This is a genomic window from Apibacter sp. HY039 (assembly GCF_004023655.1).
GTDB lineage: Bacteria > Bacteroidota > Bacteroidia > Flavobacteriales > Weeksellaceae > Apibacter > Apibacter raozihei.
In genome coordinates, this window is the sequence record NZ_SAYM01000006.1 from 115,343 (window position 1) to 173,013 (window position 57,671).

The following is a 57,671-nucleotide window of genomic DNA, read 5'->3' on the forward strand; positions in this document are numbered from 1 at the left end:
AAAAACAATTTTAAACATCGCTGCTATCGTTGCTATAGCTACTACTTCTTTCATCGCTTGTGACAAAAAAGCTACAGATGCTGCTCCTGCTGCTGATTCAACTGCTGTTGCTGGTGATTCTGCTGCTGCTCCTGCTGAAGTTGCTCCTGCTGCTGACTCAACTGCTGTTAAAGCTGATTCTGCACACGCTGATGCTGCTAAAGCTGAAGCTGCTCCTGCAAAAGCTGAAGAAACTAAATAATTATTGTTTAAAGTTAAACAAAATTTACTTAAAGGTTACACCTCAGAGTGTAACCTTTAATTCTAACTCACTACTGAACTACCTAATTTAACTCCTTATTTCAAAGTGTAAAATTGTTATAATAAGCACTTCAACGAAACTAACTTTATTGTAAAACTCATCCATAGTCTTATACTATTTTAGACATTCATTATTTTTATATAAAAATGATGATTATTCTAGTACTTATATTGAAATTAATTTAAACAAACATAAAAATATTAATTTAAAAATTTATAATTATGAAAAAAACTATTTTAAACATCGCCGCTATCGCTGTTATCGCTACAACATCTTTCATCGCTTGTGACAAAAAAAATGCTACAGATGCTTCAGCTCAAGCTGATTCTGCTACAACAGCCATCGACTCAACTGCTGGTGCTGCTGATCAAAAAATCGGAACTGCTTCTGATTCAGCTGAATCTAAAATAAAAAGCACTACAAATGAAGCTGTTAGCGATTTAAAAGAAACTGCAGGTGAAGTTAAAGAAACTGCAAAAGAAGCTGCTCATGAAATTAAAGAAGGAAGCAAAGAAGCTGCAACTAATATTAAAGATGCTGCAAAAGGTGCTGCTAATGAAGTAAAAGAAGCTGCAAAAGGAGCTAAAGACGCTTTAAAAAAATAAGTAGGTTACCTAACATTAACTGAATTAAAATAAAAAGAGGAAGTACTTAATACTTCCTCTTTTTATTTTTACTATAATTTATTATTACCAAGACTATTTAGCCTCGTTTGATTGTTCTCCTACATGCTGAGAAGCTGCAAAAGAAGTAATCATATTAGTTAACATATCACTTGCAGCACTCGGATTATTCGGCAATAATATAAGATTTGAACGAGAACTGGCTCCTATAGAATTAAGAGTATCGTAATGTTGTGTAACTACAATAAGAGAAGACGCTTCTTGTGAATTTATATTTACTCCATTTAAAACCTTAACGGATTCTTCCAGTCCTCTGGCAATTTCTCTTCTCTGATCAGCAATACCTTTACCTTGTAACTGTTTACTCTCAGCTTCTGCTCTGGCCTTAGCCACTATTTTTATACGCTCTGCTTCTGCTTCATATTCAGCTGCAATTTTTTCTCTTTCCGCTGAATTAATACGATTCATTGCTTGTTTAACCTGTTCATCAGGATCTATATCTGTCACCAAAGCTTTTATTATGCTGTAGCCGTAACTCTGCATAGCTTCCTGAATCTCACTTTTAACGGCAATTGCTATATCATCTTTTCTTTCAAAAACATCATCTAAACGCAATTTGGGAACTTCAGCACGTACTACATCAAAGACATATGAAGTTATTTGGGCATATGGATTTTGTAGTTTATAAAAAGCATCATAAACCGCCGTTTGCACTACCTGATACTGAACTGAAACTTTAAGCTTAACAAATACATCATCTTTAGTTTTAGTTTCTATCATCACATCCAATTGCTGTATTTTAAGGTTTACCTTTCCAGATATACTATCTATAATCGGTATTTTAAAATTAAAACCTGCCTGCCGAATTGAATGAAATTTACCAAATCGTTCAACGACAGCAGTAGTCTGCTGTTTCACAATAAAAAAAGCTCCTAATATTGTGAATATAAAAATTAAGAAAAATATTACTAGTACAATTGAAACTAATCCCCCAAAGATTTCCATAAGCTATTTATTTATATTAATATATTTTATTCTGTTACTTTTTGCCCCATCAACATTAAATAAGATTTTAAAAATTCATCTATATTACCATTCATTACTGAATCTACATCTGAGGTTTCTGCCCCTGTACGTACATCTTTAACTAAACGGTACGGTTGCATCACATAGTTTCTGATCTGGCTTCCCCACTCAATCTTCATTTTTCCAGCCTCAATCTCATCTCTTTTAGCATTTCTCTTTTCCAACTCTATTTCAAACAAACGAGATTTAAGTAATTGCATGGCCTTTTCTTTATTTTGTAACTGTGATCTACTTTCTGTATTCTCAATTATAATCTCTCTATCCTCTCCTGTTATTTCATCTTTATATTTATATCGTAAACGCACTCCCGTCTCTACTTTATTAACATTTTGACCTCCGGCACCACTAGATCGAAAAGTATCCCAAGATATATCAGATTGGTTAATTTGTATATCAATAGAATCATCTACTAATGGATAAACATAAACTGAGGCAAAAGATGTGTGTCTTTTTGCATTTGAATCAAAAGGTGAAATACGCACCAATCTGTGAACTCCATTTTCACCTTTTAAATATCCGAAAGCATAATCTCCTTCAATTTCCAGAGTCACTGTTTTGATTCCTGCAACATCTCCTTCCTGATAATTGAGCTCCCTTACTTTAAATTTATGTTTTTCTGCCCACATAAAATACATACGCATTAACATACTTGCCCAATCGCAACTCTCAGTTCCTCCGGCGCCCGCAGTTATTTGCAAGACTCCGCTTAAATCATCCCCTTCAGCTGAAAGCATATTTTTAAATTCCACATCTTCTAAAAGCTTACTTACTGCCTGATATTGACTATCAACTTCTTCTTCTTCAACATCACCGGATTTGTAAAAATCAAATAAAACGGTTAAATCTTCATATTTTGTTTTAATATCCTGATATTCTTCCACCCATTTTTTCTTTCCTCTAAGTTGTTTTAAAATAACTTCAGCCTGCTTGGGATCATTCCAAAAAGCAGGGTCGGCAGACTTTTCTTCTTCATTTTGAATTTCAACAAGTTTCTTTTCTATTTCCAGATATTCATATAAATCATTTAGCCTGGATTGAATTTCTTTTAAATTTTCCTGAGTAATCATATAATTGCAAAAATACAATGTAAAATACAAAAAAATACTATACTCGTAACTATCCGGATGCATATTTTTTATACAATAGTATTAAATTCATCTTTATTATAGTCAGAGTATTATATCTTGTTATATTTTAAGTAAAAACTCCGGATATTAATTTAATCATAAATTACTAAATATTTGCCTGTGTAAAATAAATAACCAATTTTGTAACTTTGGATCAAAATATGTTTATTATTACTATATACCATAATCCCAGATGCAGTAAAAGCAGGGAGGCTTTGGATTTTTTAAGAGAAAAGTTTAAAGAGATTCACATAATTAATTATATGCAAACCGGAATAAATGTTGACACATTAAAAGAACTGGTGAATTTACTACAAATTCAACCGATGGCTTTAGTTAGAACAAACGAATCTCTGTGGAATGAACAGTTTAAAGACATGCATTTAGAGGAAATTGAACTTTTGGAAATTTTATCAAAAAACCCACAATTAATTCAACGACCTGTTATTATCAATGGTAATAAAGCTGTCATCGGAAGGCCAAAAGAAAATATAAATCTAATATTATAATTGTATTAAATGGAATTTATTGAAAAATTTTTTCATGATTATCATCTTCAAATCATAAGCACTTTAGCGGCATGTGTCGCTACTCCTTTATTAAAAATCATTATAAGGAAAATTATTTACCGCTATGGGGTTAATTCTCAAATCAACGATTTACGTACAAAGATTGTAATAAAATACGTTAATATTTTAATTAACATATTATTCTCTGTATTTCTTATTACAATATGGGGTGTCACTCCTCAATGGATATTTGCCTCATTCGCTTCTGTATTTGCTATTGTTGGAGTTGCATTTTTTGCTCAATGGTCGTTGTTGAGTAATGTTACAGCTGGGTTAATCATATATTTTACTGTTCCTTTTAGAATTGGTGACACGATAAAAATTCTTGATAAAGATAATCCTATTGAAGCTGTAGTTGAAGATATAAAGGCTTTTTATATAAATCTGAGAACCGTTGAGGGGGAATTTATTACTATACCCAATAGTCTTATATTGCAAAAGGTTATATCTATTGTAAATCGTGTAGATTGAGTTAAAAAAAGCCGGAATTGATTAATTCCGGCTGATATATTTAAAAAAATTGAAATTAAATTTACGATAATGATTCTTTCACAGCATTGGCTGCATCTTCTAGAGTTATTGCAGACAATACTTTCAGCCCACTGTCATCAATCATTTTCTTAGCTATTTCAGCATTGGTTCCTTGTAAACGTACTATGATAGGTACTTTTATAAAATCCCCCATATTTTTATATGCGTCTAAGATTCCCTGAGCTACCCTGTCACATCTAACAATTCCGCCAAAGATATTTACTAGTATAGCTTTTACTGCATCATCTTTTAATATAATTCTGAAAGCTTTTTCTACTCTCTCAGCATCTGCGGTTCCTCCGACATCCAAGAAATTTGCAGGATTTCCTCCAGATAACTTAATGATATCCATTGTAGCCATTGCTAATCCTGCTCCATTTACCATACAACCTACATTCCCATCTAACTTAACAAAGTTAAGACCCGCTTCACCGGCTTCCACTTCAGTAGGATCTTCTTCTCTAACATCTCTCAATGCCAGGTAATCCTGATGACGAAATAATGCATTATTGTCTATGGTTACTTTAGCATCTACTGCTGCAATTTTATTATCAGATGTTTTTAATACGGGATTGATTTCAAACAAAGTAGCATCACTTTCAATATACGCTTTATAAAGAGAAGTAACAAACCGAACCATATCTTTGAATGCATCTCCTGTAACTCCTAAGTTAAATGCTATTTTTCTTGCCTGAAAACTTTGCAGTCCTACTGCAGGATCTATTTCTTCAGTGAAAATTCTTTCCGGAGTTTTTTCTGCCACGGCTTCAATATCCATTCCTCCTTCTGTAGAATAAATAATCATATTTTTACCTTTGGCTCTGTCTAATAAAACAGACATATAAAATTCTTCAACCTCAGTCTCTCCCGGATAATACATATCTTCAGCAATAAAAACCTGATGTACTTTTTTCCCTTCTTTTGATGTTTGGGGAGTTATAAGGTTCATCCCGATAATTTCAGACGATTTTTCTTTAACCTCATCCAGTGTTTTAGCTAGTTTTACTCCACCGCCTTTTCCTCTTCCACCTGCATGTATCTGAGCTTTAACCACCCACCAGTTTGTTCCGGTTTTATCGGTCATTTCTTTTGCTGCATTAACAGCTTCATCGGGTGTAGTTGCTACGATTCCTCTTTGAACTCTTACTCCGAATGATGAAAGTATTTCTTTTCCTTGATATTCATGTAAATTCATGGTATGATATTTTTTTGCGGTTTACACTAATATTATTTTAATAAACGTAAAGTTGACAAATATACTGATTTTTGTCAGATGTATATAAATTTATTGTTCTGCTTACAACCGCTTATTTGATTATTTATCAGCTAATAATCAGGATTGATTTTTACATTTTGTAAAATATAATATCTAAATTAATGATTATTTACCTTAATATACAAATTAACAGGTATTTAATTTAAAAAGTATATAAAAAAACCAATTAATTAATTCTTAATATATAAATATAAAATAAATATTTTACCTTTGAAATAAAAAATTTAATTTAAAATACTAATTTTTATGAAAAAATTTACATTATTTGCCTTTATTTGTATATTATCGACTTTTACTTCTTGTACGGATGATGATATTTACATCCATACATCTCAACAAAATATTAAAAACATAAACAGACTGTCTTATGATGATCTTTCACAAATGGAGCTATTTTTTAAAAGTTCAATCTCAGCTTACAACAGTATTCCGGGGATTAATTTAGATTTCAGCAATTTTAATTTAGCTAAACAAAAAGAAACTTTAACTAATAAGGGACTGCATTTGGATAGTTTATACGTAAGTGTATACAAAATTAATTATAAGGAACAACATCCGGGCCGAAAGGGTACTTTTATAAATAATTCAGGGATTTTACTCCTACCTAGTAAAAGCATTCTTTCCGATGGAAAAAGCTGTAAGCTGGTTATCATTGCTCCGGGAGCATACACAGGTAAGAATGAAGCCGCTTCAGCAATTTATCAGGATAAAGAATTATTAAACAACCAGGTATTTGAAAACAAGCTTACCAACTTTTTTAATAATCTTTTAGCCGTAGAAGGTTTTGCTGTATTAATTCCGGATTACCCAGGGTTTGGAGACTCTTATGGTGAATGCTCTATTCCTATCCTAGAAGCACAGCCTATGGCTAATTCCCTTATTAATTTAACTAAAACAGCTCAAAGAGTAATTTCTAAACTTAATTACAGCCAAAAGAACGGCGTCATTCTTTCCGGATATTCATTAGGAGGGTATACCAGTGGATTAGCCGGCAAAAAAAATGAAACAGATAGAAATGAATTAAACGTTGATTTACTTCTAGTTGGTGGTGCTTTAACTTCATTACCTTATCTTGCTGATGAAGTAAAAAAAGATCATCAAACTATGGAGCATTTAATTTTCCCTTGGGCTGTCATGGCTTATCAACATAATGGATATCCTAATCTAAACCTGGATAATGTAATTCTTAAAGATCAGCAACCAAATATAAACGAATATCTTTTATCCGGTAAATATTCTGCATTGGATATTATTACCAATAATTTATTTCCTGTTAACAGCTCAGATTTTTATACTTCTGAATTCAGATCTTCCGAAAGCAGTAATTCTGATTATGCCTACTTAAAACAGATACTTACTGAAAATAGTTTTAGCCCATGGAAGAATAAAACGAAATTTCAAATGATTCATGCAATAAATGACCATACTGCATACTATGAACCAGCTAAGAGATTCGCAGATGAAACCAATCAAATGGGAGGAAATGTTACTTTTGAAACTACAATAGGTGCACATAGTGAGGGTGCCCTGTTTTTTTATCAGAGACTTTTAGAAAATTCTATAGAATTAAATAAATAAATGCTTCCACATTTTTAAATAAATACAAAGGCATACTCCGATGGAGTATGCCTTTGTATTTATTTTCAGAATTTATATCAGAAATTTTTAAAGAGTTTCTTTTAACCATTTAAAAAACTCTTTTTGCCAGATAATTCCGTTTTGTGGCTGTTGAACCCAATGACTTTCTTCCGGAAAGAATAGCAACCTGCTCTTTATACCTTTTAACTGAGCTACCTGAAAAGCTTCCAAACCCTGAGTATAAGGTACTCTATAATCCCTTCCTCCATGAATCACTAATATTGGAGTATCCCACTTTTCTACTAATTTTATCGGATTAAATTCTTTATAAGCTTTTGGCTGTGGATTATTCCAATAGGAACCTCCGAGATCATAATTCGGGAAGAAAACTTCTTCAGTAGTTCCATACATAGATTCTAAATCAAATACGCCGCAATGAGCAATAAACGTTTTAAATCTTTTGTTATGTATACCCGCCAGATAATACACTGAATATCCTCCATAACTTGCCCCTACTGCTCCTAGCCTGTTTTTATCGACATACGATTCTTTTGAAATTTCGTCTATTGCTGATAGATAATCACGCATAGGCTGACCACCCCAATCTCCTGAGATTTCTTCATTCCATTTTACACCAAAGGAAGGTAAACCTCTACGGTTAGGAGCTACAATTATATAATTATTTGCAGCCATAATCTGAAAATTCCATCGGAAACTATAAAACTGGGAAACTGTACTTTGAGGACCTCCCTGACAATACAATAATGTTGGATATTTCTTGTTTTTGTCGAAATTTGGCGGAAATATTACCCATACCAGCATTTTTTTTCCATCCGTTGTATCGACCCATCTTTCTTCAACCCTTCCCATCGCTATTTTGCTATAAGCTTCATCGTTAACACTTGTTAGCTTGGTTTGCTCTCCGGTCTTTATATGAACTTTGTATACTTCTGAGGCATGGTTCATATCCTCTCTTCCTCCCACCAGGTAATCACCACACTGAAAAATGCTTGTGAAATCGTGTTGCCCCTTAGTTATCTGACGGATTTTTTTAGTTTTTACATCTAACTCATAATACTGTTCTGTAGCATTTATTCCTGCGATGAAATATATATAATTTCCCAGCTTACCCCAAATGTAACTTCCAAGTGTATTATCCCATCCGGACGTAAGGTTCTCTGTTTTCTTTGTTTTTAAACTGTATATTTTAATATCATTTTTATCAGCTTCGTATCCATCGGTCTTCATAGAAAGCCATGATATATATTGCCCATCGGGACTAAATGTTGGATTAACATCATATCCTTGATTATCCGAAGTTAAGTTTATTGTTTTTTGTGTAGATACTTCATACAAGTAAATGTCTGTATTTGTAGAAATAGCATCTGCGGTTCCGAACATTTTTTTTGACTGATACACCAGATACTTTCCATCAGGAGAAAACGAATAATTTTCGGAATTAAACATTTCATCTTTGTTGATATCTGTAAGTGATTTTGTTGATGAGCCAATTAATATGTGTTCAAAATTTCCATCTTTCCAACTATCCCAATGACGATACATCAAATGATCATATACTTTCGCATCCGATTTTTCTAATTCGGGATACATATCAGATCCAGACACTTTTTCTAATTTTACTGGCGTGGAAACAGCCATCTGTTTAGAATCTTCAGACAAAACCAACCCTGCAAGCTTTTCATTTTCTTCATTAATCTTTACAGACTCTCCGTTTATAAGGTTATAGGAGTAAACTGCATCTCCGGAAGAATAATATAAAATATTATCCCCTTTGAAGAATAAAGCCTTTTCTTTTTCAGGCGTTTGAGTAATCTGCTTAACTTTACCCTCCAAAGTTACTCTGTATAAATCACGGGAACTATTATTATCCTTAATATTATAATATTGAACACCGTAAATGATATCTCCTTTTTCGTTTACTGCATCAACTGATACCCTTCCTAAACTCCAAAGCATTTCAGGAGTTAAATTTTGTTTTTGAGCCATAGAAAAAATTCCTAATAAAACTGCCGCTAACAGACTAATTTTTTTCATTAATACTTCACTTATTTTAAATTCAAATTTACATTATTTCCAGTATTATACCTTCACTTACATAGAGATTTAAAATTTTAATAATTTCCTACTTTAATATTTACGGAATGGCATAATTATTTCGGAATAATAATATATAAAATATAATTTAATATGGCAATTTTAGTATTATTCAGACACGGACAAAGTGTATGGAATCTGGAAAATAAATTTACAGGATGGGTAGACGTTGATCTTACCGATAAAGGAAGAGAGGAAGCTAAGGAAGCTGGAGACAAATTAAAGGGAATGCATTTTGATTATGCTTATTCCTCCGAACTTAAAAGAGCTCAGGAGACACTCAATATAGCTTTGAATGAAGCGGGAATAAAAAATGTGCCTACCATCTATAATAAAGCATTAAATGAGAGAATGTACGGTGATTTGCAAGGGTTAAATAAAGCCGAGACTGCTAAAAAATTTGGAGAAGAACAGGTGCACCAATGGAGAAGAAGTTATGATATAGCTCCTCCTAACGGAGAAAGTCTTAAAGATACAGCAGAAAGGGTTATTCCTTATTTTGAAAAAGAAATAATTCCGAAACTGAAAGAGGGGAAAAACATAGTCATTGCAGCTCATGGTAATAGTTTAAGAGCTCTGATTATGTATCTTGAAAAACTTACTCCTAATGAAATAATCAATTTTGAAATTGCAACTGGCGTACCTCGTGAGTATGATTTGGATCAAAATTTAAAAATTATTAAGGTTAAAAACTTATAAATATTCTTAGAGAAATAAAAATGTCCTGAACTGGTTCAGGACATTTTTATTATTTACGTTTTCTAAAATCCCAGGGAGCTATCGGTTTTTTTAAGCTCCATATATTTAATTTGCTTTTTCTTGCCTGCTGTTCCAGCATTAAATAATGACTTGAATAGGTGTATTTGTACTTCCATGCCAAACCATTTTTCAGCAATTCTTCATTAACGTTTTTTCCTTCAACTTTAACAATGCCTAACGTTCTTTTATATCTGTCGATTCCTTTAATTTCTACAGTTACATTTTTACCAAAGCATATTGTACTGGTAAATGTTCGTGCTTTAGTCCCGAAATCCTGTTTATTTTCCGGACAATCAATTCCATACAACCGGATTTTTACTTGTTTTTTATCTTCTGTAAGAATTGTAATCGTATCTCCATCAGCCACTTTTATCACTTTCCCTGTTAAGGTTGCTGTTTTTTGAAATCCTAAACAGAATAAAATGCATAAAAGCAATAACTTAATTCTCCATAAGAGATTAACCTTAGTCATAAATTCAGATATAAAAGGCTGTGATACTAATACAAATTATTAATTACTGTCTGGTGGCTCTAACTTCTCCGTAACCTATGAGAGCATCATAAGTACCTCCAAATGGCACGTAATAGATTAATGCCTGATATAAATTTTCTGTCTGCCAAAATGAACCGGGAATTTCTGAAAAACTTATTCTACCTGATTTTTTATCTTTGGTAGCAATGGTATAATTATAAAACCCTTGCTTAAGTAAACATGTTTTTTCATATCCTCTTTGCTCTTCATTGAATTCCATTTTATTACTTTCCGATAAATCATAATTGTTAAACAGACCCACAACATAAAGATCTTTATCGTCAATCGGATTAGTTGAATTTACAAAAAAACTTACGGGTGTGTAATCACCTTCATTTCGTGCATCCCTTTCCTGGCTTAAATCAAATCTACGAAAATAAAATGCCCCGTTTACATCTGGATTATACGTATAATCTAAAGGATATGGTATCACCGGATATAACCAGGTATTATATTTCCCTTCTGATTCAAAAACTCTATATACTCCGTATCCGGCTACTGTTATGTTTTTTGTATCAAATGTAAAAAATTCATTACCTCCTTCAAATGCATTGGTTAATTGACCAAAAGTGAATAAATTTCCATTAATAAACTGGGGAGATATATTACATTGAGCAACTTTCCAATTATTATTCTGTAAGATACATAAGGAAAGTTGATTATTTCTTATTGAACCTTGATTAGAAGGAATGGATGCCTCTACAATCACACGTTGTGTTATATCCGGATTTTGTGCTGATGAATACCTTTCATATTTCACTCCAACTTCTGCCTGCGGCTCATAATACAATATTTTTTTACTAAAAACTGGTTTCCTATCTGCATCATATACTGTAAAGAGATAATTTCCTGATACTTTCGGACGCATGTCATTATTAGGAAATTCCAGGGTATAGTGAGTATAGTTTTGTCGTGTATTAAATGAAGATTGATATTCATAAATCTGTGATTGAGTATACCCATCTATGTATTCCGATTCAAAGAGATTGTCTTTTTCCCAGTTTCTATCGTAATGCCTGATTGAATAATAAAGCCTTTCATAGCCTTTATCCAACATATCAAATGATAATATAAATTTATCTCCTAGTTTTAAAATTGTAGTTTCATCATTAGTTTCAGGATTAAAAAACTGTATTCCATTCACACTCTTGTCGTAAACTTTTTCTTCTGCCTGCTGTGCCATTAAGGCCAAAGGAAATAATAAATTTATCAGTAATTTTCTCATAGATACTTAATAATTATAATTTAAATACTTCTTGCCTATTTACATGGGTCAAGATAATAAAAAAAATCTCCATCAGAATCAATATTTCTGATTATAATATGTGAAAATTTATAATCTAATTTTTTTTAGAAACTATACTATTTTTAAAAAAAGTTAGGATTTGTAAAAAATAAAAAATGGAGCCTACTACTCCATCAGTTTTAAGAAAAGACCAATTTTCCGCCTAAATTAGACATCTGCCTCATGATCCAAATTTTTCGCTTTTGAATATATCTTCCGTTTATTTTTTTTCCATATTCTCTTGGATTTGGTAACAAGGCTGCCAGTGTAGCCGCCTCTGCTTTTGTAAGATTTGATGCTGATTTATTAAAATAATGATTTGCGGCAGCCTGAACTCCATAAATACCGTCTCCGAATTCAGCAACATTTAAATATACTTCCAATATTCTCTGTTTCTTCCAAATCAGCTCTATTAATCCAGTAAAATAAGTCTCCAGTCCTTTTCTTACATAGTTTCTTCCATCCCAAAGGAAAACATTTTTTGCGGTTTGCTGGGAAATTGTACTGGCACCTCTTTTAGGTGCTCCGTCTTTTTCAATAATTTTTTGAATTTCTTTAAAATCAAATCCACTATGAGTGAGAAAGTTCTGATCTTCACTGGATACTACAGCCAGCTGCATTGAATTGGCAATCTGATCTAAGGGTACCCATTCTTTTTTTATTGAACTTCCATTGACAAAATATCTTTTTAACATAAGTTCAGTAAAGGGAACGGGAACCCATTTATAAACGAAAGTCATTACAATGGATAATAAAAATAATCCTATCAATATTCTTTTTATCCACTTAAATATTTTCATTTTTAATGTTTAAAGTTTATTACCAACCTTTAACTGCTCCTCCTTTGAATTCTTTGTCAGCAGTTGCTGCTACCTCATCGGATTGGTATGCTTTTACAAATTTTTTCACATTTTCAGCATCTTTATTTTCTTCTCTGGAAACAATTATATTTACATAGGGAGATTCTTTGTCTTCTACAAACAAACCATCTTTTAGTAAAAATCCGGCTTTTGCTGCAAATGTATTATTGATAATTGATATTTCTACTTTAGGATCATCTAAAGTTCTAGGTAATTGTGGACCTTCCAAATCTATAATATTCAAATGCTTTGGATTTTCAACAATGTCTGTTACCTGTGAAAACAAATTAGTAGAATCTTTAAGTTTTATTAACCCTTGTTTTTGAAGAAGTATTAGAGCTCTGGCTCTGTTTGCCGGATCGTTAGGTATGGCTACTCCAGCTCCATCTTTTAATTCTGTTAACGATTTAATTTTTTTTGAATATCCTGCCAAAGGATAAACAAATGTATTTCCTACTACAGCCAGTTTATAACCTTTGTTTTTTCTAACATCATCTAAAAAAGGATTGGTTTGATAGGCATTCACATCTATATCTCCATCATTTAAGGCAGAGTTTGGAAGCACATAATCGTTAAATTGTACCAATTCCACATCTAAACCGTATTTTTCTTTAGCAACTTTCTGAGCCGTTTGTGCTACTACATATTCCGGTCCTGATATTACTCCTACTTTTATGTGATTAGGATCATTTTTTTTATCATTGTGACATGATGTTACTAAAAACAAGCTTACTATACTAAATACAGCTAATAATTTTTTCATTTTTTGAATTTTTATTACTTCTTACAAAGTTATTGTTTTATTATTTATGATTTACTTTTTTAGAAAGATAATCTCCTGTAAACTGAATGGCAAAAACAAGAAGTATTAATAAAATTAGAACGGTATTCATAATAGTGACATCATACCCAACATATCCGTACTGATAGCCAATCTGCCCTAATCCTCCGGCTCCTACTGCACCTCCCATGGCCGAATAACCAACCAAAGTAATTAGTGTTATTGTTGCTCCATTTATAAGTGATGGCATAGCCTCAGGTAGAAGCACTTTCCATACTATCTGAAACGATGTAGCACCCATAGCTTTAGAGGCTTCTATCAACCCATTAGGTACTTCCAGCAAACTATTTTCAACCATCCGAGCAATGAAAGGAGCTACCCCTATGCTTAACGGCACTAAAGCCGCACTTACTCCGATAGAAGTTCCTACCAGCATCCGTGTGAAAGGTATCATCCAGACAATTAATATGATAAATGGGATTGCCCGAAAAATATTAACAATTACTGATGCCGTATTATTAAATATAACATTTTCTTTAATCTGCCCTTTACGAGTAATAAAGAGAAGCACTCCCATGGGAAGCCCTAAAATAAAACCAAATATTCCTGAAACAAAAGTCATAACCAATGTTTCTCCTATTCCTTTAATTAAAAGTTCAATCATTGAATCAGACATATCCTAATACTGTTACTTTAATATTTTTACTTTTCAAATAATCTATAGCCTGTTGTTCCTGCTCCGGATCTCCCATAAATTCTGTCAGCATAACACCAAATTTAACCCCTCCGGCATAATCCATACGTGCGCTAATAATATTATTGTTAATATCGAATTTTCTTGCAGCTTCTGATAAAATAGGTTCATCTACTGTATTACCGGTAATTTGTAATTTTAATAAGGGGTGTTTTCCTGATTCAGGATTAGGTATTAATCGTTCCTGATAGTCAACGGGTATTTCCAAATGTAGCGAAGAAGCAATAAAACGGCGGGTAAGCTCTGCTTTAGGATGAGAAAATATTTCGGAAACGGAACCTTTTTCGATAAGCTGCCCATTGCTGATTACTGCTATTTCATCACATATTTCTTTTACTACATCCATTTCGTGAGTGATTAAAAGTATTGTAATGTCCAGCTTTTTATTGATGTCTTTCAACAAAGTTAGTATTGAATGAGTGGTCGCTGGATCTAAAGCACTGGTAGCCTCATCTGAGAGAAGTACTTTGGGGTTATTTGCCAGTGTTCTAGCAATTGCTACCCTCTGTTTCTGACCTCCGGATAAATTAGAAGGATAAACATATGCTTTCTCTTTAAGTCCAACCAGTTCAATTAATTCATAAACTCTTTTTTCAATATTAGTTTTTGACATGCCACTCAGCTCAAGAGGAAAGGCAATATTTTCAAAAACTGTTCTTGATGAAAGAAGGTTAAAATGTTGAAATATCATTCCTATGTTTCGTCTTGCTTTTACCAAAGCTCCTGATGTCATTTCCATAAGATTCTTTCCATCCACCCAAACTTCTCCTGAGGTAGGTCTTTCAAGCAGATTAACACACCGGATTAAGGTGCTTTTCCCTGCACCGGATTCTCCGATAACTCCAACTATTTTACCCTGAGGAATTGACAAATCAATTCCGGATAAGGCTGAAGTCCTCTTTCCATTCAGCTCAAAAACCTTCGTAATATTCTTTAATTCAATCATTTATGTGAAAAAATATTCCTATTAATTTCTTTTAAAATTGTTTGCAAAAATACAATATTCAGATTGATAAATAGTTATTAAAACACGAATATATTTACCTTATTCCCTGTTATTAGCCTATTATTGCTTATATACTTTATACAAATCTGATTCAAAAACGGAAAGAAGCTGGTTAATATATCTTGTGGATGATTTGATTTGATCGATCATTTCAGATCTCATATGAAGCTCATCTGCTGTATAATTTCCTCCGGTTCCAAAAAAAAGATTTTCTTCAGTACTATCAATATCTCCTTTTAAAACAAATTTTTTCCATCTTTTTTTTGTACTTTCCTGTAATGACATATGTTCTTCGCTATTAAATTCGATAATTTGAAATATATTCCAGACTAAATTAGGATACTCTTCATGATTTTCATTAGCCCATATGGGAGACAAAATATTTTTTGAATGATAGAATTCAATTTTTTTCCCTTTAGGCTTTATAGTCAATGCTCCCAAACCTGCACTTAACAATCCTCCCCCAACACCTACAGCCGTTTGCGTATTACTGTCTTTAAACAAAACTGTAGCTACGGTAGTTAAAGCTCCTATAACAACCGATCCTACAGTAAGCCGCGTATTTCTTCCATCGTTTAAATCATCTAGATAGGCAGCAGCCAAATCTGCTCTTTCTCCCTCACAATCCAATTCTGAGATTATTGCATCCAATTCTGTTTTTGCCAGCGAAATACGCTGAGTTATTATTTGCTTTAATTCGAGAATATCCAAACGATTATCATTAACTGGATCATTTCTCAATTTTATTAAATTATTAATTTCTTTATTAATTCCCAGAACTTTTCCCATTGAGATATCATACTGAGATAAAGAGCTAGAATAAAGATCTTTATAATTTGCATCTACCTGGAGTGTATCCATTAAAAAATTATCCTGATGATATGAGTTTGCTGATGTACAATAGCTATATTTAAAGTTATCAACGGGCACTTTATTCGCTCCGCAAGAGATGAAGTTTAAAGCAATTATGAGAACTTGTATGCCTAATATTATAAAACTCTTTTTTAGCAGCATATCACGCTAGATTTAAGATGTATTCAACAAATATAAATATTTAATCACTTTTATTAAAATCTAATATCACGTTTGTTAATTAACAAATATTTAATTGACTGTTGTGATAATTTAAGAATTTAATACGGTAATTTTGTTCATGTAAGTTATACATATTTAGTCTAAATTTGATAGTTAAATATTGAAAGTTAAGTGACAAGTTCTTGCTTTTTTTGTTTAAAACAATGTACAAATAGAATGAACATAATTTATAACTTATCATATTTAGTAGTTATTTTATAATATTTTTATCTGAAAAAGGAAATATAATATATTTCCTTTTTTTATTTACAGCAAATCTAATCTTATAAGTAATTTTTCATTGTCATAGTAATTTCTGATGTCTGCTATAAATAAAAATGATGATAAATTTTCGTATTTAAATTGTGCGCTATTTAATTTTACACAATTAATTAAATAATGAAAGAAATTCCTAGTATCAACGAACAGTTATGTTTCCCTATTTACGTCATATCGAGACAAATAACAACTTTATACAGACCTTATCTTGAAAAATTAGGACTCACCTATCCTCAATATCTGGTAATGCTTGTCCTTTGGGAAACAGGTACCTGTTGTGTAAAGGATATTGGTGAACGATTATGGTTAGATAGTGGTACGTTAACTCCTTTGTTAAAGAGAATGGAGGAAAATGGATGGATAAGCAGAAGCCGTTGTGCAGATGATGAACGTATTGTACTTATTCATATGACTGAGAAAGGTATTAATCTGAAGCCTTTGGTGTCTGAATTACCTTGTATTTTAAAAAAAGAGCTTAGTGATGAAGACGGACGCCTCGATGATTTAAGAAATCAATTAAATGATTTACTTTCTTTCATTTCAAATAAATGTAAAACAAAACATAATTTAATAAAATAACTTTTCAAATTGTAAATTAATATGGAATTAATAAAAGCATTAGAATGGAGATACGCTACTAAGAAATTTAACCCTTCAAAAAAAGTTGAACAATCTTTAGTCGATCAAATAATAGAAGCTGCCTGGTTAGCACCGACCTCATCGGGTCTTCAACCATTCAAAATTATAGAGATTACCAATCAAGAACTTAAGGAAAAAATGGTTCCTATCTCTATGAATCAACAACAAGTTGCAGACAGTTCTCACGTTCTTGTCTTTGCGGCCTGGGATACTTATACAGAAAACAGAATTGATACTATTTACAGTCACATAACACAAAATCGCAATCAGCCAGATGATGCATATAAAAGCTATACTGACAGAATTAAAGGCATTTATCTTAATCAGGAAGATGAACTAAACTTTGCTCACACAGCTAGACAGGCTTATATTGCTTTCGGTTTATCAATTGCTGCTGCTGCAGAGCTTAAAGTTGATACTACTCCGATGGAAGGTTTTGATAATGAAGCTTTAGACAATTTATTAGACTTAAAAAAACAAAATTTAAGAAGTGTAACTGTACTACCCCTAGGATATAGAGATTCAGAAAATGATTGGTTGGTTAATATGAAAAAGGTGAGACATCCTAAAAAAGATTTTTTAATTCAGATAAAATAAAATTGTTTAAACAATTTGAATAAAAAAGCCTTCTTTTTAACAAAGAAGGCTTTTCTGTATTAATCAGTTGTCCGATGAAAAAAGAGAATAACATTTTTATTATTGCTAATGTACACCATAAACTGAACTTTAAAATACGGAAATCCGTAAAATGATTGTATTTTTAATCATTTTATCCGAATAAGATAATATTTATTTACTTTTTTTATACACAAGTTTAAATAATTAGAATACAAAAATAAAAAAACAGAATTATATTTATTAGTTATAAACGTTACTCATAAAGAGATGCATGTTTAAACATTTTATATATTAATTTATAAACATTTTTTTAATTATTCACACCTTAAATATTTGTAATATTAACTTTATCTCTTTAAATTTAATTAACCTAAATTAATTATTTAATCCTTCAATTGAGATAATTAACACAAACAAGCAATTTAAAATCATAAATAGCTACAAATATCATTTATAAAAAAATACTTAACTTTGCTACTCTGCCTTACCAAAATAAATTATAACCTGCTAATTTAAATAAAGCCGTAATTTTTCGGTCTTTAGTCTACTATTTATGTGCTATATAACATAAAAAAGAAACTATAACTACTCATTATTACATCAAATCCAACAGGTTAATTTTAATTATTTGCTAAAAATAAATTATGAGTAAGTCTATTAAACAAAAACTATCATTCACAACCTCTTTTTCCAAGTCTGTTGCATTACCAGGGCTTTTAGTTATTGTATTTGTATCTATATTTTGCGGATTTTTCCCTGAAAAGGCTAATACTATATTATTAATTATTCAAGGTTACATCTTCGAAAAACTGAGTTGGGTTTATGTTTTGCTGATTACTTTTTTCATCCTTTTTCTAATCATTTTAGCATTGAGCAAGCTTGGAAATATTCGTTTAGGCTCTGATAATTCAAAACCTAAGTATAGTTTTTTTTCATGGATAGCTATGCTTTTCGCGGCAGGAATGGGAATAGGTCTTATGTATTTTGGAGTAGCAGAAACCATGTCTCATTATAGTAATCCTCCGATTCCGGGTGGTGATGCAATTGAAAGAGCAAAAAATGCACAACTCTATACTTTTTTTCATTGGGGAATACACGCCTGGGCCATCTATGCTACTCTTGGTTTAATACTTGCTTATTTTTCATACAGATATAAACTACCTTTAGCTATTAGAAGTGCATTGTATCCTTTACTAAAAGATAAAATAAACGGAACATTCGGAAATATAATTGATACTTTTGCTCTTTGCAGTACTTTTTTCGGAATCGCTACTACCCTTGGTTTTGGAATCGTTCAACTTTGTGCTGGACTCACCAGCACAGGTCTGATTGAAAATCCCGGGTTTACCTTTCAGATTATTATTGTCGTTGTAGTCATGTCTATTGCTATTGGCTCAACATTAAGCGGTTTAGATAAAGGAGTTAAAAAATTAAGTGAATTAAATTTACTCTTAGCCTTATTGTTTATGCTTTTCATTCTTTTCACAGGTCCTACGATATATATTTTAGGAACTTTTAGTGAAGGTGTAGGATATTATATAAGCAATTTTACCAGCTTAACATTTAATACATTCGCTTTTGAAACCGATGGACAGCAGTGGTTTTCTCAATGGACTATTTTATACTGGGCCTGGTGGATTTCATGGGCTCCTTTTGTGGGATTATTTATTGCTAAGATATCCAAGGGAAGAACTATACGAGAATTTATTATTGCGGTTTTGATTATCCCTTCAATCTTTAATTTTTTATGGATGAGCATTTTCGGAAGCAGTGCCATTTGGATAGATAAATTTGAGGCAGATGGGGCATTGGGCGCCATGGTTAATAATCCGGATATATTACTATTTAAATTTTTCGAATATTTTCCACTTACTAAAATTTTAAATATTCTAGCCATAGGTATTATAACGGTATTTTTTGTTACTTCGGCAGATTCCGGAATCCTGGTTATGAACAGTATCGCTTCCAAACAAAATCAAAAAATCCCTAAGTGGCAAAATATATTCTGGGGCATTTTATTAATCGTTCTTTCACTTGCAATGCTTAGATCCGGAGGCTTAAAATCACTTCAAACAATGACCTTGATAACTGCGTTACCCTTTGGCCTGATAATGCTCTTGCTTTGTTTTTGTCTCTGGAAAGCTTTACAGGTTGACGTAAAATTTCATCAATCCGATTTTTCGTATGGGAGCTTTGCCTGGAATGGAAGCAACTGGAAAAACAGACTTGAACAAATTCTTACATTTTCAAAAAAGAAAGACGTTAAAACATTTTTTCAGGATGTTGTATTTGTAGCATTCACTGAGTTTAAAAACCAACTATCTGATAACAATATAGAAGCTGTCATTAATAAAAAAGAGACCCCTGATTTGTCTATTGAACTAGTGATAACACATGATAAATTTAAAAATTTTGTTTACGGAGTTTCTGCTGAGCCTCAAGTAATTTCAGATTCTATGATTAAAGAAAATAATGCACCTGATGTTCAAAAAGGAACCATGTTTGTGCCTATTACTTATTTTAGCGACGGACGAAGAGGACACGATATACAATATATGACTAAAAATGAAATAATTGCTGATATACTAAGAGAGTATGAACGATTCATAACTTTAATATCTGATAATGAAAATGAAATTATTATTAATACATAATAAATTCCAAAATTAAACAAAGTTTTTATCCAATAAAAAAAGTAAACCGTTACGAAACTTTTAATTGCTGTTTGAGTACTAATGGATAAACAGGACAAAAAACCCGAGAACACTTTGAAGGTGTATTAAGTTTCTTATGTTTAAATCTCTTATGTGTCCATAAATAATATTCCGGAGCTTCCAGAATCTGACTTTCCAATAGTCTGAAAAATTCATCGGTTAGTTCATAGTCCGAATATTCGTAAATGTCTTTTTTAGGAGATACAAATTCAGCTGTATAATAGCCTCTTTTTACTTTTTTACCTTTTACAAACATAATATTCATATCATGTTTTTTAGCCAGAAATTCTGCCCCGGTAAAAACAGGCACATTGACCCCAAAAAATTGAGTAAAGTGATTTACTTTTCTTAATTTAGGAGATTGATCACTTACAAACCCATAATAACCTTTAATTCCTGATTCCTGATTAGATTTCAGTGTATCTTTTATGTCCTTAGAATTAACCAATGTCCCTCCAAATTTCCCTCTTACATTTCTAATCATTTGATCAAAATATTTATTCCTCAACTTTTTATAGACTCCAAAACCTTTAAAGTTTAAATATTTGTTCATGATTAAAAGCCATTCATAACTGGAATAATGTGCACAGACTAAAATGACGCTTTTTCCTTTCGCTTCAAACTCTTTAACTAAATCTATATTTTTTATTTTAAAACGCTTTTCCATTTCCCTTTCAGAAATAGTCATAGTTTTAATCATTTCTAAAAAACTATCGCAAAAATGCTGATAAAACTTCTTTTCAACTTGTTTTCGTTTATAATCGGAAAAATGAGGAAGGGCAATCTGCAAATTTTCCCTTACCGTTTTTTTCCTGTAGCCAACAATTCTGTAGAGAACCCAATAAGAGATATCTGATAAAATGTATAAAATTCTAAATGGAACTTTTGAAACTATCCATAATAATGGATAAAAGATTAAAAAACTGATTAATTGCATATATACTAAGAGAGGTTATAAAAAGATTATATTTGAAATATTTATCTGTTGCAAACGTTTTTTTATAAATATCTCAATCTTTATACTTCCAATAACGATTAAAAAACTTATTTAGTATATTTCCTTAATAAAGTATACTAATTGAATAAAAGGTTTAGGCATGACAAACTCCTCAAACGTCTAGTATTAAATGAAAACATCTGTCTATAAAATATAAAACAGATGCTTATTTTTTTTACAAAATTCTATTAAAATACTTCGCTGAAATTCAAAATACAAAAAAATTAGTCGTCTAATTATTATTGCAATAGTGATATATTAATGTTTCTATACTTTCTAATACAATAGACTCAACCGTATCATAAGGATACAGTCCACTACAACCGTTACTTTCAACTAGCAACAATTTTTCTTTTAAATTATCGTATTCAGTATTTCCATAAGTATGCTTGTACCAATTCTTAAAACTACTGATATTCATACCCGAAGAAACCGGTGAATAATTATCTGTAGAGTATTCCATATAGTAATCTTTTAGTTTTTTGGAATCAGTAATTTTAATTATATAGTTAGACATTTTTATGATTTAATAAATTAAACTTTTTCGCTGACTAATTTTTTACCCGTAAGTTTTTGTATACTCCTAAGCGTTTTTTGTTCTTCCTGAGAACAAAAAGAAAAAGCAGTTCCTGAATTACCGGCTCTACCGGTTCTTCCGATTCTATGTACGTAAGTTTCAGGCTCACTAGGTAAATCATAATTTATAACTAATTCCAAGTGACTTACATCTATACCTCTTGCTGCTATATCTGTAGCTATTAAAATCTTATTTTTTCTTGAATTGAAATCAGTTAATATGCGCTGACGTGCATTCTGAGATTTATTTCCATGGATTGCCTCACTAAATATTCCCGCCTTTTTTAAAGTTCTAACAATTCTGTCAGCGCCATGTTTGGTTCGTAAAAATACTAATGCCAGCTGATCTTTATTTTTTGAAAGTAAATCTACCAATAATTTATTTTTATCTGATTTTTCAACAAAAAAAACTCGCTGATGAATGGTATCCACGGTTGAAGAAACCGGAGTTACCTCTACTTTGACCGGATTTGATAGTAAATTCTTTGACAACGAAGCTATCATAGAAGGCATAGTTGCGGAAAAAAAAAGCGTTTGCTTCTGCTTAGGCAAATATTGAATTATTTTTTTCATATCATGGATAAATCCCATATCCAACATTTTATCCGCTTCATCTATAATAAAAAATTCAACAAATCTTAAGTCTACTACTTTTTGATTCATCAAATCTAAAAGCCTTCCGGGAGTTGCTATTAGAAGATCTATACCGTTTTGCAATGTTTTGATTTGACGATCTTTGTTTACACCGCCAAAAATAACTCCGTGATTAATATTTAAATAAGTAGTATAATCTTTAAAACTATCACTAATTTGTATTGCTAATTCTCTTGTCGGAGCTAAAACCAATGCTTTTATTGCTTTTTTATTATTTTTTCCAACATTTTCTTTTTGTACCAGCTGTTGAATAACAGGCAATAAAAATGCAGCTGTTTTTCCAGTACCTGTCTGCGCCAATCCTAATACATCGCGTTCATTAAGTATATGAGGAATTGTTTCTTTCTGTATTGGGGTAGGTGAATTATATCCTTTATCATTTAAAGCTCTTAATAAGGGCTCAATGATATTTAAATCGTTAAAAGTCATAAATTGAATGTATAGCTATTCAGCTATTTTAAATTGTTTTTAAATACAAGAAGTGGGGGAGAAAACTGAACGTAGTGCCTACACAAATTGCTATGTAAATGCAAATATACGCATAAATTAATTAAAATAATTTAATTAAGCCATAATTAACCTAAATATATCATTTCTGTCAAATATTTTTCTGTTTTTTTCACTGGCCTTATAAATCAAATGAAATAAAAAAACGCAACCAGTATTTATTAAACCGATTGCGTTAAAGTACCCGGGGCGGGAATCGAACCCGCACGATATTGCTATCACTGGATTTTGAGTCCAGCGCGTCTACCAATTCCGCCACCCGGGCTTCGAATTGTGACGGCAAATATACTTAATTATTTTTTTTCTTTCAAAATTTATATTCTATATTTTAATCTTTTATATCTTCGTAAAAAAAAATAAGGTATGAAAGTACTGATTATTAATGGGCCTAATCTAAATTTATTGGGAAAAAGAGAACCTGAAATTTACGGGAGTACAACTTTTGATGAGTACTTTATGCATTTAAAAGAAAAATTCAATACTTTAGATTTAGAGTATTTTCAATCTAATCATGAAGGTTTTCTGATAGACAAAATTCATGAGGTAGGTTTCAGTTATGATGGAATTGTAATAAACCCCGGTGCATTAACTCATTATTCGTATGCTCTGCACGACGCACTTAAATCAGTAACTACGCCGGCTATTGAAATACATATTTCTGATATTGAAAAAAGAGAAGATTTCAGAAAGATATCAGTGACCCGAGATGCCTGTATTTTACAAATAAAAGGAAAAGGCCTGCCCGGCTACGATGAAGCAATTAACTATTTCACAAACAGCCTGAACAAAAAAAGTTAACCTAAATTATTTTTTATGAAAGACCGTATTAATGGAAAAGTTATTCATCAAGTATTATTCATTCTTGTAATAATAGCCTTGTTTTTTCTCATCATCAGCCAGTTAGCTATTTTTTTACCCAGCTTACTAGGAGCAGCGACTTTATACGCTCTTTCCCGGAATTTTTTTCTGTTTCTTACAGAAAAGAAGAAATGGAACAAATGGGTTACAGTTCTGGTTATATTTTTACTTGCTATTTTAATCATTTCAGCCCCTGTCTATCTCATTATAGAGCTAGCCTATTCAAAAGTACAGGTAGCACTTTCTTATTCTCAGAGTATCAATGAATCAATTGCAAAAATCGTTCACGACGTACAGGCCCGATATCATTTTAATATACTGAGTAAAGACAACATTCTTCAGGCCACATCCTGGGCAGGTAAGTTTGTTCCACAGATTTTAAATTCTACGATGAATTCTGTAGTCGTATTTTTCTTTTCATTTTTTATTTTCTTTTTTATGATTATGAATATTCGTAAAATGGAAAGCACATTTATGAAATGGTCTCCTATTAAAAATGAAAACACTATCAAACTTGGACAAAAATTAAAAAAGATGATTCAGTCCAATGCTATAGGTATTCCTGCAGTAGCCTTAATTCAGGGGATAGTAGCAGTTATCGGATATACAATTATAGGTCTGGACAATTTATGGTTTTGGTTTGCAGTAACTACTTTTGCTTCCATGATACCTATTGTCGGGGCAGCTCTTGCATATGTTCCTATTGCTATTCTGCTTTTTACTTCCGGACAAACCTGGCAATCTGTTTTCGTACTTTTATACGGAACGATCGTCGTGGGACTTTCAGACAACATAGTAAGATTTACCCTTTTAAAAAAACTTGATAACGTGCATCCTTTAATCACTGTATTCGGTGTCATTTTCGGAATGAATATCTTTGGATTTTTAGGACTAATTTTCGGCCCTATTCTGTTGTCGTGTTTTTTCCTACTGATTGAAGTTTATACTGATGAATTTTCTGATAAAAAAAATACGAAAGAATAAGCATTTAATTATTGGAACGGAATTTGCAATTTTAAAAGTGTTTATAAAACTTTATTAATTTTTATCATTATTATTTTTCTTAGTAAGAGAAAAATATCTGAATCTAATATACAGGACATGAAGACTGAAAAAACTGAAGAAGAATGGAAAAGTGAACTTTCACCGGAAGAATATTATGTGCTTCGGGAAAAAGGTACGGAAGCTCCTTATAGCGGTAAATTTTACATGCATTTTGATAAAGGAATTTATACCTGTAAAGCTTGTGGTGCGGTTTTATTTGACAGTAACTCAAAATTTGATTCACACTGCGGATGGCCAAGTTTTGACCGAGAAATTGAAAAAGGAAGAATTATCGAGAAAATAGATAGATCCCATAACATGACCCGGATGGAAATTCTTTGTGCCAATTGCGGTAGTCATTTGGGACATGTATTTAATGACGGGCCAACACAGACAGGTTTGCGTTATTGCGTTAATTCTGTATCTCTTGATTTTGAAAAAACGAATTAAAAGTCAATAAATAAAATGGCAAAAATTTTAAAGATTCATCCAGACAATCCATCAGAAAAACAAATTAATGAGGTAGTGGAAGTTCTAAAAAAAGGAGGAATTATTGTTTATCCTTCCGATACTGTTTATGGACTGGGTTGTGATATCTTTAATCATAAAGCTATGGAACGCTTATCTAAAATAAAAGGTGTAAAACTTGAAAAAGCTCAATTTTCTTTTATTTGCAGCGATTTAAGCAATTTATCTCAGTTTTCCAAACCTATAGACAATACTATATTTAAATTACTTAAAAGAGCTTTACCCGGACCTTTTACTTTTATTCTTAATGCTTCTAATAGCTTACCAACTACTTATAAAAGCAAAAAAACGGTAGGAATCAGAGTTCCTGATCATAACATTCCAAGAATGATTGTCGAAAAATTGGGTTATCCCATTGCTTCTACTTCTACTCATAGTGATGACGAAATTATGGAATACTCAACAGATCCTGAATTAATTGCAGAAAAATATGATAAGTTAGTAGACTTAGTGATTGATAGCGGCGTTGGTGATTATACGGCTTCTACGGTTGTTGATGTAACTTCCGGCGAACCCGTTCTTTTAAGGAAAGGGAAAGGCGATCTGGATTTATATATTTAACAAATTAAAGTAAGTTACAAGTTTACATATACAATAGCCTCCGGAGATGGATTTATATAAAATCTGCTCCGGAGGTTATTTTTATATATTATAAATACTTAGCTGCCAACTTATAAAACAAAAAAACGGATAGAGATTTTTGTATTTTGTAAACAGAATAATTATTTATAGTATTGTTTATTTTACAAATGAGTTATAAGAACTTAGAACAGATTCATATGAGGAGTCCAAACTCCTAATATCACCGTCAGAAATTGTACCGGTCTCTTTAGAATTTCGTATTAATTTCCGGTAATTATCGAGAAAGTTTCTCGCTTTTGTATTTACTGATTCAAACTGCGTTTTTTTGCTGGAATATTGAGAATCTGTCACGTTAAAATCAAGCTTTTCATTGTTTCCAACGGCTTTTTCCAATTCATCATATTTGTTTTTTGCAACGGACTCATTAAACCCTCCCGTATACTGTTTTTCCAAAATTTCCATTGTAGAGTCCAACAAATTTATAATTCCTTTTGAAGAGATAATATACTTCTTCATAGGATGATCTTTTAAAATTTCCTCTTCTGCCAGATCGGTTGCAGGTTTTATTTTAGTAATTATACTTTCGCCAACAATATAAAAAGCCTGAGCTTCTGCTTCAATTTCCTTATTTAATCTTTCTGCTTTAGCTCCGCTGTCATCTTTATAATCCTCAGCATTTATGTAAGATTTTAATTCTTCACTCTTTTTTCTTATACTTTCAATTTTTGCTTTATACGTGTTGAAATCTTTTTCGATAGCATTTTTATCTTTACCAAACCCTGAAGGAATTTCTTTTATTTTACTAATATTAAAATCTCTAATATTTATGACCATTGGCATAATTAATACTCTTCCGCCTTTTGCTTTAGTTTCTGCAGCCTGAGAATATTTTAAAATACTTTCAATATTATCAGTAGAACTTTTATAAGAATCTAGAAAATTATTATTAAAATCTATTATAGCATTTGCATCAGACAGGTTACTTTTTAAAACGGTATTTCCAATTTTATTTATTTCTTTCTTACAACTAGTATTTACTGCCACAGCTGACAGTGCTAATACTAAAACTAAAATTTTTCTCATTTTTATTATTTTAAGCAATTTTTATTTTGGATTAAATGAAAATTTTCATACTTTTTTTGAAAAAATTTTATGTTTTTAAATAAAAAACATAAAAAAATTAAATCACACTAATATAAACCTTCTTTTACCTACAGAGTCATGTTTTACCAAAGATATAAATTGCTGTTCTTTATGTTTACATCTTTTTTTCGTGCAAAATCTGGTAGGCAATAAATATTTCAAGCAAATTCACTTGCCTGGATACCGATTTTAAATTTATATTGATTAATTTGTTTATTCCCAATTTATTTCGAAATTCATAATAAATGATTTATTACTTAATGCCAAATTAAAAAAAAATTTATGAAGTATCAGACTTTATATATTAAATTTTATAAAAAATCTTTCATAGTAAAAGAACCGTACTTTCTAAATGCCTATATTCAATTTGCATCTTATTAAATTTCAGAATGAGTTAATGTGTTCATTTTCAACTCAACTCACCTACAGCTTAATTCATCCTGCTTTCAACCGTATTTTTAACGAACATATTGAAAGCGGGATGAATTATAGGTTGAAAAAGATTCCTTAATATTCACTTACTTCGGAATTTACTGAGAAACTTAATACTCCCAATAACCTTTTAATGTACGGATGATATGAAGATTAACCGGTTTAAAGATATTCAATAATAATCTGGGAGTTAGAAGTTGCATTTATCTTTTTTTGCATTCAATTTCTACAAACCAACAATAACCTTTCTTATAAAGATTCCCATAAACCAACAAATCTATTTCTTTTTCTTCACATTGAACTATATTCCAAAAGTCAGCTGGAAAACATGTTCTTATTTTCTGCTCTGATATAGCAGGTAGTCCTGGCTTATCCATCTTACTATTTTGTTTTATATTTTTGTCACTAAAGGCTCTTAAATATATTCTTGATTTAGGTTTTGAAATCCGAAAGAGATTTTGTGTGTATTTTAAACAATCTTCGTGACTCATTATTGAATGAAAACAACCAATATCTATAATTGTATCAAAACAATTTTTAAATTCAGAAAATTCACATATATCACCTTGATGAAATGTCAGTTTTTCTGTTTTTAACTTATTTTTAGCTTTATTTATCGCGTTGGAAGATATATCTACTCCGGTTACATCATAGCCTAGCTGCGCAAGATACACAGAAGTTCTTCCGGACCCGCACCCTGAATCCAACACCATTCCCTTTATTTTATTTTCTTTTTCCAACGCTTTAATCCAGCGATCCGGCTCATCTCCATCAAACTGGGTTATTGTTTTGTATTCATTTTCCCAATATTGTTTTGTTTCAAATTTTGTGTCCATAATACTTATTATTATTGTTATTAATTATTTAATAAGAGCGCTCTTATAAGAGTAGACAATTGAAAGCAAAATATATTTTAATTATGAAAAAAGGCACAGATTAAAACTCTGTACCTTTTTTCATATTATTAAATAAAATAGGACTGTTTTTTTAATAATTAAATAATTCCTGCAAATTAAGTTCTTTAACTTGCCCTAATTTTTGAACAGATTCCCAATCAAGGTTTTCTTTTTTACCAATTAATGAAACATTAAATTTTCGTCCTTTTATTTCCTTATTAAAAAAGTCTCTTAAATCAGATATTTTCAAGGTAGATATTCTTTTATACACGTCTTTTCTTACGTCATAATCAATTCCTTTTTTTCTTGCAGCAAAATAGGCCCAAAAAATATTTGCTTTAGTAATTCTATCAGAAGCTATTTGTTTAAGTGCTCCTCTTTTGGCATTTTCAAATTGTTCTTCAACTTCCGGCATGGCATCCATTAACTGACTCATAGCCTGTACAGCCTCAGAAAGCTTATCTGCCTGAGTTCCAATATAAGAAATAATAAAATCGTTTTTATCTTTTTCTGCTGCTACAGAATAACCTGCATAAGCAGAGTAAGCGAGCGAACGACTTTCTCTGATTTCCTGAAAGACTATTGAGGAAAGTCCTCCTCCAAAATACTCTCCAAATACTTTTGCCAATGGCAGCTTTTTCACATCAAATTTATCCCCTTTCGATTGAAATAATATTTCCGTCTGCACCATATCATAAGGAGTAAAATAAATGATACTTTCGGGAGATTGTTCTACATATGGAGAGGTTTGAGGAAACTTGCTCTTTTTACCTAAATTATGAAATTTAGTTATCGCTTGTTTTATGAAATCTTCAGATGGTCCATAATAAAATATCTCGTGCTCATACGATAACAATTGATGTATATACCGCATAAGTTGCTCTGGTTCTATCGCCTGAAGTTCCACATCAGAAATTATATCGCGTAAACGGTTATTTTTTCCAAACCTCGCATATTGTGCCAATGCATTAAAAATGGATTGTTTGTTGAGCTTTGAATCTTTTCTGCTTTTAATTATGGTCTGTACATAGTCATTATATGCTTCATTATCAGGTATGGCATCTGCTAACAAATGCTCAAGAAGTTCAATACCTTTTGGTATATTTTCTTCAAGACCTTGTAAGCTTATATAAATTTTTTCATTTTGAATTCTTAAGGTATAGGTTATTCCTATTTTGTAAAATTCTTGTTCTAACTGGGATTTATTATATTGATTTGTTCCCAGATAATCTAAGTAACTTAATGCTAATGCCTGATACTTATCATTATCGGAACCGAAATCAAAAATATAGTATAATTCCCCCAGGTCATTACTTTTATTTTTAATTGAACTAAACTGTATACTTTTTAGATCTTCCTTATATATCAGATTATGAAAATCAATAAAATGAGGTTCTATTTCACTTACAGTAAGATTGGAGAACTTTTGATAAAATTCAGAGACATCTGTACGATTTAATTTTATTGGAGTAATTTTTGGATTTTCTACTCTTACTAATTTTTCATTATTCCCTTCTTCTTTATAAATAACCACATAATTGGAACTATAGAAATTTTCAGCGAAATCTACTAAATCTTTCTTAGTTATTGTATCTAAGGTATTAAATTCTTCTAATACTGATTCCCATGATCTATTCTGAATAAATGTATTATACATTTGAGTAGCAACTCCATCAGAGGAAACCCATCGCTTGATTCTCTGAGTTTTTAAATCATTTATAACAGCTTTTAATAACCAGTCTTCAAACTTACCTTTTTTTATTTGGTCAATCTGTTCAACAAGTAATTTTTCCAGTTCTTTGAGCGTTTGCCCTTCTCTGGGTGCCCCATATAAAGAATGTATGCCATATTCATTAAATGCCATAGTATAAGAACCTGCTCCCTGAGCCTTCTGCTTCTGATTTATATTCATATCTATAAGCCCCGCACCGGAGTTATTTAAGATCATATCAATCATTTTTACATACAAAGCCTCTTTACTACCGGCTCCTTTTGTGCGAAAAGCTAGTTGCAGCCTATCTGCAGAAGGACTTTTAACTATTTTTTCTATTACAGATGTGATGGGTTTCTCCTCTACTTTTTTCTTTATCGGAAGTTCTTTATATGAAAATGAGCCAAAGTACTGATCTACTAAAACAATTGTCGTATCAAATTGTAAATCCCCTACAAGAATCACAGCCATATTATTGGGTACATAATAAGTACTGAAATACTTATGTATTGCTTTCATAGAAGGATTTTTAAGATGTTCAGGCTTTCCTATTGTCGTTTGCTGTCCATAATTATGAGTGGGGAAAAGAGCTGCCATCAATTCATAATTAACCAACCGGCTATCATTATCCTGCGCCCTGTTAAATTCTTCATATACAGCTTCGAGTTCTGTATGAAATAATCTCAAAACCAGTTCGGAAAAGCGTTCACTTTCTACTGTCAGCCATCTTTCCAATTCATTTGCAGGGATATTATTTTTATATACAGTCTCATCCAGCCAAGTATGGGCATTAGTTCCTTTTGCCCCTAAAGCTGACAGCATTTTATCATATTCATTAGCTATCGCATATTTAGAAGCTTCCTGAGAAACTTCATCTATCTTTCTGTAAATTTCTTTCTTTTTCTGCGAATCTTTTTCCGCTTTATGCTGTTCATACAAATCTTCTATAACTGAGAGAAGACGTGATTCTTCTTCCCAATTAATAGTACCTATTTTGGATGTTCCTTTAAACATCATATGCTCCAGATAATGTGCCAACCCTGTGTTATCGGACGGATCGTTAGCAGATCCTGTTCTAACCGGAATATATGTTTGTATACGTGGTTCATCTTTATTTTGTGATAAATATACCTTTAACCCGTTTTTTAATGTATAAATTCTGGTTTTGGATGTATCGTTTGTTACCGATTCAAATTCATATCCGTTCTCGTCTATATATTTTTCCGTCTTGTATATCTGAGAGTTTGTTATCATAATAATTGATGTTAATAAAATGGTTAGAAATAATTTCCTCATAGCCCGTTAAGTAAAAATCATGTATTTAATATATGTTAGTAACAGCCTATTTTTTCCTGTAAATAAATGACAAATATAAATAGCCTGCCAGTGCTGAACATAACGAAGTTATCAAAATCATAAATTTGGAATTGTTTATATAATCCTGATGTGTTATAGGGTCAAAAGCTAACAAAGTAATAAATATAGACATGGTAAATCCTATACCGCCTAAAAAGCCAACTCCAATCATTTGCTTCCAGTTTATTCCATGAGGTAGTTTACAAAGGCCTAACAAACATGCTATGAAGGCAAATAAAACTATTCCGAGAGGTTTACCGGCAAATAATCCTAAGAAAATACCCATGCTATAATGCTGAGCAAATATTCCGCCCAGGTCACCTTCTATAATTACCGCTGTATTGGCTAGTGCAAATACCGGTAAAATAACATAACTTACAGGATAATGCAGAGCTGATTGCAACTTGTTAGAAATACTATTTTTCTCTCCATCTCCAAAGGGTATAACAAATGCAAGAAGTACCCCGGTTATCGTTGCATGAACTCCGGAATTAAGCATAAAATACCACATTATAATTCCTCCTACCATATACGGTAGTAAAAGCTTTATTTTTAATTTATTTAAAATAAATAATAGCAGCCAAATTCCTGCGGCTGCACTTAATGAAATCAATGAAAGATCTTGAGTATAAAAAAGGGCAATAACTATAATCGCTCCTAAATCATCAATAACTGCAAGTGCTGTAAGAAAAACCCTTAATGCTAAAGGAACTTTTTTACCCACTAAAGACAAAATACCTAATGCAAATGCTATGTCGGTAGCCATAGGAATTCCCGCACCAGACTGTGTATCTGTGCCGTAATTGAAATATAGATAGATACCAGCAGGAACCAGCATTCCTCCCAGTGCTCCCATAACCGGTAAAAGCGCTTTTTTAGGGTTTGAAAGCTCTCCGATGTATATTTCTTTCTCTAGTTCAAGCCCAATCATCAGAAAAAATATAGCCATTAATGCATCATTTATAAATGCTGCAAGAGTTAAAGGCTTTCCATGATGACTTAAAAAATTAAATTCGCCCCACTGTATTCTTAAAGGAGTTTCCCAAAATTCGAGATACGAGGATTGAAATACTGAATTAGCTATGATTAATGAAAATACTGTACAGATTATTAATACAATACCGGCCGTTTTCTCATTTTTAAATAAATCTAAAAATACCTTGCTAATATTACTCATGATGTTTGGAGCTGATTTTAAACTTATACTTATTAAAAAAATTAGGTACCAAAGTTAACATTTTAAAAATTTAAATTAATCTGATTACAAATTCACTTTAGGATAAGAAAAAATTAACTTAATATTAAACAAACAATTATTGTATTTTTGATTTTTAATAAATTAAAATAGCATTAGTTTATGGAAGATTACGAAGATATACTTAAGTGGTTATACACACAGGTTTCAAATTTTCAAAATGTTGGAAAATCTGCATATAAACCTGGCTTTGAAAATATTTTAAAGCTTTGCGCTATTTTGGATAATCCTCAAAATAAATTCAAATCGATTCATATTGCTGGCACCAACGGTAAAGGAAGCACCTCAAATATGACAGCCTCTATCTTAAAAGAAGCAGGTTATAAAACCGGTCTTTATACTTCCCCACACCTGAAAAATTTTACAGAAAGAATTCGTGTTGACGGAAATGAATGCTCTCAAGAATTTGTTTATCAATTTCTTACAAAGATAAAAGCACATTTTTCAAGTAACTTCAATCCTTCATTTTTTGAGCTTACCACGGCTATGGCGTTTACTTATTTTGCCCGTGAAAATGTTGATATAGCGGTTATTGAAGTAGGTTTAGGCGGAAGGCTGGATTCTACAAATATTATTAATCCGGAAGTTGCTGCTATTACCAACATATCTATGGATCATACCGATTTATTGGGGAATACACTTGAAAAAATCGCTTGGGAGAAGGCAGGCATAATTAAACCTAAAATTCCTGTTATAATAGGTGAAACTAAGACTGACATAAAACAATTGCTTTTTCAAATTGCGGAAGAACGAGGTTCCGATTATTATGATGCTAATTTGATTAAAGAATCTTATGCTTCTGATTTAAAAGGCAATTATCAGGAACAAAACAAAAAAACAGTTTTGGGGATAGTCTACGCCCTTCGGAAAAAGGGATATACGATATCAGAAGAAAATATTAGAAATGGATTTATAAATGTTAATGCTAATATGAGTTTCAGAGGAAGATGGGAATTACTACAGGATAAGAACCCGATGATTGTTTGTGATACGGCTCATAATGAAGATGGTTTTCGGCACCTGGCAAAACAATTTAAACAACTTACTTATCAACATCTGAGAATAGTGATCGGATTTGTTCAGGGTAAAGATCTTGATTCGATTTTTCCGTTATTACCAAAAGATGCTTATTACTATTTTGTCAAACCATCATTAGAAAGAGGTCTTTCACCAGATGACTATGAAGAAAAAATAAAAAAATATTTTGAAAATTACAAAAAATTCAGCTCAGTATCTGAAGGGCTAAAAGTCGCTGTTAAAGAATCTTACAAAGACGATATAATCTTTGTAGGGGGAAGCAATTTTGTAGTCTCCGAAATTTTTTAAAAAATTATTTGCAAGATTAAAAAATGTACGTATATTTGCAATCCAATTACGAAACAAAGTAACAACATAAGTTCTTAAACATCTTTGTTTTTTAAATTGGGCGATTAGCTCAGCTGGTTCAGAGCACCTGCCTTACAAGCAGGGGGTCGCAGGTTCGAACCCTGCATCGCCCACAACAAACACAAGCCTTTTTATTAAAGGTTTTTTTGTTGGTACAGACCCATGGTGTAACGGTAGCACACCGGTTTTTGGTACCGTTTGTCGGGGTTCGAATCCCTGTGGGTCTACTAAGTAAGTAATAAATGAAAAATTATTTGCTGGTTCAAAAAAATGTATTACATTTGCACCCGCAAATAAAATAAGAAAGAGAATTAATAATATGGCAAATCATAAGTCAGCATTAAAAAGAGTAAGACAGAATCACGTAAAAAGATTACGTAACAAGTATTATCATAAATCTGCTCGAACTGCTATTAAGGAGTTGAGAACTGAAACTGATAAATCTGTTGCTAGCGAAAAATTACCCGCTGTTTTTTCTCAGATTGATAAGTTAGCTAAAAGAAATATTATTCATAAGAATAAAGCTTCTAACTTAAAATCAAAACTAAGTAAGCACGTAAACGCATTAGCGTAACAAGATATCGAGGCCCGTTCGTATATCGGTTAGTACTCCAGATTTTCATTCTGGCAAGAGGGGTTCGACTCCCCTACGGGCTACTAAAGCATTAAACTTTTGTTTAATGCTTTTTTTATTTTTATAATTTCAGAAAAGAAAATTACGCTTTATTTTAAACCTTCTGTTTCTCTTGTTTTCTCCCTTATTTTATTTGTAAAATAGATTCTATAAACACTCAGACATCTGATTATAGCTTGTTAAAACATTATTGATTATAAACAAAGAGATCGTCCGTTATTTCGTTTTAAAATATTATATGGTTTACTTGCTTTTATAGCCTGCAAATATTTTTCTTAATACTTCTATCATTAGATTATATATAATACACTCTCTATTTACCTTAAAAAATGCACTAATTATATAGTTTGCATACCTACTACATTATTCCTATATACCCATCTTATAATAAACCCATAAGCCTACAAAAAAAAGAGCTTCCGAATAATTCGGAAGCTCTCTCATTAGATAGATATTCAAATATATTAATTGTGCAAATTTATTCCATTAAGAGATGCCATTTCAATAGCCCAAGCAAATGCATTTGCAGTGAAAATAGAGTTGCTAATGATATTAACTGCTCCACCTACACTAGAATTACCATACCCAGATTTGGTTACTGGTATATAGTCTGGTGATAAACTTGTCCAAAATGGATATGATGTTGCTGAAGTACTGTTAGATGATGATAAAGATGAATTAAATCCTCCGTCACCTGCAAAAATAAAGTTATATTTTTTAGATCTAAAAGAAGTTACAACTCCAGTATTATCCATAGAGTAAATAACAAAATCAGAATCTAATCCTGTAACACCCTGTGTTGAAGAAGCATCTTCTCCCCAAGATTGTCCTCTAAGATCTCCAAAAGGGCCGTTTAATACAGGATCTTCTACTTCTCTGTATTTATATACTGAACCCGCTGAACCACTATATCCTGCACTTACAGATTCGCCAAAGATTCCTCTTAGAAAATTTTGGGTATCTGTTAAACCTTCCATATAACACAACACAACACCTCCTTTTTCCAAATAGCTTTTAATCACTTCTCCCGCGGCTCTACCTACTGTATATGGATAACCGAAAACAACTATATCTGGAGGATTCGTTCCCAGTAAATCAGTAGTCAATTGAGCTGCACTTGGTGAGGAGGCTGATGCTCCTCCACTCACAATTGAAGTCCATCCTTGAAATTTAATTACACTGTTGTCAAGCATTCCAAAATTACGCTGTGAATTAATCATTAATCCTAGCTGAGCAGAACCTGATACATTATAAGCATTTACACCTGTTCCATATAATTTAAGTTTAGGAAATCCTACTACTACTTTTACTGAGCAGGTAGTTGTAGATGAAGAGCTATTTGAGGTTATAGTCATCAATTTGGGATCAAAGCTTATAGGTGCTCCAGAACCGTACAAGGTAACTTTCTGGTATACCCATCCAGTAGCTTGACCAGCACTATCTAATTTTAAATCTCCAGAATCGAAACTTATTCCATCTACCTCATTGGTACGGATACGCAGTGGAGCTCCATTAACGGAAGCATCAAAACGAATAGTAACTTCTATATAATTAGTATTATCCAACTGTTTATCTTTTTGATAGGTACCTTTTACAACAGCTGTACCGCAATCCATTCTAAATTCAGGTTTAACAGAAGAGTCCTGAACTTTAACATTAAAGGTACAAGCAGGAGTACTAGCTACACCATTTAATTTTAAACTAAACAAATCTCCTGTACCGCCATCAGCAGTGAAATTTTCCGGGGTACCATATCCCGGTATTTCTATCGTATATTTCCCTGTTGAAAGAAAATCTCCTGACTTAGTAAAAAAATACTTATTATCAGGCGTAGAAGATGCACTTATAGTATATGAGCCTGCTTTGGTTACGTTTACAGTAACTAAAAGTTTGTTATCAGAGGTCAAAGCTACATTATTTAAATAAGTACCGTTAACAGAAACCGAACTACAATCTAATGTAAAAACAGCTTTACCTGCTTTTCCACATATACTGCTCCAAACTGACTCTATTAGATTCCAATAGTTAAAACAATCCTCAGTAGTATTGTAAACCATTAAGCCATTTTGAGCATTTTCGACACTTATTGCATCTCGCTGAGCTTCTGTAATTCTCGGAATTAATATTCCTTTGTCATTGTTTGGAGAAACAATGTCTAACATTGATTTTTGATCAGGAGTATCATTGCCAATACCAACCTGAGCAGGTGCCAAATGAGCAAACATAATTGAGCACAATAAAATAAATTTTTTCATAGTTTAAGTAAATATATTTAATGATCTTTTTTCTTTGTTTTTTTAAAACGTTAAGCTAGTTTATGAATTTCCAAATATCTTCTTTTTGTAGATAACAAGAACTGAATATTGATACACATATATACACAGTGAGAATTATAATGATCTTAAAGGCTACACAATTCTACTCATCTAAATAAAAGATTAGTTAAAATTAATCTTCAATTAACGAAAATCACCTTTGTCTAAAACTTTATTTATAAAAAAATAAGTTTCATAATCTTATATGAAATCTGATTTTTTTATAGCCAATCAGCTCAACTTAAAATTAATTACACAGTATATTTTAGATCAGGTGTAAAAAGATACATTTATATTGCAAGAAAAAATATAAAAGTTAACTATATATTGTAAAGGTTTACTATTTTTGTTAGCGCAAAGTAAAATAAACCTTTTTATGTATTTAATTTTAAAGAATATTCACCATTATACAGGTATGGCTGTATTAATATTTGTCTTATTATTAACTGTAGTTTCTTTTATCTATTTTCTTCAGAAACGTACACTTTCAGTTCAGGTAAGAAAAATTTCCTTAATCACTTTAATTCTTACTCATATACAGGTATTGATTGGTATCGCTTTACTGATTACATATTTTAGTATGTCTCAAATAAGCTTTAAAGAAATTATGCCGAATGCAGTAATGAGAAGAAATTATGTGGAACATCCTACCAGTATGGTTATAGTAGCCATACTGATTACTATTTTTAACAGTAAACTAAAAAAAGTTCAGAACATTAAAGTTTGGATGCTTATAGTTATGGCTTTATCTTTAGCACTAGTCATAAGTATGATACCCAGGGTTTTCTGGAGTACTTTACTACCTTAATTTTAACTCAAATCTATAAAAATAATAAATTAATGAAAATCGCAATTGTTGGAGTAAGTGGTGCCGTAGGGCAAGAACTTCTCAAAGTATTAGACCAAAGAAATTTTCCTTTATCAGAATTAGCACTTTTCGGTTCAAAAAGAAGTGCTGGTCAAGTGTATACTTTTAAAGGTAAGGAGTACAAGGTCAAGGAACTTCAACATAACGATGACTTCAAAGATATTGATATAGCACTAGTTTCAGCTGGTGGAGGAACCTCAATCGAATATGCAGAAACTATTACTAAGCATGGAGCTATTATGATTGATAATTCTTCAGCTTTTCGCATGGATAATGATGTTCCGTTAGTAGTGCCGGAAGTAAATGCAGAGGATGCGTTAAATGCTCCGAGAAACATTATAGCTAACCCTAATTGTACCACCATACAAATGGTAGTTTCTCTGAAACCTATTGAACAACTTTCTCATATCAAGAAAGTACATGTTTCTACTTATCAATCTGCTTCCGGAGCAGGTGCAGCAGCTATGGACGAATTAATTCAACAATTGAAAGATGCCGCAGAAAATAAAGAGATAATCTCTGAAAAATTTGCTTATCAGTTAGCGTTAAATCTAATTCCTCAGGTAGATGTTTTCACTGAAAACGGTTATACAAAAGAAGAAATGAAAATGTTTAATGAAACCCGTAAAATTATGCATTCAGACATTGAAGTTTCAGCAACTTGTGTACGGGTTCCTGTATTAAGAGCACACTCAGAGAGCATATGGGTAGAAACTGAAGACGAACTTAGTGTAGACCAGGTTCGACAGGCATTTGAAAACTTTGACGGAGTAATTCTGGAAGATCAACCCAATGACAAGAAATATCCAATGCCTTTATTTTTGTCAGGTAAAGATGAAGTTTTTGTGGGAAGAATAAGAAAAGATTTAACGAATCCGAAGGGAATTACATTTTGGAATGTAAGTGACCAAATCAGAAAAGGTGCGGCACTAAATGCCGTTCAAATTGCTGAATATCTGGTTAAACAAGAAAAATAATACTCCTGACGGAAAATTAATAACCCTATAAAGTGTAACTGTACTTAGAAAAATATAGTTACACTTTATTTTTTACTACCAACTCTTTCTTTTGTACCTTTGCAAATATGAGTGCTTTAAAGACTTTAAATCCTTATTTTTATAAACATAAAAGATTACTCTTCTTAGGAATTGTTTTTATTACTCTTGCTAATTTCCTGACAATTTACCCTGTAAAATTTGTAGGCAAAGCCATTAATATAATTGCTGAAACCCTCAAAAACACAAAAATTGCTGATGAAAATGCATTGTACAAACAATTATTAATTTATGGTGGTATTATTGTATTAGCTCCTATTCTATCTGGAATCATGAAGTTTTATATGAGGCAAACTATCATTGTAACTTCACGAAAAATTGAATTTGAACTAAAAAACAATATTTATAAACATTATCAGATTTTGTCTTTCACTTTCCTGAAAAAATCAAAAGTAGGAGATTTAATGAACCGGATCAGTGAAGACGTGGTAAACGTACGGCAATATTTAGGTCCCGGAATTATGTACAGCATTAATTTGGTGATCATGCTGATCATTGTGTTATTTTATATGCTTCTATCAGATCCTATAATGACATTGTATGCTCTTCTACCTCTTCCTTTTCTTTCTTATTTTATTTACCGTCAAAGCACAATTATCAATAAAAAGACTAAAATCGTTCAGGAAAAACAGTCAAATCTTTCTTCATTTGTGCAGGATTCATTTTCGGGTATACGAGTTATTAAATCTTTCACTCAGGAAAATAATGTAATTTCAAAATATATTTCCCGCTCCAATGAATATAGAGAAAAATCATTATCGCTAGCATCAACAGAAGCATTTTTTTCTCCACTCATGCTTCTTATCATAGGATTAAGTAATCTCTTTATACTTTATATAGGTGGGCAACGTTATATTAGCGGCAAAATTGATGTAGGAACCATAACAGACTTTTTTCTTTACCTAAACATACTTATATGGCCATTTACAGCCTTAGGATGGGTTACCTCTATGACAAGGAGAGCTGAGGCGTCTATGGAACGAATCAATGAATTTTTAGATGTTAAAGAAGATATTATTAACAATAATTATAATATATACCCTATTACAGGAAACATAAAATTTGAAAATGTAAGCTATACATACCCTAACACAGGCATAAAAGCACTAAACTCTATATCATTCGAAATAAAAGCCGGAGAAACAGTTATTTTTATGGGTAAGACCGGCTCTGGTAAATCTACTATCACCTTATTATTAGAGCGTCTCATTGAACCAGACTCTGGTACTATATATATAGATCAAATACCTTTAAATAAACACAATCTTGAATTAATACGAGAAAAAACAGGATATGTGCCTCAGGAAAATTTTCTTTTTTCAGACACTATATATAATAATATAGCATACGGTATAGAAAATCCCACTTTAGAAAAAGTAGAAAAGTATGCCAGACAGGCAGAAATCGATTCCAATATTATTGAATTTAAAGATAAATATCAAACTGAAATCGGTGAAAGAGGAGTTACTTTATCCGGTGGTCAAAAACAACGTATTTCCATAGCCCGAGCTTTAATTAAAGATCCTACAATTTTCTTATTCGATGACAGCCTTTCTGCTGTAGATACAGAAACAGAGGAAAAAATATTATCTAATATTGAGAATGATATGGATGTTAAAACCACTATAATTATAACTCACCGGGTGTCTTCGGCTAAAAATGCAAACCGTATTATAATTCTGGAAAAAGGGAGAATTGCTGAAACAGGTTCTCATAGGGAATTAATGGATTTACAAGGCTTATATTCAGATTTATATAAAAAACAAATCACCGAGCAACAATCATAAAAAAACAATTGTGTGTATACGAGTATTTTTATACTTTTGTCCCGTTCAAATAAGCAAAAGATAAATAATTTATTTTTTTGATACCTATATCAAGTAAATAGAAACTAAAATTAAATATGATGAATGATTTAGAAAATGTAGAGAAGAAAGAAAATGAAATTTTCTCTAAAGTGTTAAGAGCTGGTAAAAGAACTTATTTTTTTGATGTAAGAGAAACTAAAGCTGGAGATTATTATTTAACAATTACTGAAAGTAAAAAAAATGTATCTGAAGAAGGATCTATGGGATTCAAAAAATTTAAAATCTATCTTTACAAAGAAGATTTTAAAAATTTTAAAGATATACTAGAAGAAACCACTTCATTCATCATAAAAGAAACAGGAGAAAAAGTTATTTCTGAAAGACATCGCGATGACTTTCATCTTCAGGCAGATGAAAACAAAACTACTCCTAACCCTGCCAATATTTCCAACTACACGAACGTAGATTTTGAAGACATTTAATAATTATCACAAATTATAATAAAAAAATAACAGGCCTGAATAAACTATATCAGGCCTGTTTTATCTTAAAGAAGATACTCCTATAACAATAAATATCACATAAAATTTATTAACTTTTATTTAACACTTATACGGAGTGTGTTAAATATATCTAAAAAAAGTTAAATTAGTCTTCTTATTGGTGTGTGTATTAGTACTTTTGGTCTGCTAAAAAAATATTTCATCCCAATATGAGGTCTGTATTCAAATTATTCACTGTTTTATTCATCGTATCAGCAACAACAACTTCTTGTGTTTCCAATTATGTTGTGAGCAACAATTCTTATAAATACCCTTCCACCAATGAATTTTTATTAGTTCATAATTTTGGTTCTAGAGCTAAAGGGCCTAATGTTGCTAAAGTAGATGAAAAAGCATTAATTTCAGACAATTCTCTGGTTAGTGACAATTCTCTAATAGAAAATATCAATATTTATGCCGAAAAGTCTTTTACTAAAGAAGCATATAATTTAATTACAGAAGCTAAAACTTATCTGGGTACTCCTTACCGTTATGGAGGAACAACCAGAAACGGTATTGACTGTTCTTCATTTGTTCAACATGTTTTCGATGCTTTCGATATCTCATTACCAAGAACATCGGCTATGCAATCGCAACAAGGAACATGGATAGCGAAAGAGGAGCTGAAAAAAGGAGATTTAATATTTTTTGCGCATACACCTAAAAGCAGAGTTTCTCACGTTGGAATTGTAGAAAGCGTTAGCCCAAGCGGTGAAATATTTTTCATTCATGCTTCATCTTCACAAGGAGTAACAATTTCATCTCTGGACATGGCTTACTGGAAAAAAAGATTCAGAGCAGGAAAAAGAGTGTTAAAAGAAATTGAGGAAAACCAAATTAATACTGAAGCACAACAAGACGATATAAGATTTGTTAAAGCTACTTTTTAATTAAGTATACAAAATATAAAAAGGGGTGCTGTTACTAACGGCTGAGATTATACCCTAAGAACCTGGGCAAGTAATGTTGCCAAGGGAAATCTTAGAATTAGATTGAGGTTTCAAAAAATTGAAGCCTTTATTTATTTAATCCTATATAAAACACCCCCTTTTTTATTATTAAAATTAATAATATGAAAAAAAGGGATTTTATTTTTATTAGCATTTTGACAGGCTGCTACGTGAACGCTCAGGTAAAAAAAGATTCAATACAGCTCGAAAATATTGTAGTTACTGCTAAAGCTCCTATAAGTAGAGAACGTATAGGTAAAAAACAACTTGAAAGCAAAAATTTAGGTCAGGACATTCCTTCTTTATTAAAAAACAATTTATCCGTAGTATCTTCTTCAGATGCAGGTAATAGTGTTGGATATACGGGAATGAGAATCAGAGGCAGTGATCAAACCCGCATTAATGTAACTTTAAATGGCGTACCTGTCAATGATGCTGAATCGCAAGGTCCTTTTTGGATTAATATGCCCGATTTAGCTTCTTCAGTTTCAAACCTGACAATACAACGAGGAGTAGGTACTTCAACTGAAGGAACCGGTTCATTTGGTGCCAGCATCAATGTAAAAACTCAATCACCCTCATCTACCGCATATTTCCAGACAGATCAGTCTATAGGTTCTTTCAAAACTCATAAGCATACTTTTGCAGCAGGAACGGGTAATCTATGGAATGACAAAATAAAAATTGACAGTAGAGTATCATTTATTAAATCTGACGGATATGTAGATCGAGCTTTTTCCGATTTATTTTCATATTATACTCATGGTGTTTATGAAAAAAATAACACAAAAATAGGTATCATGCTTTTCGGAGGAAAACAAAAGTCATATCAAGCATGGAATGGGGTCGATAAAATTCAAATGACCGAACGAAGGACTTTTAACAGCAGCGGGGCAATTTATGATGAAAACGGCAATATTAAGCGATATTACAACAACGAAACTGATAATTATAAACAAGAGCATTATCATTTATATTTTGAACAACAATTGAATATTTATTGGAAATTAAGTTCTACCTTATTTGTTACTAAGGGAGAAGGATATTATGAAGAATATAAGCAAAACTCAAAATTAATTAATTACAAAATTACCCCTATAGTTATCGGGAATGAAACGATAACTTCTTCTGACTTGATCAGAAGGCAGTGGTTAGATAATGTTTTTTACGGAACGACTAACCACCTCTCTGCTTCATTCGAAAAATGGAAAATTGAAATAGGTCTTGGGGCAAATATTTATGATGGAGATCATTTTGGTAATGTTATCTGGGCCGAATATTTTTCTAATAGTCAAAAAGATCATGAGTACTATAGAAACAAGGCCAAAAAGAAAGAAATTTCCGGATTTGTAAAATCTATTTATAAAATTACTAAATCTTTGGAATTATTTGGTGATATTCAATATCGAAACATCCATTATAACGGACATGATGCTCCTGGTGGTGAAAGTATTTATAAAAACGGAGGGCCTTTAAGTTTCAGTGAAAATTATAATTTTATAAATCCAAAAATTGGAACTTCTTATGATTTTAATAACGGAAATTTGTATTTAACCTATGGTCTTGCACAAAGAGAACCCAGCAGAAACGATATTTTAAACAATACTCACGTTAAACCAGAACTTTTACATAATATAGAATTAGGAATTAAACAAAATTTAAACTCATTTTCGTATTCAGCGAATTGGTACGGTATGTATTATATAGATCAATTAGTTCTTAGTGGTAAAATTAATGACGTAGGTACATTTATCCGAGAAAATAGTGGTAAAAGTTTTCGAACCGGAATTGAACTTTCTGCAGGATATCAATTATCTCCAGCAATAAGTATGAATGCAAATTCAACCTGGAGCATCAATAAAAATATAAATTTTAAAAAAGAAACCGAAGGAACTATAATTAACCTAGGAAATACGGATATTGCTTTTTCACCCAACTATATTGGGAATTTTATTATTGACTGGAAAGCATTAGAAAACTTTACCATACACTGGGCCAATCAATATGTAAGCAGCCAGTTTCTTACCAATGAAGAGCCTAGAAATGGTAAATTGGAAGGATATTTTACTTCTGATTTTATTTTTGAATATTCTCCTAAATTTTTAAAAGTCAATAATTTCAGTATAAAACTTCTGCTTAATAATATTTTTAATAATTTATACGAAAATAATGGCTATTATTATGATGATACCCCTTATTATTATCCACAAAGTGGTTTTAATTTTCTGACGGGTATTAGCATTAAAATATGATCAAAATTATTTTGTACCGCATCTTTTGTTAAAAATTTTAAATTGATTGATTATGTTAGCTTAAATAGCTAATTTTGCATCAAATAGTCAGTTATGAAAAATATTATATGCTATATACTATTCATGGTATCTATACATCTTTTTTCTCAGGAAAATGATTTAATACAATGGAAATCTATACAACAGGCAGACAGTATTCAACAAAAGGGAGATCAGAGACTTATTCTTGTAGATATTTATACTGAATGGTGCGGTCCGTGTAAACTAATGGATCGTTATACTTTTCATGATCAAAAAGTAGCTGATTACATTAATGAAAATTTCATTCCTGTGAAATTTAATGCTGAATCTAAGGAGAATGTCACATTTAAAGGAAAAAGTTATCAATGGGTATCTAATGGAAGAGGTGGTGGAATTCAGGCTCTAGCATATTTTACTTTAGGAGGAGAAGTAAGCTATCCTTCTATAGCACTAATCAATGCCCGTGGAGAAACTGTATTTGTTATTACCGGATTTTATCAGGCTGATGATTTTCTGGAAACAGTAAAAAATGTAAAAAAAGAAATAATTGATAAAATTTAGTCTTTAAATATTTCTTTAAAATATCCTTGATTTTTCACTTTCCATATCTTTGTATTATTCATATTTTCATTTGAATTATCATGGGCATACTTATAATTTACAACAATTATTTTTTTAAAATGATTATAAAAAACTGCATTTTTAGTAATTAAATTTTCGGTAAGTATTAAATAATCAACCGATTTTTCATTTGCTTTTTTCAAATTAAAATTATCAGATACCATTATCGTTTTAGAGTTCCACTGAATCTTTTTATTTTTTAAATAATTATATATATAAATTTTTTTGATTTTTTCTCCGGTCATATAAGGTTGCAATATAAATGAATTAATTTTTTTCAGATCCTCTTCTTCATTTTTAAATACTACAAGCTGCTCTCCTTCCCTCAAACCTATCAAAGGTAAATAATTGTTAAATACCACAATTTCTTTACGATCAGAAAATTGATAGTGATCGATTAATCGTAATATCTGTAAAAAAGAAAGTATTAGTAATAGGTACAAAAAAAATTTCATTTTTAGATTGATGAATATATACCTTAAGTATAATACGGCACAAAACAATAAAAATAACTCTAATGAACCAATAGATACATTTGAAAGATTACAAGATTCCACAGATGAAACACTATGCGTAAACACTACGAGCACTTCTACTAAAAAATTATAAATATGAGAAAAGTACGATTGAATATACGTAGGAAAATACATAATCAACAATTCTAATATTGAGGAATAAGTAATAATAAAGCTATAAGGAATAATTAGAATGTTTGTAGGTATAGATAGTATCGAAAACTGATGAAAATGATAAATAACAAATGGAAATGTCCCCAGCTGAGCTGATACGGATATTGCTATAGGCTCTATAAAATAGGTGTTTATTTTATTATTTTTAGTCTTACATCTATTTACCAATATAGGAGAAAGCCAAGACATAAAAAATACAGCTATGTAACTCAACTGGAAACCGATGGAGTACAATTCATTAGGATTATATAAAAGAATAATTATAGCTGATAAAGAAAGACTATGGTAGATATTAGCAGATCTCTTACCTAATACAAAGCAATAATATATTGAGATCATTAGGCACGACCTAAAAACAGAAGATGATAATCCAACAAATATTCCAAATAGCCAGACAAACACTAAACAAGATAAAATTCGTAATTTGCTATGCTTTCCTTTAAACAAAAATGACAGCAAACTGTAAATCATTCCAAATATAAAGGCAACATGCATACCCGAAATAGCTATTAAATGCATTACACCAGATTTGGAATAAGCATCAATGTTCTGTTTTTTCATATCCGCCCGGTCTCCAAGTAAAAAAGCTTTTAAGAACTCTTTTGAATCTAAACTCAATGTTGATTCTTCTATTTTTTTCACCATTTGCTGATTAAAATTTTTAATTTTAATCAGGATGGAATTATGAGGCTTATTATCTACTATTTTTTTAACATTGGCTGTTTTTAAAATATAATTACGTTCTAAATATTTTTTATAATCGAACTGATGTGGATTTAAAGAGCCTTGCGGATCTTTTAATTTCGCTGTCAACACATACTCATCCCCCAAAGTCAGTACAGATTTATATAAAGCTTTATCCAATAATAATAGCACTTTACCCTCAGTAACTATTTTTTTATTATTACTTGAAATTGATTGGACCTCTGCTGTATACTTTCTAAATTTTTCAGATGAATTATTTTGTTCTTCAACAATTACAGTAAGGCATTGCAATTCTTTTTCATTTATAAAGTTTACATAATGGTTGTTTGGAACAAATGAATTTATTTTTAATACTAAAACTCCTAATGTAAACCAGCTAAATAAAATTAATAAAGAAAATATGATTTTAAACTTTATCTGTTTCAGTATGAAGAATAAAATAATTAATGTACTAATAAGTAAAAAACAACAGAGCTTATAAGATAAATCCAAATATTTACCTAAAAAAATTCCTACAATTAAAAAAAACAAGAAAAAAGAATATGGATGCTTCCCAATATTTAACATTCTAAATAAAAATTGTTAAAAAAAAATAAAATTTTCTCTTTGTAAAATACCTAATATATTATATCTCTGATTTTAACTCACTTAATTAAACTAAAAATACAAGCTATTGATTAAAAGAATAGATAAAAAAGTAAAAATATCATACTAATTTAGCCTTTTTAAATAAAATAAAACTATATTTTATACTTTTTTTTAGCGACATTAAGATTTTATTAATTTTTTAACTTAATTTGTTAAAATTTAATTAATACTATTATTTTTGCCATACATAAACAAATCAACTTAACTAATATTAAATTATTTTGTATGAACCTTAAAACAAGGGTATTAGGCACAGTTGTACTGGCCGCAATCTTTTCGATTCCCGCTTACTCTCAAAATGTGGAATCAGACTCTTTGAATAATGACAAAATCCTAAACGACATCGTAATCGTTGGAAGAGGAGTGATAGACGTTGCAAAAGACAGAGAAACCCCTGTTGCTGTATCTATCATAAAAAAACAAGAAATTAAAGACAAATCAGGAAATCAGGAATTTCCTGCAATTATGAAAAACACTCCTTCTGTCTTTGTTGGAAGTGAATCTGGAGGATATGGTGAATCTAGTATGACCGTACGTGGATTTGACCAGTCCAACACCGCATTTTTAATTAACGGACAACCGGTAAACGGAATGGAAGACGGTAAAATTTACTGGTCTAATTGGTCAGGGTTAACCGATATTGCAAATACCGTACAAATACAAAGAGGTCTGGGTTCTTCTAAACTAGCTATTTCATCTGTAGGTGGAACCGTAAACATTGTAACCAATGCAACTGAAAAAAAAGCAGGTTCAAGCGCTCGTTTTCTTGCCGGTAATGACGGTTACTGGAAAGCTACTTATGAATACAATAGCGGACTTCAGGGAAAATGGGGAGTTTCATTCTTAACCTCCACATGGAGAGGAGACGGTTATAACCGTGGCACCAAAGGTGAAGGTCAAATTTACTTCTTTTCTATCGGGTACAAACCTAATCAAAATCATAATATTAACTTTATGATTTATGGTGCTCCTCAAAAACATGATCAAAATTATTTTACTACAATAAAAGATTACAAAAAATACGGATATAAATATAATGTAAATGAGGGTTGGCTAGACGGACAACAACTTTCCGAAAGAACTAACTATTACCACAAGCCTGTAGCCAACTTAAACTGGGACTGGCAAATAAGTGAAAAAAGCAGCTTGTCTACCGTTTTATACGCTTCCTGGGGAAGAGGTGGTGGTACCGGAGGATTCGGAAGTACTAAAAGTATATTAGATTACAGAAATAGCACAACAGGACAAATCAACTGGGATGCGGTAGTTGATTACAATCAATCAAATAACATTGATGGGATTGGATCAAGTAAATCGAACTACATACTTAGAACATCTGTAAACAACCATCAATGGTATGGATTAGTATCTAATTTCAATCATAAAATTTCCAAAAATTTACAATTTAATGTAGGGGTAGACGGAAGAACTTATACGGGTACACACTTTAGAAAAGCCTACAATTTTCTAGGTCTTGAGGGTATTGATGACAAAACGCCTAATGTTAATAATGGGGGAAGCAATATAATAACCAAATCTTACAGTATAAACCCTTGGAGCGCATTATTTCAAAATGTAAGCAAAGGCCAAAGAATCGGTTATGATTACGATGAAACTATTCAATATATTGGTGGGTTTGGACAATTAGAGTATTCTAATAATTTCATATCAGCTTTTATCCAAGGTTCTGTATCTGAACAATCTCATTCCAGAAAAGACCGTTTTAATTATGTTCCAGGAGATCAAAAATCAAGAACAGTAAGTAATACCGGTTACAATGTAAAAGGAGGGATAAACTTTAAAATTAATAAACACCATAATATTTTTGGAAACGGTGGATACTACTCCAGACAACCATTTCAAGATAATTTATTTTTAAATTATAAAAATGATGTAAATCCACTTGCAAAAAATGAAGAAATAGTTGGTGTGGAAGTTGGATACCAAATACGCTATTCATTTATAGATATTAACATTAATGCATATAGAACTGCCTGGAATAACAGAGTAGAAACAATTTCTAATCAAACTGCAAATACTATAGAAAACAGAACAGGTATTGATGAATTGCACCAGGGAATTGAAGTTGACTTTACAGCTAAACCTTTTAGACAATTAAATTTTAAAGGACATTTATCCATAGGTAAATGGGAATATAGCGGTAATGCCCACTCTACAACTTACGATGCAGACAATTTATCAACTATTATCGCTGAAAAAGATATACTACTTGATGGTGTTAAGACACCTAACGCTCCTCAATTCAGTTACGGAGTCGGAGTAATCTATAAACCATTTAAAGGCTTTTCTTTCGATGCAGACCTGAACCGTTATGAAAAATTATATTCTGATTTTGATGTTGCTTATATTAAAGCTAATGAAAAAATTGAATTGATAGAATTACCTAAATATTTTACGTTGGATTTAGGTGCTAGTTACAGCATTTATTTTAACTCAAGTAATCTAAGATTCAGAGTAAACGTTAACAATGCATTAAATGATGTATTTATGACCTACTCTAAGGATAATCTACAAGCGGTTAGTGGAGTCGACACCTTTAAAGGTATCAACGTAAACAACCGGGTTTATTTTGGCAACGGAAGAACCTGGAACGCAGGTATTACTTATAATTTCTAAAACATTTAAAAATTATATATAGAAAAGCACTCTTTTTAAGAGTGCTTTTTTTGTATAATAGATATTAAAATTTCAATTGTCAAGAAAACCGATTATACTTAATCGGTTTTTATTTATATCTTTACGCAATAAAAATAATCCAAATGGATATAATAAAAGAAAAAATAATATCCAAAGCTTTAGATTTATTTACACAAATCGGAGTAAAAGTAGTAACTATGGATATGATAAGTAGCGAGCTGGGAATGTCCAAAAAAACTTTGTATGAGCATTTTTCAAGTAAAGAAGAACTTATTAAAATGACCTTTTCAGAGTGCCTCTCAGGTTCTATGAGTGATATGGAATGCAAAATAAAAAATTATCAGAACATAATTCATCAAATATTACTAATCCTGGAAAATCTGAGCGAAATGTTTCTGATAAAAAAAGATCAAATAACTTTTCAACTTGAAAAATTCTACCCCGAAATATTTCACGAAATCCTTACTGCGCAACAAACCTTCATTAAAAACTTATTGAAAAACAATATAAGTCTGGGGATTGATGAGGGAGTATACCGAGCAAAAATAAACAAGAAAATAACTGCCGACTATATTTACCTAACTATTCAGCTTATCATGGATAAAACAAAAACTGATGACACTAGCTCTGTTCAAAATCAGGTTAACCTAAATTATTCGGATCTTTTAATCCGTTCAATTGCTACTAAAAAAGGGGTTAAAGAACTGGAGAAATTAGTCAAAATAAACTAGGATGGACTAACCAAGGTAAGCTCTAACTGAAATAAATGGGTAACTGCAATTAAATGCTCAAAAAGCAAGGCTTGGGTATCCTCATACATTTTCCAGTCAGAAGTTGAGGAAAAACAATACACCTCTACCGGTTGACCGTATATTGTAGGTTCTAACTGTCGTACCATAATAGTATCCTTTTTTGATATTCTGGGATTATTTTCAAGATACAACTGAGTATAATAACGAAATACTCCAATATTAGTAATATAATCATTATCCTCAGCAAGAATAGGATACACAAAATCTGTACTATTCTGATCTTTAATCTCTTTCTCTTTCTTTTGCAGATAAGAACTGAGCAACTCAATCTTAGTTAAATTATTTAATATAGACTCGTCCAACAATTTAAAAGACTTAAAGTTAAAAGTTAGAGATCTTTTTATCCTTCGAGTATTTGAAGAACGCATAATTTCGTAATTTTTAACTTCTGTAGCTATTAAATCATAAGTCGGTATCGTTGAAACAGTCTTATCAGAATTTTGAATTTTAGTAGTTACCAAATTAATATCTTTCACATTACCATCCAGTCCGTACTTTGGAACCGAAATCCAGTCACCAACCTTTATCTGCTTAGAATTAGCAATGTTTAATCCAGCCACAAAACCAAGAATAGGATCTTTAAAAATAAGTAGAATTACAGCCATAATAGCACCCAAAAAGGCAAATATCTTAGCACTTGAAAGATTAAAAAGAATTGAAACAACTATAAAACAGGTAAACAAAATAATCAGCAATTTAAACAGTTCCGAAAAAGTCTTTAATGCTACTGTCCTATAACTTTGGTCTTTACTTTTTATCTCAGTGTATACATCTATTACATGAATAAAAAATTTGGAAAGAAATATTAATAGTAAAATACTAAAAATTAAATCTAAAATATGAAAGCTTTGCGGATGATGATAAAATATGAGCGGAACCAGACAATAACAGATTCCTAACGGAAGTAAATGAAAAAAACTAGTAAAAACATCTTTTTTGATAAACGTGTTGATCCATATATTTTTAGTTTTGGGAACCCACTTACGGATTAAGCGGATTAAAATTTTTCTTTGAAACAGATCCAGAATAATGAATATACTCAGTAATAAAAGTGCTTTTACAAAAATTTGAAAAAAAAGCACAGTACCATCTGGAAAATTATCAGCAATAAAATAATGTAGCTGATCTATGATAGTATTCTGATTTTCTAACTTTAAATTAACTGCATCATTCATACTTTTTATAATTATATATTATTGATTCTAAATTCACAAATTATACCAATTAGTCAGCCTTCAGTCTTCCCCATTATAACTATCTGTTTATGATATGTGCTGTGTTAACTAGTATCAAACTAAAACTATATTTGCCTTTAGTTATATTATAATTTTATTACTATTTCTTAAAGTTATCTATATCAAAAATAATTTAAACTTTATAAATTAAAATTTCAATTAATTGTGATTTCTTTACGCTTGGGTCAATATACTGCACGCTTTCTACCCGTTTTCATATTATTTGTTCCTTAAGTTTTTTATAAGTAAAAAATTATCCTTAATTTACAAGAACCAATTTAAACAAATTTATGAAGCTATATCCTATTGAAACCGGTAATTTTAAATTAGATGGGGGAGCCATGTTCGGTGTGGTACCGAAATCTCTATGGCAAAAAACTAATCCTGCCGACTCTAACAATCTTATTGATTTAACAATGAGATGCTTATTGGTGGAAAACGGAAAAAAATTAATCTTAATCGATACTGGTCTGGGAAATAAGCAATCTGACAAATTTTTCGGTTATTACCATTTATGGGGAGAGGAAACTCTTGAAAAATCTTTAGCTCGATATGGTTTTACCACAGATGATATTACGGATGTTTTTCTGACTCACCTGCATTTTGACCATTGCGGAGGAGCTGTAAAATGGAATAAAAAGAAAACCAAGTATGAGTTAACCTTTAAAAATGCAACTTACTGGAGTAATCAGAATCATTGGGAATGGGCTATAAATCCTAACCCGAGAGAAAAGGCTTCATTTTTAAAAGAAAACATTCTTCCAATTCAGGAAAGTGAACAACTTAAATTTATTGATATACCTAAGGATAATTATCTTAAAGATTCTCCTCTTGGTTTTGATATTCTATTTGTAGATGGCCATACTGATAAACAAATGCTTCCGGTTATATCATTTGAGGGAAAAACGATGATTTATGCAGCAGATCTTCTTCCTACTACCGGACATATTCCCTTGCCATATGTAATGGGATATGATACACGACCATTACAAACTTTAAATGAAAAAGAAAAAATCCTGCGTCTTGCGGAACAACAGGATTATCTTTTCTTTTTTGAACATGATGTTAGTCATGAACTATGTACTTTACAAAAAACAGATAAAGGAATCAGACTTAAAGAAACTTTTAATTTCTTAGATATTTTCGGCCGATGATTTCCTTACATATTTTTGTCAATTTAACTCTTTATTGGTCATTAGCAGCCTGAATAGCTGTTATAACTACTGTGTTGTAAATATCTTCAATTTTAGCGCCACGGCTTAAGTCATTAATAGGTTTTTTTAACCCTTGAAGAACTGGTCCTAAGGCTAAACCACCGGATTCTCTCTGTACGGCTTTATACGTATTATTGCCCGTATTTAAATCAGGGAAAATAAGCACATTTGCCTGACCTGCAACTTGTGAACCCGGCATTTTACTACTTCCAACACTAGGAACCACAGCTGCATCGTATTGAATAGGTCCTTCAACAAGTAAATCAGGGCGTGATTCTTTAACCAGTTCCGTTGCTTTTCTTACTTTATCTACCTCTTCTCCTGAACCTGAATTTCCTGAAGAATAAGACAACATAGCTATTTTTGGTTCTATCCCAAAAGCTTTAGCTGTCTGGGCAGAAGAAATTGCAATATCTGCAAGTTGCTCGGAAGTAGGATTAGGAACGACAGCGCAATCTCCATACACTAAAACTCTATCCTGCAAAAGCATAAAGAATACAGAAGAAACCGTTTTTATTCCCGGTTTTGTTTTAACAAACTGCAAAGCCGGACGTATGGTGTGAGCTGTTGTATTTTGAGCTCCTGAAACCATTCCATCAGCATCTCCCTTATAAACCATCATCGTACCGAAATATGAAGCATCCAATATTAAATCTTTTGCCTGAGCAAGCTCCATACCTTTATCTTTTCTTAGCTCAAAAAGTGTTTGGGCATAATCATCCATTTTATCACTTTCCGTATTATCCAACAACGAAATATAATTTTCATTCCACGGCAATCCTAATTGATTTGCTCTTTGTTTTATTTCTTCCGGTTTTCCTAATATGGTTACTTTTACTATTTCGTCTTCAGCCAGCATTGAAGCTGCCTTTAATATCCTATCATCGCTTCCTTCAGGAAGAACTACATGCTTTTGCGCTAACTTAGCAGTTCTTAATAAATTATATTGGAACATTCGGGGAGTAATCCCTCCTATTTTAAAAGAAGATATTTTATCATCCAGTTCGGGTATATTTACATATTCTTCAAATAGATCAATATTCTTTTTAATTTTATTAATAGCTTCCGGATAAATTGAAGATTTTATATTTGCAGCGGTAGTTGCTGTCTCAAAAGTTCCAGAATCAACCAACATAATCGGCAGATTTACATTAGAACCTTCAATCAATTTGACAATAGTAGCTTCAGGCGACATTCCGGCTGTCAATATCAATCCGGAAACACGTGGAAAATTAGATAAGTTAGATAACAATACACCAGCAATTAAATCTGACCTGTCTCCAGGAATCACTGCTACACAATCCTCCTCAACATAATTCATAAAATTGGTCAGTTGCATACCTCCGATAATAAATTTCTTTATCGGTCTGTCAAGATTATCTTTTCCAAATAAAATTTCGGCACCCAAGGCATCCGCAACTTCTTTCAACGTAGGAAAGCTTAAAGATTTATCCTGTGGAATAACTGAAAACAAAATAGAGTCGTCAGTAATTCTTTTTCTGAATTTGGTTGTTATCTCATCAATAGGTTTAGTTGATTTATTTACAATAACTGCAATAACTTTATTATCTCTTTTCAAGAAATTATCAACTTCAAGACTTATATTTTTAGATAAATCATGAGTGGTTTTAAAAGAATCTTTAACTACTAAAACTACCGGTATATTTAAAGATTTAGCTATTACAATATTTAAATCGTAATCAAGTGAGTTGCTTTCGGACGACAAATCTGTTCCATCTATTAAAACAAAATCGTATTTATCTTCCAGTGCTTTATATTTTTGTATAATAACATCATAAAGTTCGTTTAATCTACCGTTATTCTGATGATCTATAACTTCACTTTTAGTAAAAGCATATGCATCTTCATAGTTCTCTTCCAGATTAAAATAAGAAATCATAGTTTCGATATGATTGTCTTTCATACCTTCTTCAATATCGTCAATAATCGGTCGGAAATAGGCTATGTTAGGAGTTCTTCTCATAACCATCTGCACAATTCCCAGGCTAATCAATGATTTTCCACTGTTAGGACTGGTCGTTGCTACATATACTGATCTATTCATCTACATTTAAAATTTAGGTTGACACAAACTTACAAAATCGTAATAAATAAGTGAAATAAATTAATGTTTCTTATGCTTTTTAACTTTTATTTTTTAAACTAATTTTTATAAAATAAAATATAATACATTAAAAATCAACCACTAAACCATCATATGCCAAAAATACATTGGGTGGTAGATATTTCTGAACCTCATCATGAAATCCTAAATTGTAGCTGATATGTGTTAAAAATGCTATTCCCGGATTAATTTTCTCAACAATTTCCAAGGCTTGCTCCAAAGAAAAGTGAGAATGATGAGGTTCCTGACGCAATGCATTAATAACAAGAATACCCGTTTTGCTTACACTTTCTATTACATTTATTGAAACATGAGAAGCATCGGTTATATAAGTTAACTCTCCTATTTTATATCCCAAAATTGGCAATTCTCCGTGTAAAATTTGTATCGGGTAAATAATATTATCTTTAATTTTAAATGCTCCGTCAATTTCAATTGTATCAAAGCCGGGAGCTCCGGGATATTTTATAGTTGCAAAAGCATATGAATAACGGGTTCGAATTTCATTCAAAACACGTGGCAATGCATAAATAGGTATGTCTTCTCCCTTTATAAAATTTATAGGTCTCAAATCATCCAGTCCGCCCACATGATCGTTATGTTCATGAGTAAGCAATACTGCATCCACATTAGATTTATTCTCTCTGAGCATTTGCATTCTAAAATCGGGCCCACAATCTAATAAAAGATCCAAACCACAATATTCAACCAAAGCAGAAGTACGCAATCTTTTGTCTTTAGGATTACTTGACAGGCATACCGGATGCGTTGAACCAATCACCGGTACACCTTGCGAAGTCCCTGTGCCCAAGAAGGTTATCTTAGATTTTCTTAATTCCATAATTTTTGTAAATTTACGAACAAAAGTTTAAAATTTATGCTTACTTCCAGACAAGTATTAACTCCAAGACAAAAAGCTCTTCAAATAAATTTAAATAAGAATATCTATGGTACTTTTTCTGAAATAGGAGCAGGACAAGAGACCGTTCGATACTTTTTTAGAGCCGGAGCTGCTTCCAAAACCATAGCAAAAGCCATATCTGCATATGATAAAGATTTCAGCGATTCCATATATGGAAAAGAAGTAGACAACCGATATGTTTCACAGACTCGGTTATTGCGAATGCTGGATCATGAAATTAAACTTATTGAAAACCGAATCAATCGCCAAAGTGCACCAGGCAGAAAATTTTTCTCTTATGCTAATACAGTTACCACTATAAATTTTAATAAAACATCTAAAGGACATGGCTGGGTGGGCATAAGATTCCAATTAGACGAACTGGAAGATTACAATGAGATTATTTTACATGTACGTTTTCACGAAAATGATGCTAAATTACAACAGGAAACTCTGGGAGTTTTAGGAGTAAACCTTATCTATGGGGCTTTTTATTATGCTGAGGATCCTAAAACCATTATTGAATCTTTATACGACGAAATTAACACAGATCAAATTGAAGTTGATATGATTAATTTCAGCGGTCCCAGATATGCATATGTTGACAACCGGCTTATGAGCTTGCAATTGGTTAAGAACGGGATGACAGATGCAATAGTATTTGAACCTAACGGAAAAAATGTTCTCCCTGCTGATGAATTATATAGAAAAAATATATTTGCCCTTAGAGGTAGTTTCCGGCCTGTAACCAACGTCAATATTGATATGTGTAATCAGGGATTAAAAATGTTTATGAACGAAGAGAATGTGACTTCTGAAAATTTAAAAGTCTTATTTGAAATAACCATAACTAATTTAAGAGCCGCAGGAGAAATTAATGAACGTGATTTTCTGGACCGTGCCGATGTGTTGGGAAAATTGGGATACACGGTTTTGGTTTCCAACTTTTCCGAATATTATAGACTTGTAGATTATTTTAGCCGTTTTACTACTGAAAAAATAGGAATTACTATGGGGGTTAACAATTTGCTTGACATATTTGAAGAAGGGTATTACAGTAATCTCGGAGGAGGTATAATGGAAGCTTTTGGTAAACTTTTCAAGCAACAAATGAAAATTTATTTATATCCTTATATAGATATTAATTCTGAAGAGCTTTTAACTTCAGAAAATTTAAGAGTTAATG

The 57,671-nt window shown here is 31.5% G+C and carries 49 protein-coding genes, 4 tRNA genes and 1 riboswitch (2 of these 54 running past the window's edge); of the genes, 29 read left to right on the forward strand and 24 right to left on the reverse strand.

The window, feature by feature from the left end; translation table 11 throughout:
* Together EQ921_RS14780 and EQ921_RS11985 are read left to right on the forward strand one after the other, a co-directional pair.
* Positions 1-241, forward strand: the 3' portion of a protein-coding gene (locus tag EQ921_RS14780; RefSeq protein ID WP_164875238.1) for a hypothetical protein. Its footprint begins 5 nt before the window's first position; the window shows 241 of its 246 coding nt (coding positions 6-246); its start codon lies off the left edge, out of view; its stop codon occupies positions 239-241.
* 281 nt (positions 242-522) lie between these two features.
* Positions 523-906: a hypothetical protein gene (locus EQ921_RS11985; RefSeq protein ID WP_128149799.1), complete on the forward strand. Its 384-nt coding sequence runs from the start codon at positions 523-525 to the stop codon at positions 904-906.
* Between the two features lie 93 nt (positions 907-999).
* On the opposite strand, the gene EQ921_RS11990 is transcribed toward EQ921_RS11985, so the two are convergent.
* Positions 1,000-1,929 carry an SPFH domain-containing protein gene (locus EQ921_RS11990; RefSeq protein WP_128331823.1) on the reverse strand — a complete coding sequence of 310 codons (930 nt, stop codon included), beginning with the start codon at positions 1,927-1,929 and terminating at the stop codon, positions 1,000-1,002.
* Positions 1,930-1,955: 26 nt separating this feature from the next.
* Positions 1,956-3,077, reverse strand: a complete 1,122-nt coding sequence (prfB, locus tag EQ921_RS11995) for a peptide chain release factor 2 (RefSeq protein WP_128331824.1) — start codon at positions 3,075-3,077, stop codon at positions 1,956-1,958.
* 221 nt (positions 3,078-3,298) lie between these two features.
* Between prfB and arsC the strand changes: the two genes are divergently transcribed.
* A complete protein-coding gene (arsC, locus tag EQ921_RS12000) occupies positions 3,299-3,646 on the forward strand; it encodes an arsenate reductase (glutaredoxin) (RefSeq protein ID WP_255424489.1) in 348 nt (115 codons plus the stop codon).
* A 9-nt stretch (positions 3,647-3,655) separates the two neighbouring features.
* Positions 3,656-4,177: a mechanosensitive ion channel domain-containing protein gene (locus EQ921_RS12005; protein ID WP_128149807.1), complete on the forward strand. Its 522-nt coding sequence runs from the start codon at positions 3,656-3,658 to the stop codon at positions 4,175-4,177.
* A 61-nt stretch (positions 4,178-4,238) separates the two neighbouring features.
* On the opposite strand, the gene sucC is transcribed toward EQ921_RS12005, so the two are convergent.
* Entirely contained in the window at positions 4,239-5,432 is a 1,194-nt protein-coding gene (gene sucC, locus EQ921_RS12010; RefSeq protein ID WP_128331825.1) for an ADP-forming succinate--CoA ligase subunit beta, read from the reverse strand.
* 327 nt (positions 5,433-5,759) lie between these two features.
* On the opposite strand from sucC, the gene EQ921_RS12015 reads away from it, so the two are divergent.
* Positions 5,760-7,091 (forward strand): lipase family protein, encoded by a 1,332-nt coding sequence (locus tag EQ921_RS12015; protein WP_128331826.1) that lies wholly within the window; start codon positions 5,760-5,762, stop codon positions 7,089-7,091.
* A gap of 87 nt (positions 7,092-7,178) precedes the next feature.
* Here the strand turns inward: EQ921_RS12015 and EQ921_RS12020 are convergent, their stop codons facing one another.
* Complete coding sequence (locus tag EQ921_RS12020) at positions 7,179-9,146, reverse strand: S9 family peptidase (RefSeq protein ID WP_128331827.1); 1,968 nt, start codon at positions 9,144-9,146, stop codon at positions 7,179-7,181.
* A 153-nt stretch (positions 9,147-9,299) separates the two neighbouring features.
* Here EQ921_RS12020 and EQ921_RS12025 point away from each other — a divergent pair, with 153 nt between their 5' ends.
* Positions 9,300-9,905: a 2,3-diphosphoglycerate-dependent phosphoglycerate mutase gene (locus EQ921_RS12025; protein WP_128331828.1), complete on the forward strand. Its 606-nt coding sequence runs from the start codon at positions 9,300-9,302 to the stop codon at positions 9,903-9,905.
* 49 nt (positions 9,906-9,954) lie between these two features.
* Here EQ921_RS12025 and EQ921_RS12030 read toward each other — a convergent pair whose 3' ends face one another.
* From EQ921_RS12030 to EQ921_RS12060, 7 genes are all read right to left on the reverse strand, one after another.
* Positions 9,955-10,437 (reverse strand): thermonuclease family protein, encoded by a 483-nt coding sequence (locus tag EQ921_RS12030; RefSeq protein WP_128331829.1) that lies wholly within the window; start codon positions 10,435-10,437, stop codon positions 9,955-9,957.
* 43 nt (positions 10,438-10,480) lie between these two features.
* Positions 10,481-11,722, reverse strand: a complete 1,242-nt coding sequence (locus tag EQ921_RS12035) for a type IX secretion system plug protein domain-containing protein (RefSeq protein ID WP_128331830.1) — start codon at positions 11,720-11,722, stop codon at positions 10,481-10,483.
* Between the two features lie 200 nt (positions 11,723-11,922).
* Positions 11,923-12,582: a monofunctional biosynthetic peptidoglycan transglycosylase gene (gene mtgA, locus EQ921_RS12040; protein ID WP_128149822.1), complete on the reverse strand. Its 660-nt coding sequence runs from the start codon at positions 12,580-12,582 to the stop codon at positions 11,923-11,925.
* 19 nt (positions 12,583-12,601) lie between these two features.
* Positions 12,602-13,405: a MetQ/NlpA family lipoprotein gene (locus EQ921_RS12045; protein WP_128149824.1), complete on the reverse strand. Its 804-nt coding sequence runs from the start codon at positions 13,403-13,405 to the stop codon at positions 12,602-12,604.
* 40 nt (positions 13,406-13,445) lie between these two features.
* Positions 13,446-14,099, reverse strand: a complete 654-nt coding sequence (gene metI, locus EQ921_RS12050; protein ID WP_128331831.1) for a methionine ABC transporter permease MetI — start codon at positions 14,097-14,099, stop codon at positions 13,446-13,448.
* The gene (metN, locus tag EQ921_RS12055; protein ID WP_128331832.1) at positions 14,092-15,123 is read right to left on the reverse strand and encodes a methionine ABC transporter ATP-binding protein MetN; all 1,032 of its coding nucleotides are present in this window, start codon (positions 15,121-15,123) and stop codon (positions 14,092-14,094) included. The genes metI and metN overlap by 8 nt, the downstream gene beginning before the upstream one ends.
* A 120-nt stretch (positions 15,124-15,243) precedes the next feature.
* Positions 15,244-16,197 (reverse strand): hypothetical protein, encoded by a 954-nt coding sequence (locus EQ921_RS12060; RefSeq protein WP_128331833.1) that lies wholly within the window; start codon positions 16,195-16,197, stop codon positions 15,244-15,246.
* A gap of 459 nt (positions 16,198-16,656) precedes the next feature.
* Between EQ921_RS12060 and EQ921_RS12065 the strand changes: the two genes are divergently transcribed.
* The 3 genes from EQ921_RS12065 (at position 16,657) to EQ921_RS12075 (ending at position 20,447) form a co-directional block, all read left to right on the forward strand.
* The gene (locus EQ921_RS12065) at positions 16,657-17,115 is read left to right on the forward strand and encodes a MarR family winged helix-turn-helix transcriptional regulator (protein WP_128149832.1); all 459 of its coding nucleotides are present in this window, start codon (positions 16,657-16,659) and stop codon (positions 17,113-17,115) included.
* Positions 17,116-17,136: 21 nt separating this feature from the next.
* Positions 17,137-17,772 (forward strand): NAD(P)H-dependent oxidoreductase, encoded by a 636-nt coding sequence (locus tag EQ921_RS12070; protein WP_128331834.1) that lies wholly within the window; start codon positions 17,137-17,139, stop codon positions 17,770-17,772.
* A 665-nt stretch (positions 17,773-18,437) separates the two neighbouring features.
* The gene (locus EQ921_RS12075; protein WP_128331835.1) at positions 18,438-20,447 is read left to right on the forward strand and encodes a BCCT family transporter; all 2,010 of its coding nucleotides are present in this window, start codon (positions 18,438-18,440) and stop codon (positions 20,445-20,447) included.
* Positions 20,448-20,496: 49 nt separating this feature from the next.
* On the opposite strand, the gene EQ921_RS12080 is transcribed toward EQ921_RS12075, so the two are convergent.
* The 4 genes from EQ921_RS12080 to EQ921_RS12095 all read right to left on the reverse strand — a co-directional run bounded on the left by EQ921_RS12080 (position 20,497) and on the right by EQ921_RS12095 (position 23,506).
* The gene (locus EQ921_RS12080; RefSeq protein ID WP_128331836.1) at positions 20,497-21,444 is read right to left on the reverse strand and encodes a lysophospholipid acyltransferase family protein; all 948 of its coding nucleotides are present in this window, start codon (positions 21,442-21,444) and stop codon (positions 20,497-20,499) included.
* A 292-nt stretch (positions 21,445-21,736) separates the two neighbouring features.
* Positions 21,737-22,021, reverse strand: a complete 285-nt coding sequence (locus EQ921_RS12085) for a hypothetical protein (protein WP_128149840.1) — start codon at positions 22,019-22,021, stop codon at positions 21,737-21,739.
* A 17-nt stretch (positions 22,022-22,038) separates the two neighbouring features.
* Positions 22,039-23,163 carry a DEAD/DEAH box helicase gene (locus EQ921_RS12090; RefSeq protein ID WP_128331837.1) on the reverse strand — a complete coding sequence of 375 codons (1,125 nt, stop codon included), beginning with the start codon at positions 23,161-23,163 and terminating at the stop codon, positions 22,039-22,041.
* Positions 23,164-23,422: 259 nt separating this feature from the next.
* Positions 23,423-23,506: transfer RNA gene (locus EQ921_RS12095), tRNA-Leu, on the reverse strand.
* Between the two features lie 98 nt (positions 23,507-23,604).
* On the opposite strand from EQ921_RS12095, the gene EQ921_RS12100 reads away from it, so the two are divergent.
* From EQ921_RS12100 to EQ921_RS12115, 4 genes are all read left to right on the forward strand, one after another.
* Positions 23,605-24,039 carry a type II 3-dehydroquinate dehydratase gene (locus EQ921_RS12100; protein ID WP_128149844.1) on the forward strand — a complete coding sequence of 145 codons (435 nt, stop codon included), beginning with the start codon at positions 23,605-23,607 and terminating at the stop codon, positions 24,037-24,039.
* 15 nt (positions 24,040-24,054) lie between these two features.
* Positions 24,055-25,083 (forward strand): AI-2E family transporter, encoded by a 1,029-nt coding sequence (locus EQ921_RS12105; protein WP_128331838.1) that lies wholly within the window; start codon positions 24,055-24,057, stop codon positions 25,081-25,083.
* A 117-nt stretch (positions 25,084-25,200) separates the two neighbouring features.
* Positions 25,201-25,593, forward strand: a complete 393-nt coding sequence (gene msrB, locus EQ921_RS12110) for a peptide-methionine (R)-S-oxide reductase MsrB (RefSeq protein ID WP_128331839.1) — start codon at positions 25,201-25,203, stop codon at positions 25,591-25,593.
* Positions 25,594-25,608: 15 nt separating this feature from the next.
* Complete coding sequence (locus tag EQ921_RS12115; RefSeq protein WP_128149850.1) at positions 25,609-26,232, forward strand: L-threonylcarbamoyladenylate synthase; 624 nt, start codon at positions 25,609-25,611, stop codon at positions 26,230-26,232.
* A gap of 177 nt (positions 26,233-26,409) precedes the next feature.
* Here EQ921_RS12115 and EQ921_RS12120 read toward each other — a convergent pair whose 3' ends face one another.
* The 4 genes from EQ921_RS12120 to nhaA all read right to left on the reverse strand — a co-directional run bounded on the left by EQ921_RS12120 (position 26,410) and on the right by nhaA (position 32,968).
* The gene (locus EQ921_RS12120; RefSeq protein WP_128331840.1) at positions 26,410-27,336 is read right to left on the reverse strand and encodes a DUF3829 domain-containing protein; all 927 of its coding nucleotides are present in this window, start codon (positions 27,334-27,336) and stop codon (positions 26,410-26,412) included.
* A gap of 695 nt (positions 27,337-28,031) precedes the next feature.
* The gene (locus tag EQ921_RS12125) at positions 28,032-28,664 is read right to left on the reverse strand and encodes a bifunctional 2-polyprenyl-6-hydroxyphenol methylase/3-demethylubiquinol 3-O-methyltransferase UbiG (RefSeq protein ID WP_128331841.1); all 633 of its coding nucleotides are present in this window, start codon (positions 28,662-28,664) and stop codon (positions 28,032-28,034) included.
* Positions 28,665-28,815: 151 nt separating this feature from the next.
* Complete coding sequence (locus EQ921_RS12130; protein ID WP_128331842.1) at positions 28,816-31,731, reverse strand: insulinase family protein; 2,916 nt, start codon at positions 31,729-31,731, stop codon at positions 28,816-28,818.
* A gap of 46 nt (positions 31,732-31,777) precedes the next feature.
* Positions 31,778-32,968 carry a Na+/H+ antiporter NhaA gene (gene nhaA / locus EQ921_RS12135; RefSeq protein ID WP_128331843.1) on the reverse strand — a complete coding sequence of 397 codons (1,191 nt, stop codon included), beginning with the start codon at positions 32,966-32,968 and terminating at the stop codon, positions 31,778-31,780.
* Positions 32,969-33,148: 180 nt separating this feature from the next.
* Here nhaA and EQ921_RS12140 point away from each other — a divergent pair, with 180 nt between their 5' ends.
* The 5 genes from EQ921_RS12140 to EQ921_RS12160 all read left to right on the forward strand — a co-directional run bounded on the left by EQ921_RS12140 (position 33,149) and on the right by EQ921_RS12160 (position 35,089).
* Positions 33,149-34,372 carry a folylpolyglutamate synthase/dihydrofolate synthase family protein gene (locus tag EQ921_RS12140; protein ID WP_128331844.1) on the forward strand — a complete coding sequence of 408 codons (1,224 nt, stop codon included), beginning with the start codon at positions 33,149-33,151 and terminating at the stop codon, positions 34,370-34,372.
* A 98-nt stretch (positions 34,373-34,470) separates the two neighbouring features.
* Positions 34,471-34,545 (forward strand) — tRNA-Val (locus EQ921_RS12145).
* Between the two features lie 43 nt (positions 34,546-34,588).
* Positions 34,589-34,659, forward strand: a tRNA-Gln gene (locus tag EQ921_RS12150).
* 92 nt (positions 34,660-34,751) lie between these two features.
* Positions 34,752-35,006, forward strand: a complete 255-nt coding sequence (gene rpsT / locus EQ921_RS12155; RefSeq protein WP_128149862.1) for a 30S ribosomal protein S20 — start codon at positions 34,752-34,754, stop codon at positions 35,004-35,006.
* 11 nt (positions 35,007-35,017) lie between these two features.
* Positions 35,018-35,089 (forward strand) — tRNA-Glu (locus EQ921_RS12160).
* Positions 35,090-35,530: 441 nt separating this feature from the next.
* Here EQ921_RS12160 and EQ921_RS12165 read toward each other — a convergent pair.
* Positions 35,531-37,321, reverse strand: a complete 1,791-nt coding sequence (locus EQ921_RS12165) for a hypothetical protein (protein WP_128331845.1) — start codon at positions 37,319-37,321, stop codon at positions 35,531-35,533.
* Positions 37,322-37,757: 436 nt separating this feature from the next.
* Here EQ921_RS12165 and EQ921_RS12170 point away from each other — a divergent pair, with 436 nt between their 5' ends.
* From EQ921_RS12170 to EQ921_RS12200, 7 genes are all read left to right on the forward strand, one after another.
* Positions 37,758-38,189, forward strand: coding sequence for a hypothetical protein (locus EQ921_RS12170; RefSeq protein ID WP_128331846.1), 432 nt, complete (start codon positions 37,758-37,760; stop codon positions 38,187-38,189).
* 32 nt (positions 38,190-38,221) lie between these two features.
* Complete coding sequence (locus EQ921_RS12175; protein WP_128331847.1) at positions 38,222-39,226, forward strand: aspartate-semialdehyde dehydrogenase; 1,005 nt, start codon at positions 38,222-38,224, stop codon at positions 39,224-39,226.
* Between the two features lie 107 nt (positions 39,227-39,333).
* Positions 39,334-41,091: an ABC transporter ATP-binding protein gene (locus EQ921_RS12180; RefSeq protein WP_128331848.1), complete on the forward strand. Its 1,758-nt coding sequence runs from the start codon at positions 39,334-39,336 to the stop codon at positions 41,089-41,091.
* A gap of 119 nt (positions 41,092-41,210) precedes the next feature.
* Positions 41,211-41,594: a DUF3276 family protein gene (locus EQ921_RS12185; protein ID WP_128149872.1), complete on the forward strand. Its 384-nt coding sequence runs from the start codon at positions 41,211-41,213 to the stop codon at positions 41,592-41,594.
* A gap of 230 nt (positions 41,595-41,824) precedes the next feature.
* Positions 41,825-42,544 carry a C40 family peptidase gene (locus EQ921_RS12190; RefSeq protein WP_128331849.1) on the forward strand — a complete coding sequence of 240 codons (720 nt, stop codon included), beginning with the start codon at positions 41,825-41,827 and terminating at the stop codon, positions 42,542-42,544.
* Positions 42,545-42,555: 11 nt separating this feature from the next.
* Positions 42,556-42,649: riboswitch (TPP riboswitch) on the forward strand.
* A 77-nt stretch (positions 42,650-42,726) separates the two neighbouring features.
* Positions 42,727-44,856, forward strand: a complete 2,130-nt coding sequence (locus tag EQ921_RS12195) for a TonB-dependent receptor (protein ID WP_128331850.1) — start codon at positions 42,727-42,729, stop codon at positions 44,854-44,856.
* Between the two features lie 93 nt (positions 44,857-44,949).
* Positions 44,950-45,438 (forward strand): DUF255 domain-containing protein, encoded by a 489-nt coding sequence (locus tag EQ921_RS12200; protein ID WP_128331851.1) that lies wholly within the window; start codon positions 44,950-44,952, stop codon positions 45,436-45,438.
* Here EQ921_RS12200 and EQ921_RS12205 read toward each other — a convergent pair.
* Positions 45,435-47,459, reverse strand: a complete 2,025-nt coding sequence (locus tag EQ921_RS12205) for a ComEC/Rec2 family competence protein (protein WP_128331852.1) — start codon at positions 47,457-47,459, stop codon at positions 45,435-45,437. The genes EQ921_RS12200 and EQ921_RS12205 overlap by 4 nt on opposite strands.
* Positions 47,460-47,765: 306 nt before the next feature.
* Here EQ921_RS12205 and EQ921_RS12210 point away from each other — a divergent pair, with 306 nt between their 5' ends.
* Positions 47,766-50,177, forward strand: a complete 2,412-nt coding sequence (locus EQ921_RS12210; protein ID WP_128331853.1) for a TonB-dependent receptor — start codon at positions 47,766-47,768, stop codon at positions 50,175-50,177.
* 143 nt (positions 50,178-50,320) lie between these two features.
* The gene (locus EQ921_RS12215; protein ID WP_128331854.1) at positions 50,321-50,929 is read left to right on the forward strand and encodes a TetR/AcrR family transcriptional regulator; all 609 of its coding nucleotides are present in this window, start codon (positions 50,321-50,323) and stop codon (positions 50,927-50,929) included.
* On the opposite strand, the gene EQ921_RS12220 is transcribed toward EQ921_RS12215, so the two are convergent.
* The gene (locus EQ921_RS12220) at positions 50,926-52,185 is read right to left on the reverse strand and encodes a mechanosensitive ion channel family protein (RefSeq protein WP_128331855.1); all 1,260 of its coding nucleotides are present in this window, start codon (positions 52,183-52,185) and stop codon (positions 50,926-50,928) included. The two genes, EQ921_RS12215 and EQ921_RS12220, sit on opposite strands and share 4 nt — an antisense overlap.
* Before the next feature lie 350 nt (positions 52,186-52,535).
* Between EQ921_RS12220 and EQ921_RS12225 the strand changes: the two genes are divergently transcribed.
* A complete protein-coding gene (locus EQ921_RS12225; RefSeq protein ID WP_128331856.1) occupies positions 52,536-53,399 on the forward strand; it encodes an MBL fold metallo-hydrolase in 864 nt (287 codons plus the stop codon).
* A 31-nt stretch (positions 53,400-53,430) separates the two neighbouring features.
* On the opposite strand, the gene pta is transcribed toward EQ921_RS12225, so the two are convergent.
* Together pta and EQ921_RS12235 are read right to left on the reverse strand one after the other, a co-directional pair.
* Positions 53,431-55,524, reverse strand: a complete 2,094-nt coding sequence (gene pta / locus EQ921_RS12230) for a phosphate acetyltransferase (protein WP_128149890.1) — start codon at positions 55,522-55,524, stop codon at positions 53,431-53,433.
* A 127-nt stretch (positions 55,525-55,651) separates the two neighbouring features.
* Positions 55,652-56,425, reverse strand: coding sequence for an MBL fold metallo-hydrolase (locus EQ921_RS12235; protein WP_185144516.1), 774 nt, complete (start codon positions 56,423-56,425; stop codon positions 55,652-55,654).
* Positions 56,426-56,461: 36 nt separating this feature from the next.
* On the opposite strand from EQ921_RS12235, the gene EQ921_RS12240 reads away from it, so the two are divergent.
* Positions 56,462-57,671, forward strand: the 5' portion of a protein-coding gene (locus tag EQ921_RS12240; RefSeq protein WP_128149894.1) for a TonB-dependent receptor. The gene runs 224 nt beyond the window's last position; 1,210 of the gene's 1,434 nt are visible here — the first part of the coding sequence; the start codon lies at positions 56,462-56,464; its stop codon lies off the right edge, out of view.

Excerpts from the sequence above, each read along its gene's own strand:
- EQ921_RS12185 (WP_128149872.1), top strand. The coding sequence starts at position 41,211 with ATGAATGATTTAGAAAATGTAGAGAAGAAAGAAAATGAAATTTTCTCT.
- EQ921_RS12060 (WP_128331833.1), bottom strand. The coding sequence starts at position 16,197 with ATGCTGCTAAAAAAGAGTTTTATAATATTAGGCATACAAGTTCTCATA.
- EQ921_RS12100 (WP_128149844.1), top strand. The coding sequence starts at position 23,605 with ATGAAAGTACTGATTATTAATGGGCCTAATCTAAATTTATTGGGAAAA.
- EQ921_RS12195 (WP_128331850.1), top strand. The coding sequence starts at position 42,727 with ATGAAAAAAAGGGATTTTATTTTTATTAGCATTTTGACAGGCTGCTAC.
- EQ921_RS12105 (WP_128331838.1), top strand. The coding sequence starts at position 24,055 with ATGAAAGACCGTATTAATGGAAAAGTTATTCATCAAGTATTATTCATT.
- EQ921_RS12205 (WP_128331852.1), bottom strand. The coding sequence starts at position 47,459 with ATGTTAAATATTGGGAAGCATCCATATTCTTTTTTCTTGTTTTTTTTA.
- EQ921_RS12075 (WP_128331835.1), top strand. The coding sequence starts at position 18,438 with ATGAGTAAGTCTATTAAACAAAAACTATCATTCACAACCTCTTTTTCC.
- EQ921_RS12070 (WP_128331834.1), top strand. The coding sequence starts at position 17,137 with ATGGAATTAATAAAAGCATTAGAATGGAGATACGCTACTAAGAAATTT.
- mtgA (WP_128149822.1), bottom strand. The coding sequence starts at position 12,582 with ATGAAAATATTTAAGTGGATAAAAAGAATATTGATAGGATTATTTTTA.
- rpsT (WP_128149862.1), top strand. The coding sequence starts at position 34,752 with ATGGCAAATCATAAGTCAGCATTAAAAAGAGTAAGACAGAATCACGTA.
- EQ921_RS12115 (WP_128149850.1), top strand. The coding sequence starts at position 25,609 with ATGGCAAAAATTTTAAAGATTCATCCAGACAATCCATCAGAAAAACAA.
- EQ921_RS12200 (WP_128331851.1), top strand. The coding sequence starts at position 44,950 with ATGAAAAATATTATATGCTATATACTATTCATGGTATCTATACATCTT.
- EQ921_RS12005 (WP_128149807.1), top strand. The coding sequence starts at position 3,656 with ATGGAATTTATTGAAAAATTTTTTCATGATTATCATCTTCAAATCATA.
- EQ921_RS12125 (WP_128331841.1), bottom strand. The coding sequence starts at position 28,664 with ATGGACACAAAATTTGAAACAAAACAATATTGGGAAAATGAATACAAA.
- EQ921_RS12030 (WP_128331829.1), bottom strand. The coding sequence starts at position 10,437 with ATGACTAAGGTTAATCTCTTATGGAGAATTAAGTTATTGCTTTTATGC.
- pta (WP_128149890.1), bottom strand. The coding sequence starts at position 55,524 with ATGAATAGATCAGTATATGTAGCAACGACCAGTCCTAACAGTGGAAAA.
- EQ921_RS12085 (WP_128149840.1), bottom strand. The coding sequence starts at position 22,021 with ATGTCTAACTATATAATTAAAATTACTGATTCCAAAAAACTAAAAGAT.
- EQ921_RS12065 (WP_128149832.1), top strand. The coding sequence starts at position 16,657 with ATGAAAGAAATTCCTAGTATCAACGAACAGTTATGTTTCCCTATTTAC.
- EQ921_RS12210 (WP_128331853.1), top strand. The coding sequence starts at position 47,766 with ATGAACCTTAAAACAAGGGTATTAGGCACAGTTGTACTGGCCGCAATC.
- EQ921_RS12190 (WP_128331849.1), top strand. The coding sequence starts at position 41,825 with ATGAGGTCTGTATTCAAATTATTCACTGTTTTATTCATCGTATCAGCA.
- EQ921_RS12045 (WP_128149824.1), bottom strand. The coding sequence starts at position 13,405 with ATGAAAAAATTATTAGCTGTATTTAGTATAGTAAGCTTGTTTTTAGTA.
- EQ921_RS12215 (WP_128331854.1), top strand. The coding sequence starts at position 50,321 with ATGGATATAATAAAAGAAAAAATAATATCCAAAGCTTTAGATTTATTT.
- EQ921_RS12175 (WP_128331847.1), top strand. The coding sequence starts at position 38,222 with ATGAAAATCGCAATTGTTGGAGTAAGTGGTGCCGTAGGGCAAGAACTT.
- EQ921_RS12035 (WP_128331830.1), bottom strand. The coding sequence starts at position 11,722 with ATGAGAAAATTACTGATAAATTTATTATTTCCTTTGGCCTTAATGGCA.
- nhaA (WP_128331843.1), bottom strand. The coding sequence starts at position 32,968 with ATGAGTAATATTAGCAAGGTATTTTTAGATTTATTTAAAAATGAGAAA.
- EQ921_RS11985 (WP_128149799.1), top strand. The coding sequence starts at position 523 with ATGAAAAAAACTATTTTAAACATCGCCGCTATCGCTGTTATCGCTACA.
- prfB (WP_128331824.1), bottom strand. The coding sequence starts at position 3,077 with ATGATTACTCAGGAAAATTTAAAAGAAATTCAATCCAGGCTAAATGAT.
- EQ921_RS11990 (WP_128331823.1), bottom strand. The coding sequence starts at position 1,929 with ATGGAAATCTTTGGGGGATTAGTTTCAATTGTACTAGTAATATTTTTC.
- arsC (WP_255424489.1), top strand. The coding sequence starts at position 3,299 with ATGTTTATTATTACTATATACCATAATCCCAGATGCAGTAAAAGCAGG.
- EQ921_RS12080 (WP_128331836.1), bottom strand. The coding sequence starts at position 21,444 with ATGCAATTAATCAGTTTTTTAATCTTTTATCCATTATTATGGATAGTT.
- EQ921_RS12015 (WP_128331826.1), top strand. The coding sequence starts at position 5,760 with ATGAAAAAATTTACATTATTTGCCTTTATTTGTATATTATCGACTTTT.
- EQ921_RS12165 (WP_128331845.1), bottom strand. The coding sequence starts at position 37,321 with ATGAAAAAATTTATTTTATTGTGCTCAATTATGTTTGCTCATTTGGCA.
- EQ921_RS12090 (WP_128331837.1), bottom strand. The coding sequence starts at position 23,163 with ATGACTTTTAACGATTTAAATATCATTGAGCCCTTATTAAGAGCTTTA.
- EQ921_RS12180 (WP_128331848.1), top strand. The coding sequence starts at position 39,334 with ATGAGTGCTTTAAAGACTTTAAATCCTTATTTTTATAAACATAAAAGA.
- EQ921_RS12170 (WP_128331846.1), top strand. The coding sequence starts at position 37,758 with ATGTATTTAATTTTAAAGAATATTCACCATTATACAGGTATGGCTGTA.
- EQ921_RS12025 (WP_128331828.1), top strand. The coding sequence starts at position 9,300 with ATGGCAATTTTAGTATTATTCAGACACGGACAAAGTGTATGGAATCTG.
- EQ921_RS12140 (WP_128331844.1), top strand. The coding sequence starts at position 33,149 with ATGGAAGATTACGAAGATATACTTAAGTGGTTATACACACAGGTTTCA.
- EQ921_RS12235 (WP_185144516.1), bottom strand. The coding sequence starts at position 56,425 with ATGGAATTAAGAAAATCTAAGATAACCTTCTTGGGCACAGGGACTTCG.
- metI (WP_128331831.1), bottom strand. The coding sequence starts at position 14,099 with ATGTCTGATTCAATGATTGAACTTTTAATTAAAGGAATAGGAGAAACA.
- EQ921_RS12225 (WP_128331856.1), top strand. The coding sequence starts at position 52,536 with ATGAAGCTATATCCTATTGAAACCGGTAATTTTAAATTAGATGGGGGA.
- metN (WP_128331832.1), bottom strand. The coding sequence starts at position 15,123 with ATGATTGAATTAAAGAATATTACGAAGGTTTTTGAGCTGAATGGAAAG.
- EQ921_RS12020 (WP_128331827.1), bottom strand. The coding sequence starts at position 9,146 with ATGAAAAAAATTAGTCTGTTAGCGGCAGTTTTATTAGGAATTTTTTCT.
- sucC (WP_128331825.1), bottom strand. The coding sequence starts at position 5,432 with ATGAATTTACATGAATATCAAGGAAAAGAAATACTTTCATCATTCGGA.
- EQ921_RS12120 (WP_128331840.1), bottom strand. The coding sequence starts at position 27,336 with ATGAGAAAAATTTTAGTTTTAGTATTAGCACTGTCAGCTGTGGCAGTA.
- EQ921_RS12220 (WP_128331855.1), bottom strand. The coding sequence starts at position 52,185 with ATGAATGATGCAGTTAATTTAAAGTTAGAAAATCAGAATACTATCATA.
- EQ921_RS12130 (WP_128331842.1), bottom strand. The coding sequence starts at position 31,731 with ATGAGGAAATTATTTCTAACCATTTTATTAACATCAATTATTATGATA.
- msrB (WP_128331839.1), top strand. The coding sequence starts at position 25,201 with ATGAAGACTGAAAAAACTGAAGAAGAATGGAAAAGTGAACTTTCACCG.